Consider the following 57,671-nt stretch of genomic DNA (forward strand, 5'->3'; position numbering starts at 1 on the left):
AACTTGCTCAGGATATAGGAGCCCACCACCTGCACAGTATTCCACACGCGCAGGGGCGTGGCCTTGGAGAGGAGGTTGAGGGTATCGGTGAGCGTGGACATGAGCGAGTGCGGAAGCCCCAAAAATACGTCATCCTGAACGCAGTGAAGGACCTTGTCACGGGAGAACAGCTAGCGCCAAGATTGTTCTAGCGGTTGTTCTCCCGTGATAAGGTCCTTCACTGCGTTCAGGATGACAAACGGTTGGTTTACCGTTACTTCTTCGTGGCCGGGAAATCGATGGCACTGGTGTAGGTGCTGGCCTTGCCAAACGACTGGTTGATTTCGTCGATGGCGGCGCGGCTGCTCAGGCGCTTGGGCTTGGTGTTGAGGAAGGTACCGTCTTCGCCCACCAGCATGTATGTGGGCACTTCCTGCAGGGCATATTCTTTGGCCAACGTGGAGCGGAGGCCGCCGCCGGGCACGCGGGCCTGTACGCCGGGCAGCTTTTTCACCGTCACGAGCGACTTCCAGGCCTGCTCGTTTTCATCGAGGGCGATGTTGATGAAGGCGATGTTTTTGCCCTCAAACTTGCGCATCATCTCCTGGGCGTAGGCCAGGTCGCGCAGGCAGAGGCCGTTGGTGGTTTTCCAGAAGTTAAGGTACACCAGCTTGCCGGCGAAGTCGTGCAGGTGCACCGTGTCGCCGGTGGCGGTGGGCAGCTTGAAGTCGGGTGCGGGCGCGCCAATGGCGAAGTCCTTGTGCTGGTCGAAATCGTTCTGCAGAATGGGATAGTACTGATTTTTGGGGTCGTAGTTCCGGAAATCAGCCAGCATGGCGGCCGACTGCTTCACGTGGCCGAAGCGGAATGACTCCTGCAGGATGCGGCCCAGGATAATGGCGCGCGTGGGGCCGGTCAGTTTTTTGCTCGCCAGGGCGTAGGAGGCCGGATAGAAGTCTGGGTCGGTGCGCTGGTGGTGGTCCTGGGCCACGGCGAAGTGCACGTAGTTGAGCAGAAACTCATGGTACAGCTCGCTCTGGGCGGCGTTGGGGTCGTTCAGCAGGCCGGGCTCGCGCAGGAAATTGTAGTAGTCGGGGGCCATTTTCAGGCGGCCTTCAGTGTTTACTACTTGCTCGCGCAGGTCCTGGAAGGTCAGCTTATCGTTGGCGTAGGCGTACACCACTTCGGCGTGGGCGTAGTTGTAGAAGTCCTGCGTGAATGACTGCTTGGCGGCGTGGTCTTCCAGAAATTCGTACTCGTGCTTGCGGCGGTACTCCAGGAACGACAGAAACGGCGCCTCGTAGAGCTGAATGTTGTCGGGCAGTACCTGGAAGCCGTCGTTTTCCACAAACTGGGCGTCGGCTTCCACCAAGTAGTTGTTGGCGTTGGCGCCTTGCTGGCGGTGGCGCTGCTCGTCGGTCAGGTTGTTACCGTTGCGGAGCTTGGTGGCCAGGCCGGTGGGCACGTCGTTGGCCTTGAAGCGCAGCGTGCCCGACATGTCGTTGCCCTTGAAGCGCACGTCGATGTCGGTGCCGGGGTCGAGGTAGAGCGGGGCCACGTCGTCGCCGTACACGAAATCGGCCTTGGTGGGGCCGCTCACGGGCACGCTCAGCCGGAACTCGCCTTTGTCGCCGATTTTGGCACGGAACAGCTTCTCCTTAGGCTCCAGCGGGTTTTCGCGTAGCGAGATGGCCACCGAGTCGGTGGTGGGGCCGCTGATGCGGCCGGTGAGCGTGGCCGTGCCGCCGGTGGTCGCCGCGTCGGCGGCCGGGGCTTTGCGGGCAGCAGCGCCCACTACAGTGGTAGTCATGCGCCCTTGCCCATGGCCCAGCAGCGGCCCCAGCAACAGGGCCGCGCCCAGCAAGCGGCGCGCATACATAGTGAGAATGGACGTCATATTACGTAATAACCTACCGCCGACGACCGCCGGCAATTGCTAAAATCGACTAAACCAGCAGGAGCTTTCGGGCTGCCTTACCCGGTAATTCGCGGTAAAAGCCTATCAGCACTCCGAAGATACGGCTTTTTGATTTATAAAATCCAAATCTTAACGCAGATTTATTACGCCCCCAGGCGGGACGGTATTCGACGGAGCGGGTTGGGAACTCGGTGGGCGGGTTGATTATCAGGTTGGTTTTTGGGCGGGAGTGTTGACGGAGCCGCAAAGAACCGTTCTACCGTGGCGCCTCACCCCCAGCCCCTCTCCCAAAGGAGAGGGGAGCCGGACGATTCCTATCAGGAGCATTTCCGGTGCCCCCTCTCCTTTGGGAAAGGGGGTAAGGGGGTGAGGCGCCACGGCAGAATAACGCCTACCCAAACAGCCCGTTCAGCACCTCATCGAGCCGGCTCACGGCTTGCACCTTGAGGCCGAAGCGGGCCAGGTCGAGGCCCTTGCCGTTGAACTGCGACACGTACATCTCGCGGAAGCCCAGCTTCTCGGCTTCTGCCAGGCGCTGGTCGAGGCGCGAGACGGCGCGGATTTCGCCGCTCAGGCCCACCTCGGCGGCCAGGCACACGTGGCCGGGAATGGGCACGTCATTCAGGGAGGACACCACGGCGGCGCACACGGCCATGTCGAGGGCGGGGTCGTCGAGGCGCAGGCCGCCGGCGATGTTCAGGAACACGTCGTGCTGGCCCAGGCGCAGGCCGGCGCGCTTTTCGAGCACGGCCAGCAGCATTTGCAGGCGCTTGGCGTCGAAGCCGGTGCTGCTGCGCTGCGGCGTGCCGTAGGACGTAGGCGAGACGAGGGCCTGCACTTCGACCAGCAGGGGGCGGTTGCCTTCGAGGGTGGCGCCGATGGCCATGCCGCTCAGGCTTTCGCCGCGTTGCGAGAGCAGAATTTCGCTCGGGTTGCTCACCTGGCGCAGGCCGTCGCCCTGCATCTCGTAGATGCCCAGCTCGGAGGTGCTGCCGAAACGGTTTTTGGTGGTGCGCAGGATGCGGTAGCTCAGGTGTCGGTCGCCCTCAAACTGCAGCACCGTGTCGACCATGTGCTCGAGGATTTTGGGGCCGGCAATGCTGCCGTCCTTCGTGATGTGGCCGATGAGCAGGACGGGCGTACTGGTTTCCTTGGCAAATTTCAGGAACTCGGCGGTGCACTCGCGCACCTGGCTCACGCTGCCGGCGCCGCTTTCCACCAGCGTGGAGTGCATGGTCTGGATGGAGTCGATGACGAGGATGTTGGGCTGCACCTGGTCAATCTGGCGGAAGATGTTCTGGGTGTTCGTTTCGGTGAGGATGTAGCAGCCTGACTGCTGGCCCTCGGCCATGCGCTCGGCGCGCATCTTGATTTGGGCTTCGCTTTCCTCGCCGCTCACATACAGCACCTTCATGTTGCGCAGGCTGAGGGCGATTTGCAGCATGAGCGTGCTCTTGCCGATGCCCGGCTCGCCGCCGATGAGCACCATGGAGCCCGGCACCAACCCGCCGCCGAGCACGCGGTTGAGCTCGCCGTCGGGGGTGACGATGCGGGGCTCGTCTTCCACTAGAATGTTGTTGAGCTGGACCGGCTTGGCGGCTTTGGCCAGGTTGCCGCCGGGCACGGTGCTGGCGGGCTTCCACTGGCCGGTGGTGGTGGCCACGGTTTCTTTCTGGACGACTTCTTCGACGTAGGTGTTCCACTCGCCGCACACGGGGCAGCGGCCTATCCACTTCGCGGATTGGGCGCCGCAGGACTGGCAGAAAAAGACGGTTCTGGCTTTGGCCATGCTGGTTGTTTAGGAAGGATTGGGGGAGGGTTTTATAAGGCGTGCAGGAGCAAAAAAGTTGCCTCGGAAACGGGGGCGGCAAGGTACGGCAGCGCTAGCGGCGCGGGCGGACGCCTCACCCCCCGGCCCCCTCTCCGAAAAGGAGAGGGGGTGCGTTCAACGACTTCAAACCGCGCAACCGTGCATAGCTGTGCAGAACCGGTGCCCCCTCTCCTCTTCGGAGAGGGGGCCGGGGGGTGAGGCGCCCGCCTCGCGCCGCCCGAACGCCCCCAAAGACCAAAACCCGCCCCCGCCGAGGCGGGAACGGGTTTCGGAGGTGCCGCAACCGCATCCCGCCAAGACGGGATGCCCTTCCCCATGTACCAAAAGCCCATCCCGCCGAGGCGGGATGCCCTTCCTTATATACCGGAAGCCTGCCCCGCCAAGGCGGGACGCGGTTCCCAATCTACCGGAAGCCTACCCCGCCGAGGCGGAGGGCACTTCCGGTAGTTTAGGCAGCGGGGCCCGCCTCGGCGGGGGCGGCAGTGACTTTGGCAGCGGCCTTGGCGGCTTTCTTAGCGCTCTTGCGGGCGCTTTCGGCCGCCGAGAAATCGAAGAAGCTGTACACTTTCTCGGGTTCCTCGAAGGTGAGCTCCAGCTGGGCCTTGAGGCGGCGCTGGGCGCGGGCAATGGCCTGGCGGTCGGCGGTAAGGTCGAGGCGGGCGTCGGTGATGGTGGCGTCCTGGGTGTCGCGGGTTTCGTCGGCGGCGGCCAGGGTTTGGTAGAGGGCGTCGGCCTCGGCGCCGAGGGTGGGGTACTTGAGGGCGGCCTGCTGGGCGTGGTAGAGCTGGAGCAGGGTTTTGGACTGGGTGAGCAGGGCGGGCTGGTCGAGGGCTTTGAGCTTGCTCTTGCCAAACTTCTTGAAGTCGGCAAACACAGGCAGCTTGCGCAGCTTGGGCGTCACGTAGTCGAGCATGGTGTCGCCCACGAATTCCAGCCACTTGGTGCGGGCTTCGTGGTAGGCGCCGGTGCCGCCGGCCGTGGACTGGCCACCGTCGGTCAGGTTCTCATCGAAGCCCTCGATGGCCGTTTCCAGCGCGGCCAGCAGCGGCGTGAAGGCGGCACCGAGCTTGGCCTCGCGGCCGGCCCGCAAGCTGTATTCGGCCTGGGCCTTGTAGGCGGGCCGCGCCATGCGCAGCGTCAGGAACAGGTTTTCGAAGTAGGTAGAATTGGGGCCTTGCATAAATGGGAAGAAGGGAGTGAAAAGGCACCGCCGAAACTTCGGCGGCTAGCTGACCATCAGCCGATAAGTAAGAGTACCACTTATTGGGGAGATTGCCAATTTCTAATTTCTCGAACCCGGTTGTGAATGGCTCATTCCACCACCAGCCGCTGGGCCAGGGTACCGGCTCGCACGAGGTAGAGGCCCGGGGGCAATGCAGCCGGCAGGGCCAGTTGCAGAGCACCCTGCGCAGATAAGGCGCCTTTCAACACTATCCGGCCCAGCGCGTCCAGCACCTGCACGGCCTGCCCAGGTGGCAGACCTTCCACCGTGACGACCGAGCGGGCCGGGTTGGGGTACAGGGCAAAGGGCGCCTGACCCGCCGAGGGCCGGGCCGCCAGCGGACCGCCGGACAGCCGGGCCAGATAACCACCGCTCGTTACTGTGAATGTGCCAAATTGCGCGCTACCACCATAAGAACTTGTTCCGGCAAAGTGTAAGCGGTTGCCTGCGTCCAAGGCCAAAGTCGTTACGTCGTCTTGGTCCGGCCCACCAGCACGCAAGGCCCATTGCCATCCACCAACAGTATCAAGCGCCGCAACCACAATATCATATTTGCCGGCACTGACCAAGGCTGTGGTGCCAAAACGACTGCCACCGGCACTGGGCGTGCCGGGGTCTAGCTGCGAACCCCGGCCGAAGATGCCGGCTGCGTATACCCGGCTACCACGCACAGCAATGCGATTTAATTCTTCGCCATCCACGCTACCGCCGCGCACAGCCCATTGCCAAGCACCGGTGGCCGCGTTAAGCCGGGCCACGAAGGCGTCATCGTTTTGAATGGAGCCCAACGCGGGACCTTGGTAGGTGCCGCTGGTGTTGGTGAGGGTGGTGGCGCCAAATCTGGCCGTGGCCCCGCTGAAGTTGCCGCACGCATACAAGTGCCCGCGGTCGTCGGTCGCCAAGCCCCTGCAGACGGTGCCACCAAAGCCGCCTGGAAATGTACCGGTACCAGAGGTGCCGGGCAGGGCCTGCGCCCACTGCCAGACGCCGAGGCGGTTGATTTTGGCGATGTAGCTGCCGCGCTGCTGGGTGAGGGGAAACAAGGAAGAGAAGGCGATGCCCGAGCCAAAATCGCCGGTGAGGTAAGCGTTGCCTTGCGCGTCGGCGGCCAGGTCGGCCACGGTGCCGTGGCCGGTGCTCACGGCCCAGCCCCAGGCGCCGGTGGCCGCGTCGAGGCGGGCGACGAAGAGGTCGGTGCCGCGGCCCACGTTTTGCAGCACGGTGGCGCCCACGGGCAGAGAGGGCCCGTCGAAGGTGCCGGCCACGAGCACGCCGCCGGCCCCGTCGGGGGCCACGGCCCGGCCAGAATCCCGGCCGGTGTTGGCGTTGCCAAAGCCGGCCTGCTGCACCCACAGCCAGGCCCCGGTGGTGCCGTCGAGCTTGGCCATAAGCACGTCGGAGTAGCCGGCCGAGGTGAGGGTGGTATTCCCGAAGGTGGCCGGCACACTGCCCGAACTCTGCGCGAACGAGCCCACGGCGTACACCTGCCCCTGCGCGTCGAGGGCCACGTCGGCGAATTGGTCGCCCTCGGCACTGCCGCCGCCGCTGGCCCAGAGCCAGGCCCCGGCGGCGTCGCGCTTGGCAACGAAGGCGTCGTAGGAACCCGTTCCCGTCAGGGTGGTGCCGCCGAATCGCACCGAGCCGCTGAATAGGCCCACCACGTAAGTGTTACCCAGCGCGTCGGCCCGCACCCGGTTGACACTGGCGTAGCTGCCGGGCGCCAGGCCCACGCCGCACTCGCCCGCTTGGTCGAACGTGGGCGCTTGGCCGCGGGCCGAGTTAATCAGGCCGAGCAGCAGGCCCATGCCCAGCATGAGCACCGACGGAGAGAACCGGAAGCATCTTTCCATAGCAAAGGGGGCAACCAGCGGTTTAAGCAGAAGTTCCTTGATGGCCAACTTGCTAAATGTAGCAGGAATGCATCTATTTGCAAGCGCCCCTTCTCTGGATGCCCCATTGTGCTACCCTCAACATTTCGCCCCGCGCGGGGTTGCTACGCCATGCCCGAAACCGCTCCCCTCACCCCCGCCGACCTCGCCCCCGTCACCGCCTTCGCCGGCCTGCCCGCCGAAACGCTGGCCTGGCTGCTCGCCCACGGCGAGGGCCGGGCCTATGCCCCCGGCGAAGTCCTGTTCGAGCCCGGCGCCCCGGCCGAGCTGATGACGGCCATCATCCGGGGCGGCATCCAGTTCTACGCTGTGAAGGGCGCCCAGCGCGACCCCATTTTCCGGGCCGAGGCCGGGCAGGTGACGGGCGTGCTGCCCTACTCGCGGCTGCGCGTCATTGCGGGCCAGGGCGTGGCCGTGGGCGACACCCTGCTCTACACCCTGCACCGCGACCAGTTCCCCGCCCTGGAGCAGGCCAGCCCCGAGCTCACCCAGCGCCTGGTGGCCGTGATGAACGACCGCAGCCGCGACCAGGTGCGCGCCCAGGAGCGCGACGACAAGCTGCGCGCCCTGGGCAAGCTCTCGGCCGGCCTGGCCCACGAGCTCAACAACCCCGCCGCCGCCATCGCGCGCGCCGCCCAGGCCCTGGCCCAGCGCGCCGCGGCCAAACCGGCGTTGTTTGTGGAGCTGGTGGGCCACTGCCCCACGCCCGAGGCCATGCGCGCCCTCACGGCGCTGGCCGTGCCCGGCGCGGCCCCCGCGCCCACCTCGGCCCTGGAGCGGGCCAACCGCGAAGACGAGTTGGCCGACTGGCTCACCGAGCAGGGGGCGCCCGACGGCTACCACCTGGCCCCCGCCCTGCTCGAAGCCGGCGTGACCGTAGAAACCCTGGCGCCCGTGGCGGCGCTGCTGCCGCCCGCCGCCCGCCCGGCCGCCTTCGCCTGGCTCGAAGGCCAGCTCACCACCATGCAGCTGGTGCGCGACGTGCAGGAGGCCGGCGGGCGCATCAGCAAGCTGGTGGCCGACGTGAAAACCTACTCGCACATGGACCGCGCCGGCGGCGTCGAGCGGCTCGACGTCACGGCCGGCCTCGAAAGCACCCTCAACATGCTGGGCTTCCAACTGCGCCAGAAAAACGTGCGCCTCACCCGCGACTACGCGGCGGAGCTGCCCCCGATTCGCGGCCAGGTCAGCAGCCTCAACCAGGTGTGGACCAACCTGCTCGACAACGCCATTGACGCCCTGCCCGCGCAGGGCGGCGAAATCACGCTCCGCACCCGGCGCGAGGGTGATTTCGTGCGCGTGTTTCTGATTGACAACGGCAGCGGCATCCCGGCCGAGGTTTTGCCGCACATCTTTGAGCCCTTCTACACCACCAAGCAAGCCGGCGACGGCTCCGGCCTGGGGCTCGATATTGCGCAGCGCATCATTCATCAGCACGATGGCCGGCTAGAGGTTGATTCCCGGCCGGGCCATACCGAGTTTTGCGCCTGGCTGCCGGTAGCGGGGGCGCAGGCGTAGGCGGCGCAGGCCGGGGCGCCTCACCCCCGGCCCCTCTCCCAAGGGAGAGGGGAGCCTGATGTTATTTGTCAGAAATAAGTCCGGTTCCCCCTCTCCCTTGGGAGAGGGGGTCAGGGGGTGAGGCGCCCCGTCAGAACATTCTAAAACATCATCCCCCATGGCCACCCCCAAACCCATTATTCTCGCCGTCGATGACGACCCGCAGGTGCTGGCCGCCATCGCGCGCGACCTGCGCCAGGAGTTCGCCCAGAACTACCGCATCCTGCGCGTGGGCTCCGGCCCCGAAGCCCTCGAAACCATCCAGGAGCTGCACGCCAAGGAAGAGCCGCTGGCCCTCATTCTGGCCGACCAGCGCATGCCCGAACTCGAAGGCGTGGAGCTGCTCACGGCCTCGCGTGAGTTTTTCCCCGACGCCAAGCGCGTGCTGCTCACGGCCTACGCCGACACCGAAGCGGCCGTGCGCGCCATCAACTCGGCCCGGCTCGACCACTACCTGATGAAGCCCTGGGACCCGCCCGAAACCCTGCTCTACCCCACCCTGCACGACCTGCTGGCCGCCTGGCAGGCCAGCAACAAGCCGCGCTACGATGGCATCCGGCTCATCGGGTTTCAATGGTCGCCGCTCTCGCACGAGCTCAAGGACTTCCTCAGCGGCTACATGGTGGGCTACCAGTGGCTCGACTACGAAACCAGTCCCGAAGCCCAGGCCCTGGTCAAAGCCAAAGGCTTCGACTCGACGGATTTGCCGCTCATCATCTGCGCCGACGGCAAGGCCGTGGCCAACCCCAGCAAGGCCGACCTGGCCAACCACCTCAACATCGCCAACCAGCCGCTGCAGGACATGTACGACGTGGTGGTGGTGGGCGCCGGCCCCAGCGGCCTGGCCGCGGCCGTGTACGGCGCCAGCGAGGGCCTGCGCACGCTCATCATCGAGCGGCAGACGCCCGGCGGGCAGGCCGGCACCAGCTCGCGCATCGAAAACTACCTGGGCTTCCCCACCGGCCTGAGCGGCGCCGAGCTGGCCCACCGCGCCTGGACCCAGGCCGTGCGCCTCGGTGCCGAGTTCCTGGCCCCGCAGGAAGTCACCAACCTCTGCATTCAGGACGGCTACAAGGTCCTCACCCTCGGCGACGGCCGCGAGGTGAAAACCAAGGCCGTGGTGCTCACCACCGGCGTCAGCTACCGCACCCTCGACGTACCGGGCATGGACCGCCTCAGCGGCGCGGGCGTGTACTACGGCGCCGCCCGCACCGAGGCCCGCAGCTGCGACGAGCAGGACGTGTACATCGTGGGCGGCGGCAACTCGGCCGGGCAGGCGGCCATGTACCTGGCCACCTACGCCCGCAACGTTTACATCGTCATTCGCGGGGCCAACCTAGCCGCCAGCATGTCGGCGTATTTGATTGAGCAGATTCGCACCACGCCCAACATCGTGCTCATGCCCTTCTCCCAAATCAAGGAAGTGTGCGGCCAGGACCACCTCGAAGCCGTGATGGTGGACGTGAACGGCACCGTGGAAAAGCGCGAGGCCCGGGCCCTGTTCGTCTTCATCGGCGCCAAGCCCAGCACCGAATGGGTGTGCGACCAGGTGGTGTGCGACGGCAAAGGCTTCGTCCTCACCGGCCGCGACCTGGTGACGGACCCGCGCTATCCCCAAATCTGGCACAAGGAGCGGGAGCCCTACCTGCTCGAAACCTGCGTGCCCGGCATCTTCTCGGCCGGCGACAGCCGCGCCGGCGCCATGGCCCGCGTGGCCTCGGCCGTGGGCGAGGGCAGCATGGCCATCAAGTTCGTGCACCAGTACCTGGATGAGTAAAATTAGGGCAGGAGGGTAAGAGGGTAAGGGGGTAGGAGTTTGAATAGCACACAACTCCTCCCCCCCTACCCTCTTACCCTCCTGCCCTAAAAACCCTACTCCTCCAGCATCAGCTGCTCGGGCAGGTTCATCAGGTAGTCGCCGTAGCCGCTTTTGCGGAGCGGGGCGGCTATGGCCCGGAGCTGGTCGGCATCGATAAAGCCCTGGCGGTAGGCGGCTTCCTCGATGGAGCCCACTTTCAGGCCCTGGCGCTGCTCGATGACTTTTACGAACTCGCCGGCCTGCATCAGGCTCTCGAAGGTGCCGGTATCGAGCCAGGCGGTGCCGCGGCCCAGGATGCCCACTTTGAGCGTGCCGCGGCGCAGGTACTCACGGTTCACGTCGGTGATTTCGTATTCGCCGCGCGGGCTCATTTCCAGGTTTTTGGCGATTTCCACCACGTCGTTGTCGTAGAAATACAGGCCCGGCACGGCGTAGTTGCTCTTGGGCTGGGCCGGCTTTTCCTCGATGCTGAGGGCCTTCTTGTTCTCGTCGAATTCCACCACGCCGTAGCGCTCAGGGTCGTGCACGTGGTAGGCAAACACCACCCCGCCCTGCGGGTCGTTGTTGGCCTTGAGCAATTCCGAGAGGCCGGCGCCATAGAAAATGTTGTCGCCGAGCACCAGCGCCACCTTGTCCTGGCCGATGAAATCAGCGCCCAGCACGAAGGCTTGCGCGAGGCCGTTGGGCACCTCCTGCACCACGTACTGGAAATCGCAGCCCAGGCTTTTGCCATCACCGAGCAGCTTTTTAAACTGCGCCTGGTCGTGGGGCGTGGTGATAATCAATACTTCCCGGATGCCGGCCGACAGCAGAATCGACAGCGGGTAGTAAATCATCGGCTTGTCGTACACGGGCATGAGTTGCTTCGAGACGGCCAGCGTGAGCGGGTGCAGGCGGGTGCCGGAGCCGCCGGCGAGGATAATACCTTTCATAGTACTTCTGTCATCCTGAGCGTAGCGAAGGACCTTATCACGTCTGCGCTACAGTGAGTAAGTAAACCTGACGAAGGCAGCCGTGATAAGATGCTTCCTTCGTCAGCATGACAACGATTTAGTTGCGTTCCTGAATAAACGCTTGGTTGGCCTTAAACCACGCCAGCGTCTGCCGCAAGCCCTCGCGGATGCGCACCTGCGGCTGGTAGCCCAGCAGGCGGTTGGCCTTCGAGATGTCGGCCAACGAGTCGCGGATGTCGCCGGCTCGGTCGGGGCCAAACTTCGGCGCCAAATCGGAGCCCGCTTCCTCGCGCAGGATGTCGTACATCTGCACCAGCGAGGTGCGGTCGCCCACGGCGATGTTGTAGACCTGGCCCAAGGCCTCGGGGTTCTCCACCAGCGCGGCGCGGATGTTGGCCTCCACGCAGTTTTCCACGAAGGTGAAGTCGCGGGTCTGGCCGCCGTCGCCGTTCAGCGTAGGCGCCTCGTTGCGCAGAATGGCGTCGATGAACAGCGGAATCACGGCCGCGTAGGCCCCGCCCGGGTCCTGGCGCGGGCCGAAGATGTTGAAGTAGCGCAAACCCACGATTTCCATGCCGTAGGTGCGGGCAAAGACGTCGGCGTACAGCTCGTTGGCGTACTTGGTCACGGCATAGGGCGAGAGCGGCTTGCCGATGCGGTCTTCCACCTTGGGCAGGCCGGGGTGGTCGCCGTAGGTCGAGCTGCTGGCCGCGTACACGAAGCGCTTCACGCCCGCGTTTTTGGCGGCGGTCAGCATCTGCACGAAGCCGCCCACGTTCACGTCATTGGTCAGCACCGGGTCTTTGATGGAGCGCGGCACCGAGCCGAGGGCGGCCTCGTGCAGCACCACGTCCACGCCCGCGCAGGCATTGGCGCAGGTGGCCGCGTCGCGGATGTCGCCGTCCAGGATTTCGAGGCGCGAATCGCCGGCGAACAGCGCCAGGTTTTTACGGAAGCCGTTGGAGTAGTTGTCCAGCGTCCGCACCTTCTTTACGCCGTATTTCAGCAGATACTCCACGATGTTGGAGCCAATGAAGCCCGCGCCGCCGGTAACGAGAAAGGTCAGATTATCGAGCGGCCGCTCGTGGAAAGGGTTTTCGTACACTTCGTTGAGTTAAAAATTAATCAGCACGTCATGCTGAGCGTAGCCGAAGCATCTCTACTGCTTTACTATTCAATTATTTTGGCGACGAAGCAGTAGAGATGCTTCGGCTACGCTCAGCATGACGTGCTGATTAGCGCCTTAGCGCCCCGCGTACTGCTTCTGGTTGTAGTCCTGATAGGCGCCGCTGGTCACGCTGTTGAGCCATTCTTCGTTTTCGAGGTACCAATCCACGGTCTGGGCTAGGCCTTGCTCGAAGGTCACGGAAGGCTTCCAGCCCAGCTCATTCATGATTTTCGAGGAGTCGATAGCGTAGCGCATATCGTGGCCGGCGCGGTCGGTCACGAACTTGATGAGCTTACGCGAGGTGCCTTGCTCCTGCCCGGTTTTTTCGTCCACCACGTCGCAGAGCAGCTCGATGAGCTTGAGGTTCTGCCACTCGTTCACGCCGCCGATGTTGTAGGTATCGCCGTTTTTGCCCTTATGGAACACTGCATCGATGGCCGTGGCGTGGTCTTTCACGAACAGCCAGTCGCGCACGTTCTCGCCCTTGCCGTACACGGGCACCGGCTGGCCGGTGCGCAGGCGGTGAATGGCCAACGGAATCAGCTTCTCGGGGAAGTGGTTGGGGCCGTAGTTGTTGGAGCAGTTGCTCAGCTTGATGGGCAGGCCGTAGGTGTGGTGCCAGGCGCGCACAAAGTGGTCCGACGAAGCCTTCGAGGCCGAGTAGGGCGAGCGGGGGTCGTAGCTAGTTTCTTCGGTGAACATCTCGGGGCCGAAATCCAGCGACCCGTACACTTCGTCGGTGCTCACGTGGTAGAACACGTGGCCCTCGTAGCCCTTGGGCTGCCACAGGTGGCGCGCCGCATTCAGCAGGTTCACCGTGCCGATAACGTTAGTTTTCACAAACGCCATAGGGTCGGTAATGCTGCGGTCGACGTGCGACTCGGCCGCGAGGTGAATCACGGCGTCGGGCTCCTCGTTGGCAAACAGCTGGTCGATGAAGTTCTGGTCGGCAATGTCGCCTTTGATGAATTTGTAGTTCGACGCGTTTTCCACGTCGCGCAGGTTCTCCAGGTTGCCGGCGTACGTCAGCGCGTCAAGGTTGAGAATCTGGTACTCGGGGTACTTCGTCACGAACAGACGAACAACGTGGGACCCAATGAAGCCGGCGCCGCCGGTGATGAGGATTTTCATAGGTTTGGGTGATTTGTCATGCTGAGCGCAGTCGAAGCATGACGTGCTTTTTGATTTTTTATTTCGCCAGCGTTTGCTGCCACTTCCACGAGCTGGCGAGCGAGTCGGCCAGGGAGGTTTCGGTTTTGAAGCCCAGCACCTGCTCGGCTTTGGTCGCGTCGGCATAGATGGCGGGCACGTCGCCGGGGCGGCGCGGGCCGAGTTCCACGTTCAGCTTCTGGCCCGATACTTCCTCGAAAGTGTGCACCACTTCGAGCACGGTATTGCCGTGGCCGGTGCCCACGTTGAAGGTTTCCACGGTGTCGCTGGCCTTATGGTCGAGCAGGCGCTGCACAGCCACCACGTGGGCCTTGGCCAAATCCACAACGTGGATGTAGTCGCGGATGCACGAGCCGTCGGGCGTATCGTAGTCGGTACCGTACACCGTCAGCTTCTCGCGGATACCGGCGGCCGTTTGGGTGATGAAAGGCACCAGGTTGTTGGGCACGCCCAGCGGCAATTCGCCGATTTTAGCCGACTCGTGCGCGCCAATCGGGTTGAAGTAGCGCAGCAGAATGGTGCGAATCTGGTTGTCGGGCGCGCCCGATACATCGTGCACGATGTCTTCGCACATCTGCTTGGTGCGGCCATAGGGCGAGGAAGCCGGCTTGGTGGGCGTGGCCTCGGTCACGGGCAGCGCGTCGGGCACGCCGTACACGGTGCAGGAGGAAGAAAACACCAGGTTTTCCACGCCAGCCTCCTTCATCACCTCCAGCAGCGTGAGCAGCGAGCCCACGTTGTTCTGAAAGTAAGCCAGCGGCTTCGCCACCGATTCGCCCACCGCCTTGTAGGCCGCAAAGTGAATGACGCCCTTGATGTCTTTCTCCGTCTCAAACACCTGGCGCAGGGCCGCCGCGTCGCCGCAGTCGATGCGGTGCAACGGCACGGCCGTGCCCAAAATGGCCTCAATGCCCGCCACGGCCGACTCCTGCGAGTTGCTGAAATTGTCGATGATGACGGGCTGAAAGCCGGCCTGCGCCAGCTCCACCACCGCGTGGGAACCGATATAGCCGGCGCCGCCGGTCACGAGAATTTTGGTCATTGTTTTAGTTGTCAGTTGCTCGTTGTCAGTTGTTAATTCGGCCACCAGCGCCGGCAATAAGCCTGACAACTGACAACGAGCAACTGACAACTAGTTTACAAGCTCCAGTACTGAATGTCCTTCATTTTGCCGCGGTACAGGCCTTTGATGTCGACCAGCACGGCGTTGTCAGACGTAATGGACTGAAAGTAGGCTTCGTCTTTTTCGGCGTAGGGCTGGTGGCTCACGGCCACAATCACGGCGTCGTAGTCCTTGCGCACGTCGTCGGTGGGCGTGAGGCGGAAGCCGTACTCGTGGTGCAACTCGTTGGAGTCGGCGTGGGGGTCCACAATGTCCACGTTCACCGAGAAGTTTTTCAGCTCCTGAATCACGTCGGCCACCTTGGAGTTGCGGATGTCTTCCACGTTTTCCTTGAAGGTGGCGCCCATCACCAGCACGCGGCTCTTGGCCACATCCTTGCCCTTCTTAATCATCATCTGCACCGTTTTGCGGGCGATGTAGGCGCCCATGTTGTCGTTGGTGGTGCGGCCGCTCAGAATGACCTTGGCATCGTATCCCAGTTCTTTCGCCTTGTAGGTTAGGTAGTACGGGTCGACGCCGATGCAGTGGCCGCCCACCAGGCCGGGGCTGAACTTGAGGAAGTTCCACTTGGTGCCGGCGGCTTCGAGCACCTCGTAGGTGTTGATGTTCATGCGGTCGAAAATCATCGACAGCTCGTTCATCAGGGCGATGTTGACGTCGCGCTGGGTGTTTTCGATGATTTTGGCGGCCTCGGCCACCCGGATGCTGCTGGCGCGGTGCACGCCGGCATCCACCACCAACTCATATACTTTAGCAATGGTGTCGAGGGCCTCGTCGTCGTTGCCGCTCACCACTTTCACGATGCGGCGCAGGGTGTGCTCCTTGTCGCCGGGGTTGATGCGCTCGGGCGAGTAGCCTACTTTGAAGTCGTTCGGGAATTTCAGGCCGCTCAGGCGCTCAATCACCGGAATGCAGTCTTCCTCGGTGCAGCCGGGGTACACGGTGCTCTCAAACACCACGTAGTCACCCTTTTTCAGCACCTTGCCTACGGACGACGACGCGCCGAGCAATGGCTTGAGGTCGGGCATGGCGTGCTCGTCGATGGGCGTGGGCACGGCCACGATGTAAAACTGCGCCTGGCGCAGCACCTCCAGCGAATCGGTGAAGGTGATGTCGCAGCCGTTGAAAGCCTCCTTTTCGAGCTCGCCACTGGGGTCGATGCCCTGTTTCATCTGGGCCACGCGGCCGGCGTTGATGTCGAAGCCAATGACTTTCAGCTGCTTCGCGAATTCGAGGGCGATGGGCAAGCCCACGTAGCCGAGGCCGATGACGGCCAGGGTGGCCTCTTTGCGCAATAGTTGGTCGTACACGTAGTTAGATTTTCGAGGTTCGTTTGTCGGTTTTGGCGAGCGGACGCACCGACTGTTCGTCGGTGCTGAGCTCGTATTGTTCGCCGCTTTCGGGGCAGGTGGCCCGGCGGTTAGCGTCGAAGGCGAGGCGATGGCCGTAGGCGCTCATCCAACCCTGGGGCCGGGCGGGCGCGCCGTATACGAGAGCATAGGCCGGCACGTCGTGCGTGACCACGCTGCCCGCGCCCACGAAGGCGTAGCGCCCCAGCCGCGTGCCGCACACAATGGTGGCGTTGGCCCCGACGGTGACGCCCTGCTCCAGATAAGTGGTTTGGTACTGGCCGGCGCCCTTGCGGGGCACGGCGCTGCGCGGATTCTTCACGTTGGTGAACACCACCGAAGGGCCCAGAAACACGTCGTCTTCGCACACCACGCCGCCGTAGAGGCTCACGTTGTTTTGCACCTTCACGTTGCGGCCCAGCACCACGCCGTCGGCCACGAATACGTTCTGGCCCAAGTTGCAATCTTCGCCAATGTCGGCCCCCGCCGAGACGTGGCAAAAGTGCCACACGCGGCTGCCCCGGCCTATCTGGCAGCCCTCGTCGAGGACGGCGGTGGGATGGGCGTAGTAATCGGGCGTAGCGTGGGGCATGCGGGCAGGCAAGGGATTGAAGCCGCAAAGGTAAGACGGGGCGGGGGTTGGGTTCGTACTTTTGGGTAATTCCCTCACTGAGCACGTTATGGGCCTTCCTGTTCGCCACACTGATAATCCTGATTTCATTTCGCCCGAAGACTACCTGCGCTTGGAACGCGAGGCAGAATTCAGGCACGAGTACGTTGAAGGCAAAATCATCGCCATGGTTGGCGCCAGCTATTCACACAACCTCATTTGCATGAATCTGGGCGGTGAAATGCGGAGCCAATTGCGCGGAAAAAACTACTCAGTAGTGGGCAGCGACCAGCGCCTACAAATTATGAGTGGCAGTGCCTTCGTGTATCCTGACCTGACAGTAGTATGCGCCCCCCCGAAATTCAACGAGGAAAAAAAACCTGATACCTTACTAAATCCCACGCTATTGGTAGAAGTGCTGTCGCCTACTACCAGTCAGTATGACCGTAGCGACAAATTCATGCTCTACCGACAAGTGCCGAGCCTGCGCCAGTATTTGGTATTAGACTCGCAATCAGCCTATGCCGAACTGCACACGCAGGATGAGCGGGGCCGCTGGGTACTCACCGAAACCCGCGACCTTGACGCCGTGCTGGACCTGAGCAGCATCGGCTGCCAAGTACCGCTGGCGGAGGTGTACGCGGGGGTGGAATTGGGCTAACGACCAAAGGCAGCGTGCAGGAGGTCGCCTATTAAAGTAGCGTAGGCTGAAAATGCACCCACAATTGCACAAAGCCACGTCAGCCACAGGCTGCTTGTGATGAGTATGGCGACTACGGATTTTTGCTGCTGCCGGGCTGCCCGATTCAAGGCAATCAGGTGCAAGGTGATACCGACTACCCAACCAATTACCACCACCCAAACGCTTAACTCAATCGTCTCGCTGATGCCGTGGCCGTAAGCATAGGAAACAACGAGCGAGTTGACGTACAACAGTCCCCATGCACCGAAGCAGTCGAGCAAACCCAGTGCAAGGACTAGCCCGGCTAAGCGCGGCCAAGCCGGCCACGGTTGCATTCGTGGATAGGTGGCGGTATTCATAGCGACGAAGATATTAGAGCTTCACGCACACGTTCTGCGCCTCGGTGAAAAACCGCAGGGCTTCCAAGCCACCTTCGCGGCCCACACCGGAGTTTTTCATGCCGCCGAAGGGCGTGCGCAGGTCGCGGTGCAGCCAAGTATTTACCCACACAATGCCGGAGTGCAACTGGTGCGCCACGCGGTGGGCGCGTTGCAAATCGCGCGTCCAGAGGGTGGCGGAGAGGCCGTAGTCGGTGCTGTTGGCCATCATCAGAGCTTCCTCGTCGGTGTCGAAGGGCGTGAGGGTGACCACGGGGCCGAAGATTTCCTCCTGGTTGGTGCGGCAGTCGAAAGGCAGGTTTTCAAACACCGTGGGCTCCAGGAAGTAGCCGCTTTCGCAGCGGCCGGGCACGGTGGCGCGGTGGCCGCCGGCCAGCAGGGTGCCGCCTTCGTCATGGGCCAGTTGAATGTAGTCCAGCACTTTATTCAAATGCGCTTCGCTCACCAGCGCGCCTTGCTTAGTATCGGCTTCGAGCGGGTCGCCGATTTTTTGCAGCTCCAGCTGCTGGAGAAACTCGGTTTTGAAGGCTTCGTAAATGGGCCGCTCCACGAAGATGCGGGAGCCGCAGAGGCAAATTTGGCCCTGGTTGGCGAAGCTGCTGCGTACGCTGGTGGCCACGGCGGCGGCCAGGTCGCAGTCGGCGAAGATGATGTTCGGGTTTTTGCCGCCCAGCTCCAGGCTGAGCTTTTTGAACAGCGGCGCGGCCGTGCGGGCCAGGTGCCGCCCCGTGGCCGTGCCGCCCGTGAAGCTGATGGCCTTGATGCCCGGATGCTCCACAATGGCCTGCCCGCAGTTCGGCCCGTTGCCGTGGATGATGTTGAGCACGCCGGCCGGCAAGCCCGCTTCGATGCACAGTTCGCTCAGCAGAAAGGCGGTAGCAGGGGTGATTTCCGAGGGCTTGGCCACCACGCAACAGCCCACGGCCAGCGCGGGCGCAATTTTCCAAGTAAAAAGGTAAAGCGGCAGGTTCCAGGGCGAGATGCAGCCCACCACGCCCACCGGGTGGCGCACGGTGTAGTTCACCGCCACGCCTTCCTGCACGTGCGCTTCGGTGGCGAAGTGGCCGGCGGCGGTGCCGAAAAAGTGGAAGTTGCTGGCCGCCCTCGGAATGTCCATCACGCGGGCCAGGCTGAGCGGCTTGCCGTTGTCCTGGCTTTCGGCGCGGGCCAGGCGGTCGAGGTTGGCGTCGATGAGGTCGGCTATTTTCACCAGCAGACGGCCCCGGTCCTCGGCCGGGAGGGCGCGCCAGGCGGGCAGGGCGGCTTCGGCGGCGGCCACGGCGGCGGCCACGTCTTCGGAGCCGGAGTCGGGAATCTGGCCGTAGACCTGGCCGGTGGCGGGCTCCACGTTGTCGAGGTAGCGGCCGGCCTGGGGCGGCACCAGCTGGCCGTTGAGGTAATTCTGGATGCGCAGCATAAGCGTAGGGAGTGGGTGAACAAAGCTAACGCCCCGCTCCTACTTCCCCGGGCCGGCGTACGGCGGCAGGTTGGTATCCGAAATCAGGTACAGTGGGCGCTGGCGCACGTTGGCCGAGAGCCGGGCGATGTACTCGCCGATGATGCCCACCGAAATGAGCTGCACGCCGCCCAGAAACAGGATGCTCACCATGAGCGACGCCCAGCCCGGCTGGTAGTCGTGGGTGATGAAGCGCGAATACAGCGTGTACAAGCCCACGAAAAAGGCAATGCCCGACACCGCAAACCCGCTGATGGTGGCAGCCTTGAGCGGCACGTCGGAGAAGGCGGTGATGCCGTCGAGGGCCAGGCGAATCATCTTGCGGTAGGTGTAGCCGGTTTCCCCGCCGGCCCGCTCGGCGCGGTCGTACTCGATGAAGGTCTGGCGGTAGCCAATCCAGGAAATCTGACCCCGGATGAACTTGTTCTGCTCCGGCATGAGGCGCAGGCCCTCCACCACTTTGCGCGAAATAATGCGGAAGTCACCGGTATCGACCGGGATGGAAATGTGGGTGATGCTGGCCAGCAGGCGATAAAACAGCCGGGCGGTGAGCTTCTTCGCGGCGCTGTCGCCCTGGCGCGAGCGGCGCTTGGCGTACACCACTTCATAGCCTTCGCGCATCTTGGCCAGCAGCTGCGGGATGAGCTCGGGCGGGTCCTGCAGGTCGGCGTCGATGATGACGACGGCATCGCCAGTGGCCCGGTCGAGGCCGGCCGTGACGGCAATCTGGTGGCCGAAGTTGCGGCTCAGGTCGATGTAGCGCACCCGCGTGTCGCGGGCGGCCAGGTTCAGGAGCAGGGGCAGTGACTGGTCGCGTGAGCCGTCGTTGATGAAAATCAGCTCGAAGCCGCCGGACAAGGCCATCGGTTCGAGCACACTCAACAAGCGGCGGTGGAGCTCGTCGATATTGCTTTCCTCGTTGTAGATGGGAATGATGACGGACAGTTTCATGCGGACGGAAGAATAGTTCGGGGCAGAAAAATCGGGCGTACTTATGGGCCAGCGCAATCAAATTCACGCCCAGCCATCTAGCGTATATCCATGATTATGAAACCATTTGCTCGAATCGAAAGCAGTCCGTTTTCTGGGCCGGTAATACGAGGCAAGGTGCCGAGTGCCCCGGGTCTTTTCCCCAGCGCTACACACTCCGCCGCATCGCGGCGGGAACAAACGGCCAATGCCTTTCTTCAAACTGCTGGCATTTGACGCCATCGGTCAGGCTCATGCCCGGCAAAAATACACCATTGCCCCAGAGCGCCCCGGTGCCATTCAATGCCACGGGCGGCGCACCACCTCCCACAAAGGCCATTGTGTTGATGCCGCTGGCCGGGGCACCGAACAATTGTGAGGTGAGGCCGAACAGTTGTGTCTTCCTTCATTCGGCCTGCCCCCACGGCCTGGCATCTGCAAGCGCGGGGCCCGCCTGCCAGCTGATGCCGGCCCGCCTATGGCAATGGAATGCGGGGCTACTTTTTCCGGTGCGCAAGCTTTGAGTTGTGCATAACGACAATGAATTACAGCACAGCCGGCCTACCTTTGCTGCCGAATACTCTCTCGCCATTTTTTTATGAAAAAGTTTACCCTATTGTTCGGCTTGACTCTGCTGGCCGCCTGCTCATCAGAAGATAAAGCTGTAGATGACAAAATCATTACGAAGAATGATTTTGAAGCCCTGGCCGGTTGGAACACCGACCCGGCGGCGCTGTTCCGCGGCAAAGCCCACTCCGGTCGCTATGCCTTGAAGGTGGACAAGGACCATGAATTCAGCACGACTTTTGAAATGGCGCTGGGCTACATCTCGCCCACGCGCGTTAAAGCCATCCACTTGGAGGCTTGGGTGTTGCTGCCCAGCGATAAAGCAACCGGCGTATTGGGTGTGCAGGTAATTGAGCCCGAAACGGGCAAGGAAGTATTCGGAGGCGGCATTCGCGTGGCCGAAGTAGTGAAAGCGCGCGGCAAATGGGAGAAAGTGGAAGCCGATTACACGCTGCCGGAAAACACCACGCCGACGCAGCGCCTGCGCCTGTCGCTGTGGCGCGCTAATGCCAGCGACCAAGTGGTGATTGACGACGTGACGCTGAGCGTTAAGTAAGCCCGCCCGTTGTCCGCCCACAGCACCAGCCAGCTCCCGTGGGGCTCGCTAGTGCTGTGGGCGGCTTTTATGAAGCGAGTCTTCTACTGGTAGGCGGTGGTGGGCCCGCCGCAGGCCGCAGGGCCGAGCGGGCCGTGGGCGCCGCGCCGCAGTAGAGCGGGCCGTTTTTCTGCCAGCAAGCCGGGCCCCTTTCGCTTTGCCCTGCTCCCGGCTCCGCACGCGCGGCAATCTGCTTATTTCATTTAGCCCCCATGTTTAAGTCTGTTCCAAAAAGTATTTGGTTTGGCCTGTTGCTCGCGTTTATCGCCCTCGACACCGCCTACACCTTCTGGCAAAACCACCAATTGCCCTTGGATGGCGACTTGGTCACCATTGTGTTGCCGGAGGAGAAGTGCGTACCCATCATGAACGACCCCTTCGGCTGGTCGGTGATTACCCAAGACGCGCATTACAGCGGCACCAACCGCTTTTTCGCGCACGCGGCCATGACCGTTTACTGGAAGACCATGCCGTTCGTGCTGCAGCTGTTCACCAATCCCGTCAACAGCCTGTACGTGGCCAGTGCCTTGTTCAACACCGGGGTGCAGGTGGGCTTCATGCTGTTGCTGGCGGCCTACATCCGGCTGAGCATCGGGGCCCAACGGAGCCGCTGGGCGTATTGGGTGGCGGCGGCGCTGCTGGTGCCTTTGTTCCAAACGGACGGTTTCAACTACCAGATAGGGCTTACCAATTCGGCCATCACGTACACCTTTTTCTACGGCTTCCCCATGATGATGCTCCTGGGGCTGGTCTGGCCCTTCTACAAAGCAGCCTACCTGCAGCAGCCGTTTCGGGTGCCGGCGTGGCGGGCCGTGCTGCTGGTGCTGCTGATGGTGGTACTGGCCTTCAACGGGCCCATTGCGATGGCCACGGTGTCGGTGCTGCTGCTGGGCGTGGGCATTTATTGGCTGGTGCGGCAGGTGCGGATGAAGCCCACCGCCGATGCGCCGCGCACGCTGGCCACCGGCTGGCTATCGAACCAGGCCCTTGGGCTGCTATTTATCATGGGCCTGCTCGACCTGTATTCGCTGTACATTGGCCGCAACGAGGCCGAGAGCACGCACATCTACACCTTGTGGCAGCTCTACAAAATGCTGCCCGGAGGCATCATCTTCGAAGGCTTTGGCCAGTGGGGGTTGCCCGTGTTTGTGCTGATGGTGGTGGTGAATACCTGGCTGGTTCGCTGGCTGCTGCCCCCTTCCCCCGAACGCGACCGGGTGCTTTTCATCATGCGGGCGGTGGGGTTGTTTTGCGTGGTGTTTGTGGCGCTGATACCCTTCGGCGGCTTCCGCAACTACCGCCCCAACCTGATTCGGGGCGATATCACCACGCCGGTCACCATCGCGCTTTTGCTCGGCTTCGGGGTATCGGCCTACTACCTGCTTTTGCATTTGCGCAGCCGGGTCCGGACGGGTTATTTGGCGGTATTGCTCGTGGCGGCGGTCTATTACATGCACGCGGACGCCGTGCTGCAAATGCCCAACAACAACGAGTGTGAGCGGTATGCGCTGGAGCAGATAGCCGATTCGCCCGATGAAATCGTGCATCTCTACGTTTCCTGCAACATCCTGAGCTGGGGCCTGACATACGACTACAAAATGTCGGAGATGAATGCGACCATGCTACAATATTGGAACGTAACGGACCGGAAGAAACTATACTTCCAGCAATAATTATCTGCCATAAACGAAAGCCCTCCCGGGGTTCATTCAGCTGCTGCTTATTGCAATAGCTGGATGAATTCCCGGGAGGGCTTTCGTTTTTACTACTGTTCCCAACCGCTCACCGCTCACGGCGTGAGCGGGTAGGTATTTTTGACGAGGCGGCGCTGGGCGCCGGTGCCGGTGTAGTAGTACACGTCGGTGCCGGCGGGCCGGATGAGCAGGTCGTCGGCCAGGAAATCGCGGGTTTCATACAGCACCTGCATGCGCACCGTGCCGGGCTTCACGCGGAAGGGCACCACCATGCGCACCCAGTTGCCCTGGATTTCGCTGGCCTTGCGGCCGTCGACGATGGGCTCGCCCAACACATTGCTCTGGGCATCAAACATTTTGACGCGCATGTTGCCGTAGCCGTAGTCCGACTTGCCGTACATCCACACCGAGGCTTCGTACTGGCCGGTATCGGCCGGCGTGGGCACGGGGCCGTCGTAGAGAGTGTGGAACTGGTCTTTGGCTTCGTAGAACGCGCCGGCGCCGAGGCGGCCGCGCCGGTCGGCGGCTTTGTCGAAGGAATCCACCACCACGCCCAGCGGCGAGGTCACGTACAGGCCGTTGGGCCGCGGCTGGAGCGTGGGCAGCAGCGCGGCGGCCTTGGCGCGCTCCCGGGGCAGGGCCGTGGCCGCCAGGGAATCGAGGGGCAATTCGTAGAGCGAGCCGTCGGCGGTTGCGGCAATGAGTTTGCCCAATTTCACCACGCGTTGTTCGCCGGGGGTGAGGTAGTCGGGCGTGACGAGCATCAGGATGGGCTTCCGGTTGGGGAAGGTGGGCAGCAGCTCCTTGGCCACCATGTCGGAGCTCAGCAGCTGAATGTGCTGCAGGGCCTGGCCCACCGATGCGCGCGACACGTAGCAGGCCAGCAGGGGCAGGCCCGAGACGGCCGACAGCTTATCAGCCTGAAAGATAGAATTGCTGCTGCCGCTAATGTCGAACTTATCGGTGCCCATGTTGTAGTACGGGATGGGCAGAATGGCCTGGAAATCCTGCACGCTGCGCTTGGTCCAGGAGAATTGGGCGGCCAGGCCGGAGTTGGGATTGAGGAAGTCGCTGGCGCCGGTGCCCTGCTGCACGTCGTTGGCCCGCGTCGAAACCTGCCAATATGCTTCGGCGCCCCAAAGCAGTAGCAGCGGCACGCCCGCCCAGGCCACCACGCCCCAGTGCCGGCGGCGCAGGTAGCGGTACAGCCGGTAGAGGCAATAAGCAGTGTACGTGGTGACTACGTAGTAAAACGGCCACCCGAAGCGGCCCAGCGAGCGGAACTGCTTCACCGGCCCCGAGTGCTCGGTAATCCACCCAAACCACTCCCACTTGAACGGGATGCCGCAGGCCAGCAGCAGCAGCAGCGTGCCCGCCCACAGCCCCGTGCGCAGGTGCAGCGGCAGGGCTGGCCGGCCCAGGCGGCGCCAGCGCCGGTGCCACGCCACGGCCACCACGCTCAGCAGCACCGATACGGCCAGGGTGGCCGTGGCCACGAGGCCCACGTAGGCGAAACCCTCAAAATTGTCGGTGTCGGACCAGGGCCAGGTTTCCTGCCACCAGTCGTGCAGCGGGCCCACCACGGGCGTGAAGACAGTATTGGGCGAGGCCACGTACACGAGCAGGCCGTAGGGGTTCGGCGGGCGGTCGGCCACGTGGTCGGTGGCCCAGAGGTAGCCCCGGAAAATGAGCAGCGGCAGCAGCGCGGCCACCACCATGCGCCCCAGCCAGGGCCGCAGGCGCGGCTGCTGCCAGGCCAGCACCAGCACGTGGCCCAGCAGGAAAAAGCAGCCGCAGGCCAGGAAATACAGCATCACGGCCCCAAACAGCAACGTGCCCACGCCAAACAGCACGTACCAGCGCCACTGGCGCGGATTTTCCTGCATGCGGATGATGCAGTACCAGAGCAGCGGCACAAAACAGGCGTAGCTCAGCGAGATGTGGCCGTCGAGGCGCAGCACCTGCGGTGCCATGAAGCCGATGAGGAGCGCCAGCACGCCCGAGTAGAGCACCGGCATGCGCGTGCGCCGCAGAATGGCATACATCACCACCGGCGTGGCCACCAGCGAGAGCAGGGGCAGCACGTTGACGATGCCCACCGTGTAGCGCCCGGCCGGAATGCCCAGTCGCTCGAGCAGCGCAATGGCCAGGGCCACCAGCGGCTGCAAGTTGGGGTAGTTGAAATGCTCACCGGCCGGGTAGTTCATGCCCGTGAAGCGGTTGCCGAGGTCGTGCAGGCCGTAGAAGGCCGTGGCGTAATAGCTCTGGAGGGCATCGCCGCCGGCCCGGAAGAAGTAGTCGTTGGGATTGAGCAGCACCGGCCAGAACAGCACGGCCGTGATGGCCGCCGCTGCCAGCCCCACGCCCACCATGCCCAACCGATGCGCTTTAGGAGAAATTACACTCATGCGAAAACGAAGGAGGCGCCGCCGCGCCGCTAGGATGACAATCGATTAGCTTCGGAAAACTCTCGGGCCCGGCAAGTAATGGCGGGCCTTTTTGCCTCGAAGAACCAGCCCGCCGACCAGGTCGGTTTTCACAGCCTTCAAAACTACTGCGCAATTCGACAGCACGGCCCACCGCGCCCGCCTTCTTCCCGGCAATGCCCGGCCATCCGCGGCGCATCGCCTCGTGTTGCCGGCCCGGGCCGCCGGCTCGCAGCCCGACGCGGAATGAATGGCCGCCGCCGACGGCTTTGCCTGGCACTGCAATGGCCAGGTGAGACTTTAGCCGCCGCGGTATCCCGATAAGTGCCGTAGTTTTGCTGTGTTATTCACTCATCAACAATCATGAGCAAGCGTTTACTTACTTCTCTCTCTATTGCGTTGGCCGTGGCTGGCGGCGCCCTGGTTTCCTGCTCTCACAACGACGGCGCGGAGGGAACCATCGTCACGCGCAACGATTTTGAGAACGTGCAGGGCTGGGGCGGCAGCAACGATGCCAGCATCACCACCGAGCAGGCGCACTCCGGGAAGTACTCCCTGAAAGTGGGCCCTCAGAATGAGTATGGCTACACCTACGTCCAGACGCTGGGCCAAATGAGCACCGCGCGCGTCAAAAAGCTGACTGTGTCGGGCTGGGCCTGGCTGCCCGACAAGGGCGCTACCGCCCAGATAGTGGTATCGATAGCGCACTCGGCCGATAAAGGCTCGCCGGTGTTCTACGGCAGCTTCACACTGCCCGACGAGGTGAAGAAATACAAGTCCTGGCAGCAGATTTCGCACACCTTCACGCTGCCCGATTCGGTGCAGGCCACCAACCAGCTGAAGTGCTACCTGTGGCGCACCAGCACCAACGTAACCGCGTACGTGGATGACTTTACGCTCAGTGTCAGCAATTAAGCGCCTCCGCCCCTTGCCCGCCCTGCTGGCGGCGGGCCTGCTGGCGGCCGCCTGCTCCGGCTCCGACGGCGGCAAGTGGGTGGGCGACTACGTGACCGTGAACGACTTCGAGGCCGTGCGCGGCTGGAGCGACGCCTCGGCCCTGACCCGCGACCACGCCCACTCCGGCCAGTACGCCACCTACGTAGACCCCGGCCGCGAATACGGCATCACCTACGACCTGCCCTTGGGCGAGGCCAGCGTGCACACGCTCAAAGGCGTGGCCGTGGAGGCCTGGGCTTATTTGCCCAGCCCGCAGGCCAAGGCCACCCTCGAAGTGCAGGTGCCCCTGCCCGGCGAAGGCAACCGCATGGGCTTTGCCGACCGCCTGGTGCTGGCCGAGCAAGTGACCGAAGGCGGCAAGTGGATGCGGGTGCGCAAGGAATTCGCCTTCCCGGCTGGCCTGCCCGCCGAGGCCCACCTGCGCATTTTCCTGTGGCGCGGCGGCAGCGCCGAAACCGCCTACCTCGACGACCTGAAGGTGAAGGCCCTGGAATAAGTTGCCGTTTGGCCGGCGCGGCTGCCGGCTTTCATTTAGCTTTAGCTGCTGATGCGTTTCCCCCGTTTCTTGGTGCCGACCGGCCAGTTTCAGCGCGCGTGGCTGTGGCAGGCCGGCGTGTACGTGAGTTTTTGGGCCGAGCTGCGCCTGTTCACCGACCTGCGCATGCATTACGGACCCTTCGTGAGCCCGGTGCTGTTCTACGCCACGTCGGTGCTGATGTGCGTGTTTGCCGCCCTCTACTGGCTCGACCGGCCGGTGGCGACGATGGAGCCGGGCAAAACCACCCGCCGCTTCCCGCTGGTATGGATAGGCTTGCTGCTCGGGGCCGTGCAGGTGCTGTACGTGCAAGCGCCGGTCATCGCCTCGCACCCCGTCGATGTGAAGGCGTCGGACATCATTCCCATTCTGCAGGTCTACGCCACGCGTTTCCTCAGCGGCGAGGTCATTTACCGCTATTCGACCACCCTGCCCTATCCTATTTTCCCCAACTACTTGCCCATGCAGTGGCTGCCCTATGTGCCGGCCCAGCAGCTGGGCATCGACTACCGCTGGTGGGCCCTGGGCATGCTGCTGCTGCTGGGCTTTGGAGCGTACCAGGCCACGCTGGCCCGGCAGCCGCTGAGCTGGGTGGGCTTTCTGCTGAAAATTGCGCTGCCCACCTACGTGCTCTACCGCCTCATCACCCGCGACCCGGAGTTGTTTGCCCACACCGTAGAGCCCACCATCATTGCCTTCTACTGCGTGCTGGCGGCCAGCGTACTCAGCCGCTCGGCCATTTTGCAGGCGGCGGCGCTGGTGGCGTGCCTACTCTCGCGCTATTCGGTGGTATTCTGGGTACCGTTTTACCTGTGGCTGCTGTGGCGTGAGGCCGGCAAGCGCCACGCCCTGGCGGTGGCGGCGCTGGTGGGCGTGGGCGTGCTGGGCATTTATGTAATTCCCTACCTGAGCAAGGATTGGACGATTTTCACCCACGCCTTCGCCGAATATAAAATTGCCACCATGGGCGAGTGGAGCCGCACCGACGGCCCCGGCGGCAACCCGCCGCAGCTTTTCGCGGGCTTCGGCTTTTCGGCTTTCTGGTACACCTACGGCCCCGACGAGCTCAAGACGCGCATTGCCCTGGCCCAGCTCGGCGACGTGCTGATATCGTCGGCTGTGGTGGCGCTCAGCGCGTGGCTCTACTACCGCCTGCGCCGCCGCTACGACTACCGCATCGTGGCCCTCATCACCCTGAAGCTGTACCTGGCCACGTTCTACGCCTTTATTCAGACGCCCTATCCTTACCTCACGTCGCTGGGTTTGTTCATTTCGGTTTTCGTGGTGATGGTGACGGGCGCGGGCCAGCGGGATAAGGTGGTGGCAGCGGCGGCACCAGATGCAGACGATATAGCAGAACGTCCTGCTGAGCGCAGCCGAAGCATCTCTACCGCTTCGCTGAATTGATTGATTAATTGCGCGGTAGAGATGCTTCGACTGCGGCTGCGCCTCCGCTCAGCATGACGTTCTTTTATTGCCATTTACCCTCCATTCCATGAAACCCCGCATTGCCCATCCCTACTCCCTGCTGGCCATTCTGCTGCTGTTTGTGCTGATGGTGCAGGCGCGGCTCTGGGCGCCATACTGGGACACGCACAACGTGCAGGCCATCCTCACCTGGGACGCCATGGGCTACTACATCTACCTGCCCGCGCACTTCATCTATGATGACTTGGGGCACATGTCCTTCGCGCAGGACATCATGCGCGAGTATCAGCCCAGTAGCTCGTTCTATCAGGCATTTCAAGTACCGGGCGGGCCCGAGGGGATGCTCGTAACCAAGTACACCTGCGGCCTGGCGCTGCTTTGGACGCCGTTTTTCTTTATCGGCCACTGGGCGGCGGGCTGGCTGGGCTACCCGCAGGACGGCTTTTCGGTGCCCTACCAAGTGGCCATTGCCTTCGGCGGGCTGCTGTTTGCGCTGCTGGGGCTGGGGCTGCTGCGCCGGGTGCTGCTGCGCTACTTTTCCGACGTGGTGACCACGCTGGTGCTGGTGCTGCTGGTGCTGGGCTCCAACTACTTCCAATACGCCGTGTTCGATGCGGCCATGGCGCACAACTACCTGTTCACGGGCTATGCGCTGCTACTCTGGCTCACCATTCGCTGGCACGAGCGGCCCACGCGGCTGGGGGCCTTTTTCATCGGCCTCACGCTGGGCTTGTTGGTGCTCATCCGTCCTTCAGAGGCCGTGGCCGCCGTCATCCCGCTACTCTGGAACGTGGGTTCGATGGCGGCGGTGCGCGCTAAGCTGGAACTGCTGAAGGCGCGGTGGCAGGATGTGCTGCTGCTGGTGCTGGGTGGCTTTTTGGGCGTGCTGCCGCAGGCGCTGTACTGGCACTGGGCCACCGGGCATTTTCTTTTCTACAGCTACGGCGACCAGCATTTTAGCTTCTTCAAGCCGCATTTGTGGAGCGTGCTCTTCAGTTTCCGCAAGGGCTGGCTGCTGTATTCGCCGCTGCTGCTGCTGCCGCTGGCGGGCCTGGTGGTGCTGTGGCGCTCGCGCCGGGATTTGGCGGTGCCAGTACTGGTTTTCGTGCTGCTGAACCTGTGGGTGGTATCGGCCTGGGACATCTGGTGGTACGGCGGCAGCATTGGGCAGCGCGCGCTGGTGCAGAGCTACGCGGTGCTGGCCCTGCCGTGGGCGGCCGTGGTGGCCTGGTTGCTACAGCCCGAGCGCCGGCGGGTCTTGCAGCTAGCAGCCGTGGCCGTGGTAGTGCTGCTGGTCGATTTGAACCTGTTCCAGCACTGGCAGTACATGCGCTCCATCATCAACCCCGAGGAGATGAACCGGCGCTATTACTTCGCAGTGTTCAATAAGTCCATGCCCACGCAGTCGGATTTCGCCATGCTCGACGTGAAGACGCACCTGCCCGAATCGGAGCGGCACTATACGCCCACGCTGCTCGGCAAGCTCGATTTTGAGAACCAGCCCACCGATGCCGCCACCGGCATTTCGGCCGACATGGGTTACTACAGCCGTCAGTCCTTCCACGCCGATGCGGCTCACGCCTACGGCCCGGCCCTGAGCATCCGCGTGGGCGATGCCAAGCTGGAGCCCGGCCAGTACGTGCGGGCCTCCTGCCGCGTGTTCTCCGACTACGGCGCCTGGGGCAACAAGCTGGTGATGAGCGTAGACCGCGGCGGCAAAAGCATCGTCTGGAATGCCATCCGCCTGCAAAACAACCTGAGCGTGAACCGCGCCTGGAACCAGGTCTACTTCGACGCCCCCATCCCGGAAGACGCCCAGCCCGATGATATCCTCAAGGTGTACGTGCTGAGCGAAAACGGTTCCGGCTGCTACATCGACGAGGTGCAGGCCGAGCTCATGAAGCCCAAAGCCGGCTGGTGACGCGCCTACGCTCAAGATGACAGGCGTTTTTCCTGCTCTTATTGAACCGTAAGCGTTACTGCCCCAGCAAGCCGTATTTCAGGATGCAATAGATGGCGCGGAAGCCGTCGCGCCAGCCGATTTTCTTGCCCTCGGCGTAAGTGCGGCCGTAGTAGCTGATGCCCACTTCATAGATGCGGGCGTCTTTCACGCGGGCTACTTTGGCGGTCACTTCGGGCTCGAAGCCAAAGCGGTTTTCTTCAAGCCTGAGGCCTTGAATGATGTCGCGGCGGAACATTTTGTAGCACGTTTCCATGTCCGTCAGGTTCAGGTCGGTGCACATGTTGGAGAGGAACGTGAGCCAAGCGTTGCCGATGCTGTGCCAGAAAAACAGCACCCGGTGCGGATTGCCGCCCATGAAGCGCGAGCCAAAAACCACGTCGGCAAATCCCTTTAGCACGGGTTTAATCAGGATGTTATACTCCTCGGGGTCGTATTCCAGGTCGGCGTCCTGGATGATGACATAGTCGCCGGTGGCTTCGCGGATGCCGGTGTGCAGGGCCGCCCCTTTGCCCTTGTTCACGGTGTGTTCCAGCAGGCGCAGCCCCATTTCGGGATAGCGCGCGGCGTAGGCCCGAATGGTTTCGACCGAGGCATCAGTCGAGCAGTCGTTGACGAGGATGATTTCCTTGCCGATGTTATTCACCAGCTTCAGCTCGCGCAGCAAATCCAGAATCTGGTGGATGGTGCGGGCCTCGTTATAAACGGGGATGACAATGGAAAGCGTGTCGAATTTTACCACAAGAATAAAGCTGGGCGAGGCAAAGGGAATAGCAAAGGTAAACGCCGGGCGCTTCGCTTAATGAGGAAGAGCAATGAAGAATGAAGAATTGAGAGAACGTCATGCTGAGCGCAGTCGAAGCATCTCTACTGCGCAAGTAACTATTTACTATTGCGGTAGAGATGCTTCGACTGCGCTCAGCATGACGTTCTTTCCTCATTAAGCCGCAGGCGCCTACAGGCTGCCCGTACGGCCGCCGTCCACGGGTACGCTGGTGCCGTTGATGTAGGCGGCAGCCGGCGAGGCCAGGAAAGCCACAGCCGCCGCCACTTCTTCGGCCTGCCCGAAGCGCCGGGCTGGGATGGTTTTCAGCATGTCGGCCTCGATGGCGTCGGCGGGCTGGCCGGTTTGAGCGGCTTTCTTTTCCACCAGCGAATGGTGGCGCTGGGTGAGCGTGGCGCCGGGCAGCACGTTGTTCACGGTAATGCCTTGCGGGCCAAGCTCGTTGGCTAGGGTTTTGGCCCAGCTGGCCACGGCCCCGCGAATGGTGTTGCTCACGCCCAGGCCCGCCAGCGGAATCTTGACGGAAGTGCTGATGATATTGATGATGCGCCCGAAACCAGCCGCCTTCATGCCTGGCACCAAGGCCTGCGCCAGCAAGTGGTTGCAGATAACGTGCTGGTTGAAAGCCACCCGCAGCGCATCAACCGGCGCATCGAGCAGCGGGCCGCCGGCGGGCCCGCCGGTGTTGTTCACCAAAATCTGGAAGCCGGCGGGGTGCTCGGCCAGATACGCCTGCACCACCTCGGCCACGTGGCTGGGGTCGTCGAAATCGGCCACCAGGTAGTCGTGCGCCTGGCCGGCGGGCGCGGGTAGAGCGGCGGCCACTTCGCGCAGCCGGTCTTCGTTGCGGGCCAGCAGCGTGATGGCGCAGCCGGCTTCGGCCAACGCCTCGGCCACGGCGCGGCCGATGCCCTGGGTGCTGCCGCCGACGAGGGCGCGGCGGTTTTCTAAGGAGAGGTTCATGTTGATTGGAGTGTGAGAGGATAGCAGAACGTCATTGAAAGAATAGCCAGAAACGTCATGCAGAGCGCAGCGAAGCATCTTTACTGCGCAAGTAATCAGATTTACTATCGAGGTAAAGATGCTTCGCTGCGCTCTGCATGACGTTCCAAACCGTTAGAAAAAGCTACTGCCCCGGCGGCGTGAGCAGCACGTAGCCGTCCACCAGCTGCTCGCGGTAGCCGTAGGGCTGCAGCAGCTGGCGCAGGAAAAGGTGGGCCGGTTGGTCGCGGAAATCAGGGTTGATGACGAAGGCAGCGGGGTCGAACTGGCGCAGGAAGGCTTGCACCTGCGGGGCCGTGGGCGGCGCGGGCTGGATGGTGTCGGGCTTCATCTGGCGCCGGAGCAGGGCGCCCAGCACGGGGTCGTTTTGCAGGGCGACGAAGACTTCCGGCGGCACCCGGGCCATGAACCCGACGGGCACCTTTTTGTGGTGCACGGTCTGGTAGAAGAGGTGCTCCGACAGCATGTGGCCCACTTGCCGGTAGCCGCTCGACACGCCCAGCGGCACCGGAATCATGGTTTTGCCGGGCAGCTTGGCCACTTCGTGGAACACGCGCGGCACAGCGGCGGCGGTGCGCTTGTAGGGCTTCGGCCAGTATTCAAACAGCACCAGGCCCACCAGCAGCAGGCTGAGCGCCGTACGCGCCGGGGTTTGCAGGCGTTGCGCCCAAGCCGCTTCCAAGGCGCTGAAGGTGAGGATGGGCAGGAACAGGCCCACCATCATAATCCAACGGGTAGGGCAACGGATGTTGTTGAAAAATGGGATAAAATGCAGCAGTGCGGTGGGTAGGTGCAGCCGGTCGTGGCCGTAGAGGCGCGTGGCGGGCAGCGTGAGCAGCACGAAGAAAATGAGCACCCAGGCCAGCGGGCGGCCCTGCCCATCCTGGGCCACGGCCGAGAGCGGCCGGCGGTGGGCCCGCCGCAGCAGCCACAGCCCGATGGCCAGCAGCGGCAGCGCGTAGCCCATAAAGAGCGTGTTTTCCAGGGAGCCGGGCATGGTGAACACCTTCGGGTTGTTGTAGAGCCGGGCGGCCCAGTCCCAGTATACAAACCGGCTGGTGGGCGGCGGCATGATGAAATCGACGAAATCACCGCCCCACCAGAAACCGCCGTTGTCTTCCACGCCCCAGCGCCGTAGCAACCGGATGAGGACGTGGCTCACGACCAGAATGCCGCCCAGCCAGGCCCAGGTGCGCCACTCGCGCCACCGGATGCGGCCCAGCCCAAACCAGTACCACGCCGCATAGGCCAAGGAGAAGTACAGCAGCCCGAACAGCACGTAATAGTCACTCAGCAAGGTGATAAAGCCCAGCGCCCCGCACCAGGCCACCGCGCCCCAGCTGCGCACCCGCGGCAGAAATTTCTTCTCTTCGAACTCAAACGCGTCCAGGAAGGACAGCACGTAGAACGGCACGGTGGCCGTGAGCACGAGGTTGTAGTGCTCGGCTAAGCGCTGCAGCTTGTAGGGCGAGTAGGCGAAGATGAAGCCGGCCAGCAGGGACAGCAGCGGGCTCTGGAGCCAGCGGCGGGCCAGCAGATAGGCCCCGGCGCCGGAGAAGGCGTAGCTCAGCAGCAGGCCGATGTTGAGGGCCAGCGGGTCGTTATTCGTCAGCAGGCCGATGAGGCCGAGGATGGGCGTGTAGGTGTGCAGAATCAGCCACGCGCCGGTGGGGTAAAACAGCCAGTCGGTGTGGAAAACGGGCTGGCCGGTGTGCACCGCCATGCGGAAGTGCCAGGTGTTCCAGGGGTACATGTAGGAGTCGTGCCCGGGCACCACCAAAAACTCCGACGTGAAATGCGCTGCCAGCGGCCAGGTGAAAACGAGGAACAGCAAGCCGTAGAAGGCCGTCAGCAACGCCAGTCGCAGCCAGTTTTTCATAGTGGGAGACGCAGGCTTTCGGAACGGCGCCGGGGGCAAAAGTAGCGCATCGGTTCAGGCAGATTCTGTGCACGACTACAAAACGTCATGTCGAGCGCAGCCGAGACATCTCGCGTGCCGAAGTACATCCAATCGTTAGAAAGGAATTAGTGGTGGCACGCGAGATGTCTCGGCTGCGCTCGACATGACGTTCTCTATTACTGCCACAACCAAGCCCTACCCCGCCACGCAAAAACGCCTACCCCGCCGTAGCTTAGCACTCCCAACCACCCGCTTCTTCGCCATGATAACCCGCCCTTTCAATTTCCAAAAATGGATTGACGAACACCGCCATTTGCTGAAGCCCCCGGTGGGCAACCAGCAGGTGTTCAAAGACAATAAGGACTTCATTGTGATGGTGGTGGGCGGCCCCAACGCCCGCAAAGACTACCACGTCGACGCCGGCGAAGAGTTGTTCTGGCAGATTGAGGGCACGATGACCGTTAAAATCATCGAAGACGGCCAGCCCGTGGATATCACCATCGGGCCGGGCGAGATGTTTCTGCTGCCGCCCAATGTGCCGCACTCGCCGCGCCGCCCGGCCGGCACCGTGGGCATGGTGCTGGAGCGCTACCGCGAAGGCGGCGAGCTGGACGGCTTCCAGTGGTACTGCGAAAACTGCGGCCACAAGCTGTATGAAGAATTTGCCGAAATCACCGACATTGTGGCCCAACTGCCGCCCATTATGAACGCCTTTTGGCAGGACGACGCCAAGCGCACCTGCTCGAACTGCGGCACATACATGGAGGCGCCCGCGCCGGTGGTTGCGTAGCCAGGTGCGGTCCTTTTATATCTGGCTGCTCACGGCGGCGCTGGCCACGCTGGCCCTGTTTCAGGACCGGCCTTGGAAGTCGCTGGAAGTGTTCGATTGGGACGAGGGCGGCTACTACACCTACCTGCCCTCGGCCTTCATCTACCACGACCTGGCCCGGGCCGACTCACTGGAGCACCTGGCCAATAAATTTGGCCCGCCCCGGGCGCGCGGCATCGGTCTGCACGGGCTGCCCGGCGGCAAAGTGGTTTCAAAATACCCGCTCGGCGTAGCGTTGGGCGAGCTGCCATGGTTTGCGGGCGCGCACGCCTACGCCCACCTGCACGGCGACCAGCCCAACGGCTTTTCGCGCCCCTACCAGATGAGCATCATGCTGGCCGGGCTGGTGTATGGCCTGCTGGGTCTCTGGGTAGTGCGCAAGCTGCTGTTGCGCTTTTTCGATGACGGCATCACCGCCTGGGCGCTGGCGGGCATTGGGTTGGGCACCAACTACTTCGACTACATCTGCTACGACGCGGCCATGTCGCACGCAGCCTTGTTCATGTGGCAGGCGGCGATGCTGTACTGCACCGTGCGCTGGTACGAAACCTTTCGCTGGCGCTGGGCCGTGGGCGTGGGCGGGTTTCTGGGCATGGCCGTGCTGTGCCGCTTCACCGAAATCCTGTACGTCATTATTCCGCTGCTGTGGGGCGTTACGTCGTGGGCCGCGTTGCGGCAGCGGCCGGCGCTGCTGCTGGCGCATTGGCGGCAGTGGGCGGTGGCGGCCGCGGTGGGTGCGGCCTTGCTGAGCTTGCAATTCCTGTTCTGGCGCGCCGCGTCCGGGCATTGGGTGGTAGACAGCTACGGCGATGAATATTTCGATTTCCGGCATCCGAATGTCATCTACGGCTTGTTCAGCTACCGCAAGGGCTGGCTGCTCTACACGCCGCTGGCGGGGCTGATGCTGGTGGGGTTGGTAGCGGCCTGGCGCCGGCTGCCGGCGGTGGTGGTGCCCGCGCTGGTGCTGCTGCCGGTGCTGCTCTACGTCACCTTCAGCTGGTATGCCTGGTGGTACGGCGGGGGCTTCAGCGCCCGGCCGCTGGTGAGCCTGTACCCGTTGCTGGCGCTGCCCTTCGCGGCCCTGCTGCTGGCGGTGCGGCAAAATGGCTGGCAGCCGGTGCTGCGCCTGGCCATCGTGCTATGCATTGGGCTGAACTTGTGGCAAACCTGGCAGTATGCGGCGGGCATTCTGCTGTTTGACAAAAACACAAAAGAGCTGTATTTCCGCAATTTCTTCCATACCTCGCTCTGATGTTGGCCAGACGCTCGTTGCTTGCGTGGCTGCTGGTGGCGGCCATGGCGCTGTGGGTGCACAAGCGCGACCGGGTGTGGCGGGCCCTGGAAGTATTTGAATGGGACGCGGGCGGCTACTACACCTACCTGCCGTCGGCCTTCCTCTACCACGACATTGGCCGGGCCGACTCGCTGGAGCGGTTGGGCGATAAATTCGGCCCGCCCAAAGCCCGGGGCATTGGCATCATGACATTGCCCAATGGCCGCGTGATTTCAAAATATCCGCTGGGCGTGGCGCTGGGTGAGCTACCGTTTTTTGCTGGCGCGCACGCCTTCGCCAAACTCGTCCCCCGCTTCCCAGCCGACGGCTTTTCCCGACCCTACCAGCAAGCCATGCTGCTGGCCGGGCTGGCATACGGCCTGCTGGGCCTATGGATAGTGCGCAAGCTGCTGCTGCGTTTTTTCGATGACAGCATCACCGCCTGGGTTGTAGTCGGCATCGGCTTAGGCACCAATTATTTTAACTACATCACCAACGACGCGGCGATGTCGCACGCGGCCCTATTTATGTGGCAGGCGGCGATGCTGTACTCCACTGTGCGCTGGTATGAAACATTCCGGTGGCGCTGGGCCGTGGGCGTGGGCGGGTTTCTGGGCCTGGCCACGCTGTGCCGCTTCACCGAAGTCCTGTACGTCCTCGTGCCGCTGCTGTGGGGCATCACTTCGTGGGCCACGCTGCGGCAGCGGCCCGCGCTGCTGCTGAGCCATTGGCGGCCGCTGGGGCTGGCCGGGGCCGTGGGCGCGGCGGTGCTGAGTTTGCAGCTGCTGTTCTGGCACACCGCGTCGGGGCATTGGGTGGTAGACAGCTATGGTGGGGAATACTTTGATTTCCGACACCCGCATATATTGTACGGTTTGTTCAGCTACCGCAAGGGCTGGCTGCTTTATACTCCGCTGGCGGGGCTGATGCTGCTGGGGCTGGCGGCAGCTTGGCGGCGGCTGCCGGCCGTGGTGGTGCCGGCGCTAGTGCTGCTGTCGGTCCTGCTTTATGTCACATTTAGCTGGGAGGCGTGGTGGTACGGCGGGGGCTTCAGCGCCCGGCCGCTGGTGAGCTTGTACCCGTTGCTGGCGCTGCCTTTTGCGGCGCTGCTGGCCACGGCCCGGCGCTGGGCTGGGACCGGCCGTGCGGCGCTGCACTCGGCCGTGGTGCTGTGCATCGTGCTTAATTTGTGGCAGACGTGGCAGTACGCCACCGGCCATTTGCTTTACGACAAGAATACCCGCGCGCTGTATTTCGGCAAGTTTTTCGAGTCGCCTTACCCCTTTTAATTTTCCGACTTCCGTCGCCCGCCCGCCCGTGCTTTCCATCGACATTCACACCCACATTTTGCCCGAGCGCTGGCCCGACCTCAAGGAGCGGTACGGCTACGGCGGCTTCATCCGGCTCGACCACCACAAGCCCTGCTGCGCTCGCATGATGCAGGACGATAAGTTTTTCCGCGAAGTGCAGGATAACTGCTGGGACCCCGCTGTGCGGATGCGCGAGTACGACCAGTTTGGCGTGCAGGTGCAGGTGCTCAGCACGGTGCCCGTCATGTTCAGCTACTGGGCCCAGCCGCTCGATTGCCTCGATTTGAGCCAGCTGCTGAATGACCACATTGCCGACGTGGTGCGCCGCTACCCCACCCGTTTCGTGGGCCTGGGCACCATTCCGCTGCAGGCGCCCAAGCTGGCCATCCGGGAGCTGGAGCGCTGCATGAAAATCGGGCTGGCCGGCGTGCAAATTGGTTCGCACGTGAACGACTGGAACCTCGACGCACCCGAGCTTTTCGAGGTATTTGCGGCGGCCGAGGAGTTGGGCGCCTGCGTGTTCGTGCATCCCTGGGACATGATGGCTCAGGCCAAAATGCCCAAATACTGGCTGCCCTGGCTGGTGGGCATGCCCGCCGAAAGCACCCTGGCGCTTTGCTCGCTCATCTTCGGCGGGGTGCTGGAGCGGCTGCCGCGCCTGCGCGTGGCGGTGGCCCACGGCGGGGGCTCGTTTGCCAGCACCATCGGGCGCATCGAGCACGGCTGGCAGGTGCGCCCCGACCTCTGCGCCATCGACAACCCGCACAACCCGCGCAACTACCTGGGCAAGTTCTGGGTCGACTCCTTGGTGCACGACCCGCTGATGCTCGACTACTTGGTGAAGACCCTGGGCGCCGACAAAATCACGCTCGGCACCGACTATCCCTTCCCGCTGGGCGAGTTGGAGCCCGGTCAGCTCATCAAGTCGATGCCTTTTTCGGCCGATATCAAAGAGCGAATGCTGGGCCAGAACGCGCTGGACTGGCTGGGAGTGGGGGCGAAGGTTTTTGCCCCGGGGGCCAGCGCCATCCGGGCCTGACCCGCGCGCCCGGGCCAGGCGGGCGGCCGCCCCTGCGGGGCGCATGGCCCCGGAAATCAGCTTAACTTTCGGGCAATAATTGCTGCCGGCGGCCGAGCCTTTGCAGGCCCGGCCGGTTCCTCTCTTCGTTTGATGCGTACTTCCGTTTTCCTAGCTGCCGCCAAAACCGCCCTGGCGCGCCATCCCACGCGCAGTGCGGTGGGGCTGCTGGCGCTGCTGTTTGGGGCGTACTTATACACCAACAGCTACGACACCATCTACTACGACGCCCAGGGCTACTGGGACTTGGCCAACCAATTCTGGGGCCTGGGCCACTTCGAGTTTCTGGCCTTCGACAGCATTCTGCGGGGCTATCTGTTCCCGCTCATTCTCTCACCCCTCACCCTGCTCACCGCCTACCTCGGCTGGGCTCCTCTCGACCTGACGCGCGCCGTGGGGGTTGTCACGGCCGCCTTCCTGTTTGGGAGCGTGGGGCCGGGGATTTGGCGGGCCCTGCGGGCGCCTGGTGCGCCGGTGGTGCCGCTGGGGCGCCGGCTGGTGTTTGGCCTGCTGGGCCTGGCGCTGTGGCGCGGCTACTTCAATTTCTCCCTTACCGATTTTCCGGCGCTGCTGGCTTTGCTGGGCGGGCTGTGGGCGCTGCTGCGCGGCCGCTCGGTGGGCAGCGGCCTAGTGGCCGGGCTGGCCCTGGCCGCGGCGGCCAACTTCCGGCCCGTGTACGCGGCAGCGCTGCCGCTGGCGGCCTGCCTGTGCCTGTGGCCCCGGCCGGCCACGGGCCCGCTGGCGCGCAGCCGCGCCGCCGAATGGGGCCGGCGGCTGGCCTTTGTGGTGGGCATTGGCCTGGTGCTGTACCCGCAGTTTGTGCTCAACAAAGCGCATTACGGCGTCAGCAGTCCGTTGGTGCTCACCGCCAAGCCCGAGGAGCGCAACCTCTACCTCGGCCAGCTGCGGGGCGGGTTTATTTCGCAGAAATACGAAACCAACGTGGGCTCGGACTACCCCCAGCCCCAGATGTTTTTCACCGACAAAGCGGGGGAAGAGCTGCTGGGCGAGCCCGAATTCCGCAACTTCGATTCCATTCCCTCTTACCTGGCCGGTGTGGCCGCGCACCCGCTGGATGTGCTGGCCTTGCTGGGCCGTCACCTGTTCAACGGGCTCGACCTGCAGTATCCCACGCCCTACCCACAGGAGATATTTGTGAGCACCTGGCCGCTGGCGTGGCTTAATTATACTGTACTCATCATCGGGGCGGGGGTGTTAGTTTGGCTGGGCTGGCGCCGCCCCACGCCGGCCTACGTGCGGGTGCTCATCGTGCTGGCCACCATGCTCGGGCCCTGCGCCGTGTCGCTGCCCGTGGTGATGGAGTGCCGCTTCCTGATGCCGCTGCATCTGGTGCTGTGCGCCACGGCGGCGTTTGCGTTCCAGCCGCGGCGGCTGTGGCGGACGGCCTCACCCATCGTGCGCACCGTGGGCCTGTCGCTCTACGCCTTGCTGGTGGTGGGCTGTTTCGCGGTTTCGATGGACCACCAGCTGCAGCTCGCCATCAAGCCGCGGGTTCTGTTTGACTGGCAGGGGCCGGCTCCCGAGCCCTGGTAGCCAAGGCGTTGCCACCGTTGTTTATGTTCGTCACTTCTTCTTGTTTCGCAGCGTGTTAAATTCTGATTCCGCCCAGCTTGATGCTGCCGACGCCCTCGCTTCTTTCCGCCAGGAGTTTCACCTGCCGCCCGGCTCCGATGGCCGCCCGGTAGCCTACTTCTGCGGCAACTCGCTGGGCCTGATGCCCAAAGCCGCCCGCGCCGCCGTCGAAACCGAGTTTGATACCTGGGAACGGCTCGGTGTGGAAGGCCATTTTGAGGCGCCTTCGTTCTGGATGCACTTCCACGACACCCTCACCGAGGCCACGGCCCGGCTGGTGGGCGCGAAGCCCATGGAAGTGGTAGTGATGAACAACCTGACCGTGAACCTGCACCTGCTGCTGGTGACGTTTTACCGTCCCACGGCCACGCGCTACAAGATTTTGATGGAAGGCGGTGCCTTCCCCTCCGACCAGTACGCCATCGAAAGCCAGGCCCGCCTGCACGGCCTCGACCCCGCCGACGCCATTGTGGAGCTGGTGCCCCGCCCCGGCGAGCACACCCTGCGCACCGAGGACATTGAAGCCACCATTGCCGAGCTGGGCGATTCGCTGGCCACCGTCCTCATCGGCGGCGTCAACTACTACACCGGCCAGGCTTTTGATATGGGGGCTATTACCAAGGCCGGCCACGCCGTGGGCGCCTACGTGGGCTTCGACCTGGCCCACGCCGCTGGCAACCTCGACCTGCGCCTGCACGACTGGGACGTGGATTTTGCCTGCTGGTGCACTTACAAGTACCTCAACTCCGGCCCCGGCGGCACCTCGGGCGTGTTTGTGCACGAGCGGTTTGCCAACCGGCCCGACCTCGTGCGCCTGGCCGGCTGGTGGGGCCACGATGCCAGCGTGCGCTTCCAGATGAAAAAGGGCTTCCGGCCCATGCCCGGCGCGGCCGGCTGGCAGCTTTCGAATGCCCAGATTTTCCCGATGGCCATTCACCGCGCCAGCCTCGAAATCGTGGACCGCGCCGGCGGCATGCCCGCCCTGCGTCGCAAGAGCGAGCAGCTCACGGCCCGCCTCGAAACCCTGATTCGCGGCCTGAACCTGCCCGCCACCAAGCTCGAAATTATCACCCCCGCCGACCCGGCCCAGCGCGGCTGCCAGCTCTCGGTGCTGGTGCACGAGCGCGGGCGCGAGCTGTTCGATTTCCTGGCCGGCCAGGGCATTATCGCCGACTGGCGCGAGCCCAACGTCATTCGCTTAGCACCCGTACCCTTGTATAATTCGTTTGAGGACGTAGACCGCGTGGGCGAGGCGCTGGCGCGCTTCTTTCAGTGAACAGTTAGCAGTGAATAGGCAGCAGCGCCAATGTCCCTCATGCCTCCAACCAACTGTCTATTATTCACTGCCAATTGCTCACCGAAAACTACTAACTGCATAACTGAATAAGATGGAAGATTACGCCGCCAAGATGCTGCTCAAGACCGATGCGGCCCTGCGCGAATACGTGACCGGCCATGCCCAGTACCGCGAGGCCGCCGTGCTCGCGGCCTTCGATGAGCTGCGCCGCCGCGGCCAGCCCGCCCCCGAAGAAGCTGCCCTGCGCCCCGGCCTCGAAGCCGGTGCCGCCGAGCAGGCCACCCGCGACGCTGCCGCCGCTGCCGAACGCCAGCAAGCAGAAGCCCCAGCCTCGGCCGACGACGAGGAAACCGGCCCGGCTCTCTATTCGCCGGTAACCATCGCGCTGTTTTCGATTCTGCCCATGCCTATGTTCTCGATGATAGCCGGGGGCATTCTCATGTGCCTGAACCTGTTCCGCGTGGGACGCAAGCGGGCCATGCTGGGTTTGATGCTGTTCATCATCGCTTACCTATACATCGGCTCGGCCCTGATAAGCTGGGCCTTTCTGCACGGCATGAACATCGTGTGGGCGCTCATGGCGTTTAACATCCCGGCGGCGCTGGTTTACATCCTCTGGTTCTGGCCGCGCTACATCCGCACCACTAATTTTCGCAGCCGCAGCATCTTTCTGCCCGTTTTGGTGTGCGTCATCGTCATTTGGGGCCTGGAAAAAATTTCTCCTTACGTGATGGAAAAACAACCCAAGGAGATGCGGCAGAAAATTGAGAAGATGATGCCCCAGCCGCCCCAGCCCTAGCCCCCAACCTATGCCTGGCCCAGGCGCAATGGCCGTTTCTCATGGCGCTTTCACCCCTCGCCCTGCCCGGCGCCGACCTGCTCTTCGACCCCGGGTTCCTGTCCGAAACCGAAGCCGCCGCGTTGCTAGCGAGCCTCAGCGCCGAAGTAGCCTGGGAGCAACGCACCATCCGGCTGTTTGGGCAGCAATTTCCGCAGCCCCGCCTCACCGCCTGGTACGGCAGCGCCGAGGCCCGCTACACCTATTCCGGCCTCACCTGGGAGCCCCGCCCCTGGACGCCCACCCTCCTGGCCCTGCGCCAGCGCCTGGAAACCGCCACCGGCGCCCGCTTCAACAGCGTGCTGCTGAACCTGTACCGCGACGGCCGCGACAGCATGGGCTGGCACGCCGACGACGAGCCTGAGCTGGGCCCCGCGCCCACCATTGCCTCGCTCAGCCTGGGGGCCACGCGCCGCTTCCGGCTGCGGCCCCGCTCCGGCTTGGTGCACCCGCCTTTGTCCGTTGATTTGGCTTCGGGCAGCCTGCTGCTCATGCGCGGCGCCACCCAGCAGCACTGGCAGCACGCGCTGCCCAAAACCACCCGCCCCCTGGGCCCCCGCCTGAACCTGACTTTCCGGTGGGTGGCGGGCAGTGATGGCCGGTTGTTGTCTTTTCGCCTAAACAGTTGTGCAACAGCAATCGATTATGCCGGTCGGACCGATTGAAGTAGCAACGATTTTGTTTGCTCAACGACCGGTCGGCCCGGCAGCACCTTCTTATGTACGCTTACTTCTTCACCACTTTTAATAGATGATATCGGGATGCCCGCTCAGCTCGGAGAAGTAGCCGTCGCCCACCTCGTAGTCGCCGACCCAGAAAGTGGGAGTCGCTTCGGGCGTTTCTTCTGCCGCTTCCGAAGCGGGCAAAGCCGGAAGGCTGGGCGGCGCCGGGTCGGCCGCAGTTGTTGGCTTGATGGCAGGTAACATTGGAGGAGAGGCTTTGCGGGGCATCAGTGAAAGGAACGATGTAGCATCAATAACCAACCCGTATTCAGCCACTTGCATAGCAACGCCTTCCTTTTACAAGGAATGTACCAGGCCCCGGCGGCGGCAACGGGGCCGACCGCTGCGGCGGGATAAAGGGGCGCCAGGCGCATGATTACGGTTGGGCGGCTGCGCTCTTGAACCCCGGGACGGAAGGCTCAGTGGCAGCAGGCCGGTAGCAGGGCCCGCCTTGGGGCAGGCGGGCAAGGAGATGGGCAGAATGTTGTAACGCTGTGGCTAAACCAGAAAATGGGCAGAAACGGAGGAAGCGCGGCTACGAGATTCTATCTAATCAATAATTCACACACCTGCCACAGCCCGGCATGCGCTGACAATACTTTTATAATCATTATTTTAATAACGAATGTCGGGGTGTCCGTACAGCAGCAGGTCGCCTTCTTCGCCCACCACATAGTCGCCTATTTGCAGCGCTTTCGCGGCGGGTTGGAGCCGCACCGGCGCGGGCAACATGCGCCGCCAGGCGGCCGCGCTGGGTGCGAAGCCGGTAGTGGCCAACGGCACCATGAACCGCTGAGTGCTGCGGCGGCTGGCCCGGCAGCGCCACCGGCGGTAGCTCATGCACTTGTAGCGAAAACGAAAGTGAGTCATAGCAAATGGTGATTTAGTTCTAATTCGTCAAAGGTCTGCTACCGGTTGCCTCAGCCGGAAATTTTACGACCAGTCATATCGATTAGGCGATGAGTGCAACTGCTGAGCGGATGGGAATTTGCCGGCCGCGCCGGCGAAGCCCCGCAGCGTAGTAGCTTCGCTGCCCACCCGCCCCTCGGGGCTTTCCACTTTCTTCCCCTCCCTTCCTATGGCTGCTGATTTGCCGTTTTCGCCCGCCGCCGAGCCGCTCACCGTGATGGGCGCCGGCCTGGTGGGTTCGTTGTTGTCGTTGTATCTGGCCCGCCGGGGCCACGCCGTGCAGGTTTTTGAGCGGCGGGCCGACCCGCGCCGCGCCGGCTTTCAGGAAGGCCGCTCCATCAACCTAGCGCTATCGGACCGGGGCTGGCACGCGCTGAGCGGCGTGGGCGTGGCCAACGACATCCGCCAGGTAGGCATTGCAATGACCGGCCGCGTGATGCACGACGTGCAGGGCAACCTCACCCGCCAGCCTTACGGCCGCGAGGGCCAGGCCATTTACTCCGTAAACCGGGGCCACCTCAATCGCCGCCTGCTCGACCTGGCCGAGGCCCAGACCGGCGTCAGCCTGCATTTCGGCCAGCAGTGCCTGGGCATCGACCTCAAAAAGCAGCAGTTGCACCTGCGCGATACCACAACTCAGGCCGAGCACGACGTGCCTTACCGCCGCCTGTTCGGCACCGATGGCGCTTTTTCGGCCGTGCGCGCAGCCCTGCAGCGGCAGGAACGGTTCGACTACTCGCAGGACTACCTGGAGTATGGCTATAAGGAACTGACCATTGAGGCCGGCCCCGGCGGGGCCTGGCAGCTGGAAAAAAACGCGCTGCACATCTGGCCCCGCGGCCAGTACCTGATGATTGCGCTGCCCAACCTCGATGGCTCGTTCAACTGCACGCTGTTCTTCCCTTACGAAGGCCCTGAAAGCTTTGCCGCGCTGCAAACACCGGCCGATGTGACGGCCTTTTTCACCCGCGTATTTCCCGACGCCACGCCCCTGATGCCAGCGCTGGAAAAGGAATTTTTCGAGCACCCCACGGGCTCGCTGGTCACCATCCGCTGCTTTCCGTGGAAGTACGACGACGACGTGCTGCTGCTCGGCGACGCGGCCCACGCCATCGTGCCCTTCTACGGGCAGGGCATGAACGCCGGCTTCGAGGATTGCAGCGTGCTCAATGAGCTGCTCGACCAGCACGGCGACGCCGACTGGGCCACCATTTTCGCCGAATTTCAGCAGCAGCGCAAGCCCAACAACGACGCCATGGCCGACCTGGCCGTGTACAACTTCGTGGAAATGCGCGACCGGGTGGCCGACCCGCGCTTCCTGCTTCAGAAGAAGATTGAGGCCAAAATCGCGGCCCAATACCCCGGCCGCTGGACGCCGCTCTACTCGCAGGTCACGTTTTCGCACACGCCCTACGCCGAGGCCTGGGCCGCCGGCCAGCGCCAGGACGCCATCATGGCCCGCCTCATGCCCCACATCGCATCCGAAACCGACTACGACCAGCCCGACGTGCAGGCGCTGGTGCAGCAGGAAATGGTCGAGCGAACGTAGCACGTCGCCGCGCCCGCTAGCGAATGGCCAGCTCGGTGCCGTCGAGGGCCTGGGCGGTGCCGGCCAGGCGCTGGCACAACGCCTGGTAGGTGCTGAGCTGGCGGGTATCGAGCACGTGGTATACGGCCAGGCGATACTCGCGCTGGGCCTGGGCGGCCTGCCCGGCGGTGGCGGCCAGGGCCAGCGCCCAGCGCTCGGCCCGGGTGAAAGATTCGACCGCTTGTAGCTGCTCGCGGCTGAGCGTCAGGACGTCGGCCAGGAAATGCGTGATGCGCCGGGCCTCCCGAACCTGACCAGACAGGCTGGGCTCGAAAACCTCGTTGCGCGCCTCAGTTTCGGGGGTGGTCAGGGGGCGGGGGCGGCGGGCAGCCTGCGCGGCTAACGTGCTACCAATCAGCAAAAACCACAACAGGGCAATACGACGTAACTTCAACATGATGTAAAAAAGCAGAAGCGAAGCTTTAACCAGCGGGCTCACTCTGTGTTATTTGCAATTCCCAAAGCTATTCGCCAGGCTTTGCTGGCGCTTTCTTTGGTAGACGGTCGTCGGCTTTTCCTCTGCGAGTTGTTACTTTATACCGGCGAACGTCCTGATACTTTTGCCCGCTACCCTTCCTTTCCTCACTCTATGTTAACATGCGCCATCATCGACGACGATGAAATCAACCGTCTGACGCTTGAGCACTACATCGAACTCACGCCCAATCTCAAGCTAATGGCCTCGTTGGGCGATGGCATTGCCGGGCTCACGTTTTTCCGCGAGGGCAACAAGGTAGACGTCCTGTTTCTCGACATTGAGATGCCCCACCTCAACGGCCTGGAGTTGCTGCGCGTTCTCACCGACCCGCCCGAAGTCATCATCACCACGGCCCGCCAGGATTTTGCCGTCGACGCCTTCGAGCTGCGCGTGACCGATTACCTGGTGAAGCCCTTCGATTTTGCCCGTTTCACGCAGGCCGTGCAGCGGGTGCAGTCGCGCGCCAGCCAGAACGCCCCGGCCGCCGCGCTTGCGCCCGACGCACCAGCCAACACCGACCTGTTTGTGAAGGTGAACAGCCGCATGGTGCGCATCAATTTCGACGAGGTGCTGTACGTAGAGGCACTATCCGACTACGTCAACATCGTGACGGCCAAGCAGAAATACATCGTCTACACCACGCTCAAGGCCCTCGAAACCCGGCTGGCGCAGTTTCCGAATTTCATTCGGGTGCACCGCAGCTACTTGCTGAACACTCAACACATCGAGTCCATTGAAGACAACACCGCCAACCTGCGCGGCGGCCACTTCGTGCCCATCGGCAAGTCGTACCAGGAATCTTTTTACAAGGGCTTGCAGCGGATTTAATATCCGAGCGGATTAAGCTCACAGAAAGAACGTCATGCTTCGACTGCGCTCAGCATGACGTTCTTTTTTTACTGGCTACCTCTGTGACGCACTCAAACGCCGTCATTCGGCTTAATAACCTGCTGATACACCGGCAGCTGGTAAAACGGCCGCAGCAGGCGCACCACGTCCAGGGCGTCGGCCAGGGCTTCGTGGGCCACTTCGCGGTCGTCGAAGCGGGCGCGGGCCTTGCAGATGCTCATGCTGGGCAGGCGCGAGTCTTTGTGCCAGTTGAGGTAGAAGGCGGCGGGGTCGAGCATGGCGGGCTCGGCGCGCACCAGCGTGCCGTAGCCGGGCAGCTCTTTCAGAAAGCCCAGGTCGAAAACGCCGATGTTCTTGCCCGCCATTGTCACCGACACGCAGTCTTTCGCATCGGCCCGAAAGCCCTGAGCCAGCAGAAACTCGCGCAGCTGCGGCAGCAGCTCGTCGGGCGTGCATAGCTCGGGGTTGAATTCCTTTTGAGCGAGTTCCTGCAGCAGGCGGGCGTTGAGGGCCAGGGCGCCGGCCGTGCCCACGTACTCGGGGTGGCGCACCACGCGCCGGAAAGCGGGCAGTTCGGCCAGCGGCAGCGGGTGGCGCGAGTCTTCCACCACGGCCGCTAGCTCCAGAATCTGGTGGCGGCGCGGGTTCGAGCCGGAGGTTTCAAGGTCGAGGGAAACGTAGCGCATGGGCTTCGTTTACGGCGGAGCGGCGGGTGAGGAACGAATTGGGTCGATTTTTTAAATGGGTACGTACTGCTGGGCTTCGTTCTGGCGGGCGCCTCACCCCCGGCCCCTCTCCCAAAGGAGAGGGGTGCCTAACGATTTGAGGATGGGGCATAACCGGTGCCCCCTCTCCTTTGGGAGAGGGGGTCAGGGGGTGAGGCGCCCGTTAGAACGCAGCAACCCCTTCACTCACCCCCCAAACACCTTTTTCAGCAGCTCGGTGGTGCGGGCCACGGGGTTTTGGCGGATGTTGGCTTCTTCCTGAGCGATGAGCGTGAACAGGCCGTCAATAGCCTTGCCGGTGGCGTATTGGTTGAGGTCAGTTTGCACGGGCTGCACCAGCGGCAGACGGTTATAGGTGGTACTCAGTTGGGTGTAGTACTTGGTAGCGCCCACTTTGTCGAGGCTTTGCTGGATGATGGGCTGAAACGCGGTGGTGAGCTGGCCGGTGGTGGTGCGCTTGAGGTACTGCGTGGCCGCGTCGGACTGCCCGCTCAGAATATTCCACACATCCGTGAACGTCAGGCTCTTGATGGCATTCAGAAAAATGGGCTTGGCGCTTTGGGCGGCGTCTTCGGCCCCGCGGTTCAGACTCAGCTCAAAGGCATCAACCTGACTGCCCAGGCCCAGGGCCCGCAGCTTGGTGGCCACGCGCTGCGCATCGGGTGGAAAGGGAATGCGGATGAGTGAGTTCAGGTTGAAGCCGTCGGTTTTCGAGGCTTGGTCGGCCCCTTTGCTGATGCCCTGGATGAGGGCTTCCTTGAGGCCGTTGGCGGCGTCGGTGTTGCTCACGCCGGCGGGCGCGGTGCCGGTGGTTTTGCCCATCGGGGGCAGCTTGAGGTTGCCGATTTTGGGCAGGGAAATTTGGGCCGAAGCGTGCAGGGCCGCGCCCAGCCCAAGCGCCAGCAGCAGAACGTAATTTTTCATAAGCTCAAACGAATGGGGTAAGAATAGAAAGCCGCAATAGGCGTTGACCTACTGAATTTGCGGCCCGGATGCGGGCAAACTTAGCCGGGCACCGGGCGCGGCCCTGCTCCTTATCGACCATCGGGCAACCTCTCACGACCGGCACCGGTCATCCATCGGCTGGCCCCAGGCAATGGCTCGCGGGCGGCTTAGGACTATTAACCGAGAATTTTATCTGATAAAAAGCCCGCTCAACGACGGCTGAAGCGACGGGGGCGGCAAGTACCGCAGCCCCAAAACCAAACATGTTGCGCCTAACCCCTAGCTTAGAGGTTCCTTACTGCCACATTCCGTCCTTTTCATGAAACTACAACGCCTTGCCGGCCTGGCATTGCTTTGCGTGCCGCTGTTTGGCCAGCGCGCGGCCGCCCAGACGGCCGCCCCCACGGCCGCGCTGGCCTCGGCGGTGGCCACGGCCGAGCAGCAGTATGCGGCGGCTTTTGCGCTGCCTTCGCAACTCTACAACGGCCCCGAATACATCGACTACGCCCTGCCCTACCGCGTCAGGATAGGGCACCAGTTTTTTTTGGAGCCTACGCGGCAGCCGGGGGCGGTACTCTACAACGGCCATTACTTCGCCAACCTCTTGCTGGCCTATGATGTGGTGAAAGACCAGGTGGTGCTCTCGCCGCCTCGTAGCCCGCTCTCGCTGCGGCTCATCAACGACAACGTGCAGTCTTTTTCGGTGAGTAGCCACCGCTTTGTGCGGCTGGTGGCCGACAGCGCCAGCCGGCGCGTCATCGAGACGGGCTACTACGAAGTGCTGCTCGATAGCACCGTGCAGGTGCTGGCCCGGCGCTCCAAGCGCCTGCAGGAACACGTTGCCCAGCAAATCATCAGCGTGGAGTTTGTACCTCAGGACGAGCTGTTCATCAAAAAAGCCGGCACCTACTACCCCGTGGGCCGCAAGGCGGCCGCGCTACGCGTGTTTGCCGACCGCGGCAAGGAGGTGCAGGAATATGCGAAAGCCCAGAAGCTGTCCTTCAAGAAAGCCGCGTTTGAGGCGTCGGTGGTGCAGCTGGCCCGCTACTATTCCGGGCTGGCCGCGCGGTAGGGGCCGGCCTTTTCAGCATTTGAGCGTTATCGATTTCCTTTCATGAAGCATTGTTATTCTACCTGTTGCAGCCTGGTTGTGCTGCTTCTGCTGAGCTTGACCAGCCACGGCCAACAAGCCGAGAAAACCGTTACCGGCGACTTCAATCATGTGCTGTTTGAGCAGTTTGCCAGCCAGGTGGAAGCCCAGACGGCCTACCGCTTTTACTTCGACCCCGCGGCCGTGGACAGCCTTTTTGTGACGCTGCGCGTGCAGGCCCAGCCCGTGGATGTCGTGCTGCGCGAAGCCCTGCAAAACACCAAATTCCGCTTCGCCCTCGACGACGAGCGCCGCGTATTCGTGACCAGCGGCGCGGTGATTTCGGGCGCCCCGGCCGCCGATTTCTACGAGCCTCGGCCCGTGGCCCCGGCCGCGCTGGCCCAGGCCGATGCCGACCCCAGCGCCCCCGCGCCCACCCGCTCGCGCCTCATCAGCGCTTCCGAATACAAGGTGTATGAGATTGGGGCCGGTGGCGGCGGTGGGCGGGTCACGCTGGCCGGCCACATCCGCGACCAGAAATCGGGCGAGCCGGTGATTGGGGCGTCCATCGTGGCCGAGTCGCTGAACGTGGGGGCTACTACGGACCAGTTCGGCTTCTACTCGCTCACGCTGCCGGCCGGGCGCTACGACCTAAAAATCCGGGGTTTGGGCATCAAGAACACCAAGCGCCAAGTGGTGCTGCGCGGCGACGGCAAGCTGGAGATTGAGGTGGAGGAAGACATCATCACGCTGAAGGAAGTGGTGATTGAGGCCGAAAAGGACAAGAACGTGTCGGGCATGCAAATGGGCCTGGAGAAGCTGGATATCAAGACCATGCGCCAGGTGCCCACGGCCTTCGGCGAGACGGACATTCTGCGCGTCATCATGACCTTGCCGGGCGTGAAAACGGTGGGTGAAGGCAGCACCGGCCTCAACGTGCGCGGCGGCGCCACCGACCAGAACTTGATTCTGTTCAACGACGCCACTATCTACAATCCGTCGCACCTGTTCGGCTTTTTCTCGGCCTTCAACCCCGACATTTTGCAGGGCGTGGAGCTGTACAAAAGCGCCATTCCGGCCAAGTACGGCGGGCGCCTGGCGTCGGTGCTGGACATTACGACCCGCGAGGGCAATAAGAAAAAGTTTGGCGGTGCGGGCGGCATCGGCCCGCTCACCAGCCGCGTCACGCTGGAAGGGCCCATTGCGAAAGACAAAAGCTCGTTCATCGTGAGCGGCCGGGCCAGCTATTCGGACTGGATTCTGAAGCAGCTGTCGGACCGAAACTTCGCCAAGAGCGCAGCCTCGTTCTACGACGTCACGGCCCACGTCATGCACGAGGTCAACGAGAAGAACACGCTCTACGCCACCGGCTATTTCAGCACCGACCGGTTTCGGCTGGCCAGCGACACGACATATAGCTACCGCAACCAAGCCGCCAGCCTGAAGTGGCGCCACAACTTCAACAACCAGCTCTACGGCGTGCTTACGGGCACCTACAGCCACTACGACTACGACGTGACCACCACCCAGAACCCGGTGTCGGCCTCGCAGCTCAAGTATGCCGTCGGCCAATCGGGCCTGCGGGCCGATTTCAGCTACTATCCTAACAGCAAGCACACCATCGACTTCGGTGGCAGCACGCTGCTCTACAACATCGCGCCGGGCAGCTTCCTGCCGCTGGGCGAAAAGTCGCTGATTCGGCCCGACGTGCTGGGCAAGGAGCGCGCCTTGGAAAGCGCTCTGTACGTGTCAGATAAGTTCGACATCACGTCGCGATTTTCGATTTCGGCGGGCTTGCGCTTCTCATTCTTCCAGGCGCTGGGGCCGCGCGAGGTGTACCAGTACGCGCCCGGCCAGTCGCGCTCCGAATCCACGATTATCGACACGGTGCAGTACGGCTCGAACAAGGTGCTGGCCTCGTACCAGGGGCCGGAATACCGGCTGTCGGCGCGCTATTCGCTGGACGACAAGTCGTCGGTGAAGGGCAGCTACACCCGCACGCGCCAGTACATTCACCAGCTCACAAACACGGCCTCGGTGTCGCCGACCGACGTGTGGAAGCTGAGCGACAACAATATCCGGCCACAGGTGGGCGACCAATACTCGCTGGGCTACTACCGCAATTTCAAATCGAACACCATTGAGGTGTCGGTGGAGGGCTACTACAAAACGCTGCGCGACTTCGTGGATTACAAGAGCGGCGCCACGCTGGTGCTCAACCACCACATCGAAACCGACATCATCAACGCCGAGGGCAAGGCCTACGGGGTGGAGTTTTTCGTGAAGAAGCTCACCGGCAAGCTCAACGGCTGGGTGGGCTACACCTATTCCCGCTCCCTGGTGCAGGTGAACGCGGCCACCACCTCCGACATGGTGAACGGCGGCCAGTACTACCCCAGCAACTTCGACAAGCCGCACGATTTCACGCTGGTGGGCAACTACCGCTTTTCGCGCCGCTTCAGCACCAGTGTAAACGCTACTTATAGCACCGGCCGGCCCATCACGTTGCCGCTGGCCAAATACTACCTCAACAACTCGCTGCGCGTGTACTACTCCGACCGCAACGCCTACCGCGTGCCCGACTACTACCGCATCGACCTGGCACTCAACATCGAGGGCAGCCACAAGGTTAAGAAGCTGGCCCACAGCTCCTGGACGGTGGGCGTGTACAACCTCACTGGCCGCCGCAACCCGTATTCCGTGTATTTTAAATCGGTGGGCGGCCAGATTAAGGGCTACCAGCTGTCCATTTTCGGCAACCCGATTCCGACTGTCACTTACAACTTCAAATTCTGATAATGCGCTTCTCCTCCCTATTTGCGCTGCGCCGCTGGCTGCCCGGGGCGCTGGCGCTGCTGGCCGGCTGCACCGACTCGTTCGCGCCCGACGTCACGACCTCGCCACCGAGCCTGCTGGTGGTCGATGGCTTTCTTAATAGCCAGGGCGTGACCACCATCAAGCTCTCGCGCGCCTACGCCATCGCCTCGAAAACGGCCGCGCCCACCGAGACCCGCGCCACGGTGTACATCGAGGACGAGGCCGGCACGCGCCTGCTGCTGACCGAAACCAGCGTGAAGGGCACCTACACCTCGGCCGCCCAAACCTTGAACCCGGCCCGCAAGTACCGCCTGCACCTCAACACACTGGCCGGCAAGGAGTACGCCTCCGACTACGTGCCCGTGAAGACCACGCCTGCTATTGACGCCGTGACCTGGCGCACCGACAACGAGGGCCTTAACATCTACGTGAACACCCACGACGCCACCGGCAACAGCCAGTACTACCGCTGGGACTATGTGGAAACCTGGGAAATTAACCCCATTTACCGGCCCCAAGTGGAGTATGTGAACGGCGCCATGCGCGACATTGTGGTGCCGTTTCCGACCATCTGCTGGGGCACGGCCCCTTCAACGCCCATTCAGATTGCCAAAACCACGGCCCTGACCCAGGATGTGGTGTCCGATTTCCGGGTACGGCAGTTGCCCACCACGTCCAACCTGCTCGACAGCCGCTATAGCATTCTGGTGCAGCAGCACGCCCTCACTAAGGAAGAGTACGGCTATTGGGAATTGCTGCGCAAAAACACTGAGAGCATCGGCTCGCTGTTCGACGCGCAGCCCGCCCAGCTCACCGGCAACGTGCGCTGCCTCAACAGCCCCTCGGATGCGGCCTTGGGCTTCATCGGGGCTCATTCGATGACGGAAAAGCGGATTTTCATCCGGCGGGCGGAGCTGCCGCGCGCCTGGCTGGTGAAGAACGGCTACGAAAGCTGCCAGCCGCCCGACAGCGTCTTTTTTGACCGCGGCATGCCGCCGCCGAACCCGGCCCAGGTGCTGCAGTCCATTTTTGGCGCGGGCAGCGCGCTGCCCATCGAGGAGCTTTACAACAAAATGGGCGTCCTCAACGGCTACACGGCCAAATCCCGGGACTGCATCGACTGCCGCACGCGCGGCACCTCCGTTAAGCCCAGCTTCTGGCCCTAGGCCGTGTTTTTTTTAGCAGCATTGAAGCGTCGTACCCGCATGGTTTTTTTTCAGATGAATAAGCGCGCCCTGGCCGGCCTGGGGCTGCTGCTGGTTCTGGGTTGGAGCACGGCCCGCCCGGCCGCCGCCCAAACCGCCCCGCTCGATTCGCTCGACGGCCTCACCGGCAGGCTGCTGCGCTACGAGCGGCGCGGCCCGCACGAAAAGCTGTTTCTGCACCTCGACCGCCCCACCTACCTGAGCGGCGAAATGATGTGGTTTAAGATTTACGCCGCCGACGGCACCCACGCCCGCCCCCTGGCCCTGAGCAGCGTGGCCTACGTGGAAGTGCTGGATGCCGACCAGCAGCCCGTGCTCCAAACCAAGGTGGCCCTGCAAAAAGGCAGCGGCCAGGGCTCGCTGGGGCTGCCCACGGCCCTGGTGGCGGGCAGCTACACGGTGCGGGCCTACACCAGCTGGATGAAAAACTTCAGCCCCGACGCCTACTTCCACCGCCCCATCACGGTGATTAACACGCAGTCGGCCTCCGGCGCCGGCGCCCGCGACTCGGCCGCTTCGTACGACGCGCAGTTCTTTCCCGAAGGCGGGCACCTGGTGCGAGGCCTTCGCAGCCGGGTGGCGTTCAAAATCACCGATAAGGCCGGGCGCGGCGTGGCCGCCGAGGGCAAGGTGCTCAGCGCCAGCGGCGCCGTGGTAGCCACGTTTCGCACCCTGCGCTTCGGCATGGGCCATTTCGACTTCACCCCGGCGGCCGGCCCCGACACCTACACCGCCAGCATCACCCTGGGGCCAAAGCGCATCCTCACGCGCCCACTGCCCGCGCCCGCCGAGCAGGGCTACGTGCTGCGCCTCGACGACACCGGCCCCGACCAGCTGACCCTGACCGTGAGCGCCAGCGGCGTCCCCGCCGAAACGCTGTCCCTGCTGGCCCACTCGCGGCAGCAGGTGGCCGTGGCCACGCGCGAGCCGCTGCGGAACGGCAAGGCCGTGTTTGTCATCAACAAAAGCGCCTTGCTCGATGGGGTGTCGCACCTCACGCTGTTCAACGCCGACCGCAAGCCGGTGTGTGAGCGGCTATATTTCCGGGCGCCGCAGCAGCTGCTGAGCATCACGGGCCGGGCCGACAAGGCGCAGTACGGTACCCGCGATAAGGTGAGCGTACAGGTGGCCACGGCCGCGCTGCCCGCGGCGGCAGCGGCCAATCTGTCGATGGCCGTGTACCGGCTCGATTCGCTGACCACGACGCCCGGCCCGGGCATCGACCGTTACCTCTGGCTCACGTCAGATTTGCAGGGCACGGTGGAAAGCCCCGATTATTACTTTACCGCCACTGGCCCCGAGGCCGCCGAAGCCACTGACAACTTGCTGCTCACGCAGGGCTGGAGCCGTTTCCGGTGGGAAGACGTGCTGGCAGCGCCCAAACCGTTTGAGTTTCTGGCCGAGCCGTATGGCCCTGTCATTCAGGCGCAGGTACTGCGCGCCGATACCCGCCAGCCGCGCACGGGCGTCACCACCTACCTGGCCTCGCCCAGCCGCATTGTGGACCTGAGCGTGGCCGCCAGCAATGAGCAGGGCATCGTTCGCTTTGAGCGCAACCGCTTCGGTGGCTCCCGCGACATCGTGCTGCAAACTGACCCCGGCCAGGACAGCACCAGCTTGCTCACGGTGCTCAGCCCGTTTTCGGGGCGCTACGCCACGGGGCCGCGCCCGGCGTTCGGCATCACGCCGCGCTTCCAGCAGGACTACGCCCGGCGGCACTTCCAGGCCCAGGTGCAGAACGTTTTTGCGGGCAAGCACCGCAACCGCTACGCCGCCGAGCGGGTGGACAGCCTGGCCTTTTTTGGCAAGCCCGATGAGACATACCTGCTCGACAAGTTCACGCGCTTTAAGGTGATGGAGGAGGTGCTACGCGAGTACGTGCCGGGCGTGGTGGTCCGCATTCGCAAAGACGGATTCCACCTGCTGGTGGTGGACCGGCTGAACAAAACCGTGCTGTCGGAAAACCCCATGGTGCTGCTCGACGGCGTGCCGGTGTTCAACATCAACAAGATGATGGCCATGAACCCGCTCAAGATTCGCAAGCTCGACGTGCTGGACGGCCGCTACTTCCACGGCCCGGCCGTGTACAACGGCATCGTGAGCTTCACCACCTACAAAGGCGACCTCGAAGGCTTCCCGCTCGACCCGCGCGTGCTGGTGCAGGAGTACGAAGGCGTGCAGCGCCAGCGCGAGTTCTACGCCCCGCGCTACGACACGCCCGAAGCCGCCAAAAGCCGCCTGCCCGACCTGCGCAACCTCCTCTACTGGAACCCCGAAATCAGCCTGGCTGGTCCCGCTGCCAAAACGCTGGATTTCTACACCGGCGACCAGGCCGGCCGCTACCTCGTGGTGCTGCAGGGCCTGGCCACCAACGGCCTGGCCGGCAGCCGCAGCTTTGTGCTGGACGTGAAGCCGGCGCTGTAGCCGTGGGGGCTACTTGCCGCTTTTGGCCAGCTGCAGGGCCGTTTCCAGGATGAGGTCCTGCCCCTGACGGACGGACGCGAGGGTGGGCGTCACCAACACGTCGGGCTGGATGCCGATGGCGTGGTGGCGGCTGCCGTCGGCGTTTTTCACCAGCATGCCGCTGTAGCTCACCGAGAAGCCGCTTTGCAGCGGCACGTAGCTGATGCCGCCGTTGGCCCCGGAGGTGGGCCGGCCCACGAAGGTGCCCAAGTGGAAGCCCCGCAGCAGGCCCAGGAAGGTTTCGGGGTGGCTCTGGGCCGCCACGTCGGTCAGGAAATACATCTTGCCGGACAGGTGCTGCGCGCCGGGCTCCTTGCGCACCACGTTGGGGCTGTAGCGGATGTTTTCCTGGTCGGGCCGGAGCATATCCATATTGTAGGTGATGGTGGTTTCGGCCGGCGCCTTCAGCAGCATCGGAATCAGGGAGTACACGCCGTTGCCGGGGTAGTTGCGGATGTCGAAGATGACGGATTTGGCCTGGGCCAGGGTTTGAAATTCGGCGGGGCTGAGTGTTTCCGGCATCGTGGCCAGGTTGTAGTAGTAGATGCCGGGCGCCAGCCAGCCGTTGGGCCGCTGGGCGGTAATCAGGTTGCCGGTCTGGTAGTTGGGCGTGAACATTGTCCGGGGCTGGCGCACGGTGAGGGTGCTGTCGCCCCGGCGCAGCGTCAGGGTGGTCGGCTGGTCCTTGGGCCCGTCGGCCAAAGCCAGCAGCGCCCGGAATTCCTTGTTCTGAGGCGAGCCGGAAATGCGGCTGGCCTGCTCCTGCAACACCTTTTCGGCCGCCACGCCGTCGATGGTCAGCACCACATCGCCCCGCCGCAGCTGCGGGGCCAGCCGGGGAGTCAGCACCTGCAGCACCACTACCTGGCCCTCCACTTTGCCCAGGTAAGCCGGCACGGTGTAGTGCCGCGAGCTGTACGCCGAGTGCATGGCCCAGGCGTGCCCGTCGTTGAGGGCAGCCGTCATCAGCTCCAGGGTGCGCTGGAATTCCAGCGTGGAATTTTCGCGGTAGGCCCGGCGCAGGGTCTGGTGCAGCAGCGTGTCGGGCGTCACAGTGGCGCTGCCCCAGTAGGCGTAGCCGTGCCGCATGGCATTCCAGGCTTCGATGACGTTGGCCAGCCGCACCTCGGGCAGCCCAATGGTGCGCTCGCCCTGGTAGCGGGCCCACTCGGCCGGGTACTTCGTCCGGTCGTTGGCCTTGATGTGCAATTGGTTGAGCCGAAGCGAATCAGCCAGCGGGTAGGTGTGGGCGGCGTTGGCGGCCAGCGCCAGCGGCACGGTGCAGCTGATGCCCGGTGCGACTTCGCGGGTCACGTAGTCGCCCAGCCGCGACTGCTCCTTGAACAGCGGCTCTGCCAGCAGGTCGGGCGATGTGAAATCTATTTCAACCGTCTGTTTATCGCTTGCTTTATCAGACTCGCCTTGTACCGGACTCAGCTTCACTTTTTTGCCTTTCACGATGGCCGAGATGGTCACGTTCAGACTGTCCTCAAAGCCAGCCGGTGCCCCCAGCGCCAAGTCCAGCCGCTGGGCTGCCGAGTCGAGGCGGCCGCTGAAGAGGTAGTGGTTGCCCGCCGCGGCTACGGCCTGGTTGGGGCGTTGCTGGGTGGCGCGGCGGTTTTCGGTGCCGCCCAGCAGCTGGCGGTGGGTGATGGTGAACGTGGCCGGGGGGCTGTTCTTGCCGCGCCGCCAGCTCAGGTCCACCTCATAGGGCTGGCCGG

General features: G+C 63.3%; 47 protein-coding genes (2 of these 47 only partly in view). 23 read left to right on the top strand and 24 right to left on the bottom strand.

Annotated elements, in window-relative coordinates; translation table 11 throughout:
* The 5 genes from Q5H92_RS16320 to Q5H92_RS16340 all read right to left on the bottom strand — a co-directional run.
* On the bottom strand, positions 1-101 hold the start of the coding sequence (locus Q5H92_RS16320) for an SPASM domain-containing protein (RefSeq protein ID WP_305012613.1). It extends 919 nt beyond the left edge of the window; only the first 101 of its 1,020 coding nucleotides appear in the window; its start codon is at positions 99-101; its stop codon lies beyond the left edge, outside the window.
* Between the two features lie 152 nt (positions 102-253).
* On the bottom strand, positions 254-1,876 hold the full coding sequence (locus Q5H92_RS16325) for a TlpA family protein disulfide reductase (protein ID WP_305012614.1): 1,623 nt from the start codon (positions 1,874-1,876) through the stop codon (positions 254-256).
* A 412-nt stretch (positions 1,877-2,288) separates the two neighbouring features.
* Complete coding sequence (radA, locus tag Q5H92_RS16330; protein WP_305012615.1) at positions 2,289-3,686, bottom strand: DNA repair protein RadA; 1,398 nt, start codon at positions 3,684-3,686, stop codon at positions 2,289-2,291.
* Between the two features lie 490 nt (positions 3,687-4,176).
* On the bottom strand, positions 4,177-4,908 hold the full coding sequence (locus Q5H92_RS16335; protein WP_305012616.1) for a hypothetical protein: 732 nt from the start codon (positions 4,906-4,908) through the stop codon (positions 4,177-4,179).
* 131 nt (positions 4,909-5,039) lie between these two features.
* Positions 5,040-6,800, bottom strand: coding sequence for a T9SS type A sorting domain-containing protein (locus Q5H92_RS16340; protein ID WP_305012617.1), 1,761 nt, complete (start codon positions 6,798-6,800; stop codon positions 5,040-5,042).
* Positions 6,801-6,950: 150 nt separating this feature from the next.
* On the opposite strand from Q5H92_RS16340, the gene Q5H92_RS16345 reads away from it, so the two are divergent.
* Together Q5H92_RS16345 and Q5H92_RS16350 are read left to right on the top strand one after the other, a co-directional pair.
* Positions 6,951-8,357 (top strand): sensor histidine kinase, encoded by a 1,407-nt coding sequence (locus Q5H92_RS16345; protein ID WP_305012618.1) that lies wholly within the window; start codon positions 6,951-6,953, stop codon positions 8,355-8,357.
* Between the two features lie 157 nt (positions 8,358-8,514).
* Entirely contained in the window at positions 8,515-10,173 is a 1,659-nt protein-coding gene (locus Q5H92_RS16350) for an FAD-dependent oxidoreductase (protein ID WP_305012619.1), read from the top strand.
* Positions 10,174-10,268: 95 nt separating this feature from the next.
* Here Q5H92_RS16350 and rfbA read toward each other — a convergent pair whose 3' ends face one another.
* From rfbA to Q5H92_RS16380, 6 genes are all read right to left on the bottom strand, one after another.
* Positions 10,269-11,147, bottom strand: coding sequence for a glucose-1-phosphate thymidylyltransferase RfbA (gene rfbA / locus Q5H92_RS16355; RefSeq protein WP_305012620.1), 879 nt, complete (start codon positions 11,145-11,147; stop codon positions 10,269-10,271).
* Between the two features lie 118 nt (positions 11,148-11,265).
* Positions 11,266-12,273, bottom strand: coding sequence for an SDR family oxidoreductase (locus Q5H92_RS16360; RefSeq protein ID WP_305012621.1), 1,008 nt, complete (start codon positions 12,271-12,273; stop codon positions 11,266-11,268).
* Positions 12,274-12,411: 138 nt separating this feature from the next.
* Positions 12,412-13,467, bottom strand: coding sequence for a dTDP-glucose 4,6-dehydratase (gene rfbB / locus Q5H92_RS16365; protein ID WP_305012622.1), 1,056 nt, complete (start codon positions 13,465-13,467; stop codon positions 12,412-12,414).
* A 58-nt stretch (positions 13,468-13,525) separates the two neighbouring features.
* Entirely contained in the window at positions 13,526-14,548 is a 1,023-nt protein-coding gene (gene galE, locus Q5H92_RS16370; protein WP_305012623.1) for a UDP-glucose 4-epimerase GalE, read from the bottom strand.
* 95 nt (positions 14,549-14,643) lie between these two features.
* Positions 14,644-15,939: a nucleotide sugar dehydrogenase gene (locus Q5H92_RS16375; protein ID WP_305012624.1), complete on the bottom strand. Its 1,296-nt coding sequence runs from the start codon at positions 15,937-15,939 to the stop codon at positions 14,644-14,646.
* Positions 15,940-15,943: 4 nt separating this feature from the next.
* Positions 15,944-16,570, bottom strand: coding sequence for an acyltransferase (locus Q5H92_RS16380; protein ID WP_305012625.1), 627 nt, complete (start codon positions 16,568-16,570; stop codon positions 15,944-15,946).
* Positions 16,571-16,658: 88 nt separating this feature from the next.
* On the opposite strand from Q5H92_RS16380, the gene Q5H92_RS16385 reads away from it, so the two are divergent.
* Positions 16,659-17,249, top strand: coding sequence for a Uma2 family endonuclease (locus Q5H92_RS16385; protein WP_305012626.1), 591 nt, complete (start codon positions 16,659-16,661; stop codon positions 17,247-17,249).
* On the opposite strand, the gene Q5H92_RS16390 is transcribed toward Q5H92_RS16385, so the two are convergent.
* The 3 genes from Q5H92_RS16390 to Q5H92_RS16400 are packed head-to-tail and all read right to left on the bottom strand — an operon-like array spanning position 17,246 to position 20,075.
* Positions 17,246-17,629, bottom strand: a complete 384-nt coding sequence (locus Q5H92_RS16390; RefSeq protein ID WP_305012627.1) for a hypothetical protein — start codon at positions 17,627-17,629, stop codon at positions 17,246-17,248. The two genes, Q5H92_RS16385 and Q5H92_RS16390, sit on opposite strands and share 4 nt — an antisense overlap.
* Positions 17,630-17,642: 13 nt before the next feature.
* Positions 17,643-19,085, bottom strand: coding sequence for an aldehyde dehydrogenase (locus tag Q5H92_RS16395; RefSeq protein ID WP_305012628.1), 1,443 nt, complete (start codon positions 19,083-19,085; stop codon positions 17,643-17,645).
* 39 nt (positions 19,086-19,124) lie between these two features.
* Positions 19,125-20,075 carry a glycosyltransferase family 2 protein gene (locus Q5H92_RS16400; RefSeq protein ID WP_305012629.1) on the bottom strand — a complete coding sequence of 317 codons (951 nt, stop codon included), beginning with the start codon at positions 20,073-20,075 and terminating at the stop codon, positions 19,125-19,127.
* Between the two features lie 616 nt (positions 20,076-20,691).
* On the opposite strand from Q5H92_RS16400, the gene Q5H92_RS16405 reads away from it, so the two are divergent.
* Positions 20,692-21,216 carry a hypothetical protein gene (locus Q5H92_RS16405; protein WP_305012630.1) on the top strand — a complete coding sequence of 175 codons (525 nt, stop codon included), beginning with the start codon at positions 20,692-20,694 and terminating at the stop codon, positions 21,214-21,216.
* 251 nt (positions 21,217-21,467) lie between these two features.
* On the top strand, positions 21,468-22,928 hold the full coding sequence (locus Q5H92_RS16410) for a hypothetical protein (RefSeq protein ID WP_305012631.1): 1,461 nt from the start codon (positions 21,468-21,470) through the stop codon (positions 22,926-22,928).
* Between the two features lie 116 nt (positions 22,929-23,044).
* Here the strand turns inward: Q5H92_RS16410 and Q5H92_RS16415 are convergent, their stop codons facing one another.
* Positions 23,045-25,357 carry a DUF6311 domain-containing protein gene (locus Q5H92_RS16415; protein WP_305012632.1) on the bottom strand — a complete coding sequence of 771 codons (2,313 nt, stop codon included), beginning with the start codon at positions 25,355-25,357 and terminating at the stop codon, positions 23,045-23,047.
* A gap of 381 nt (positions 25,358-25,738) precedes the next feature.
* On the opposite strand from Q5H92_RS16415, the gene Q5H92_RS16420 reads away from it, so the two are divergent.
* The 4 genes from Q5H92_RS16420 to Q5H92_RS16435 all read left to right on the top strand — a co-directional run bounded on the left by Q5H92_RS16420 (position 25,739) and on the right by Q5H92_RS16435 (position 30,216).
* A complete protein-coding gene (locus Q5H92_RS16420; protein WP_305012633.1) occupies positions 25,739-26,290 on the top strand; it encodes a carbohydrate binding domain-containing protein in 552 nt (183 codons plus the stop codon).
* 13 nt (positions 26,291-26,303) lie between these two features.
* Positions 26,304-26,828 carry a hypothetical protein gene (locus Q5H92_RS16425; protein ID WP_305012634.1) on the top strand — a complete coding sequence of 175 codons (525 nt, stop codon included), beginning with the start codon at positions 26,304-26,306 and terminating at the stop codon, positions 26,826-26,828.
* A 51-nt stretch (positions 26,829-26,879) separates the two neighbouring features.
* The gene (locus tag Q5H92_RS16430) at positions 26,880-28,274 is read left to right on the top strand and encodes a hypothetical protein (protein ID WP_305012635.1); all 1,395 of its coding nucleotides are present in this window, start codon (positions 26,880-26,882) and stop codon (positions 28,272-28,274) included.
* A gap of 88 nt (positions 28,275-28,362) precedes the next feature.
* On the top strand, positions 28,363-30,216 hold the full coding sequence (locus Q5H92_RS16435; RefSeq protein ID WP_305012636.1) for a hypothetical protein: 1,854 nt from the start codon (positions 28,363-28,365) through the stop codon (positions 30,214-30,216).
* Between the two features lie 55 nt (positions 30,217-30,271).
* Here Q5H92_RS16435 and Q5H92_RS16440 read toward each other — a convergent pair whose 3' ends face one another.
* From Q5H92_RS16440 to Q5H92_RS16450, 3 genes are all read right to left on the bottom strand, one after another.
* A complete protein-coding gene (locus Q5H92_RS16440; protein WP_305012637.1) occupies positions 30,272-30,997 on the bottom strand; it encodes a glycosyltransferase family 2 protein in 726 nt (241 codons plus the stop codon).
* Between the two features lie 213 nt (positions 30,998-31,210).
* Positions 31,211-32,002, bottom strand: a complete 792-nt coding sequence (locus tag Q5H92_RS16445) for an SDR family oxidoreductase (RefSeq protein ID WP_305012638.1) — start codon at positions 32,000-32,002, stop codon at positions 31,211-31,213.
* A 163-nt stretch (positions 32,003-32,165) separates the two neighbouring features.
* Positions 32,166-33,920: a glycosyltransferase family protein gene (locus Q5H92_RS16450; RefSeq protein ID WP_305012639.1), complete on the bottom strand. Its 1,755-nt coding sequence runs from the start codon at positions 33,918-33,920 to the stop codon at positions 32,166-32,168.
* 283 nt (positions 33,921-34,203) lie between these two features.
* Here Q5H92_RS16450 and Q5H92_RS16455 point away from each other — a divergent pair, with 283 nt between their 5' ends.
* The 8 genes from Q5H92_RS16455 (at position 34,204) to Q5H92_RS16490 (ending at position 42,824) form a co-directional block, all read left to right on the top strand.
* Positions 34,204-34,731, top strand: coding sequence for a 3-hydroxyanthranilate 3,4-dioxygenase (locus Q5H92_RS16455; RefSeq protein ID WP_305012640.1), 528 nt, complete (start codon positions 34,204-34,206; stop codon positions 34,729-34,731).
* A 4-nt stretch (positions 34,732-34,735) separates the two neighbouring features.
* Entirely contained in the window at positions 34,736-36,022 is a 1,287-nt protein-coding gene (locus tag Q5H92_RS16460) for a glycosyltransferase family protein (RefSeq protein WP_305012641.1), read from the top strand.
* On the top strand, positions 36,022-37,332 hold the full coding sequence (locus Q5H92_RS16465) for a glycosyltransferase family protein (protein WP_305012642.1): 1,311 nt from the start codon (positions 36,022-36,024) through the stop codon (positions 37,330-37,332). The genes Q5H92_RS16460 and Q5H92_RS16465 overlap by 1 nt, the downstream gene beginning before the upstream one ends.
* A 28-nt stretch (positions 37,333-37,360) precedes the next feature.
* Entirely contained in the window at positions 37,361-38,392 is a 1,032-nt protein-coding gene (locus Q5H92_RS16470) for an amidohydrolase family protein (protein WP_305012643.1), read from the top strand.
* A 132-nt stretch (positions 38,393-38,524) separates the two neighbouring features.
* Positions 38,525-39,985, top strand: a complete 1,461-nt coding sequence (locus Q5H92_RS16475) for a hypothetical protein (protein WP_305012644.1) — start codon at positions 38,525-38,527, stop codon at positions 39,983-39,985.
* Positions 39,986-40,037: 52 nt separating this feature from the next.
* Positions 40,038-41,300, top strand: coding sequence for a kynureninase (kynU, locus tag Q5H92_RS16480; RefSeq protein WP_305012645.1), 1,263 nt, complete (start codon positions 40,038-40,040; stop codon positions 41,298-41,300).
* A gap of 112 nt (positions 41,301-41,412) precedes the next feature.
* Positions 41,413-42,120: a hypothetical protein gene (locus Q5H92_RS16485; RefSeq protein ID WP_305012646.1), complete on the top strand. Its 708-nt coding sequence runs from the start codon at positions 41,413-41,415 to the stop codon at positions 42,118-42,120.
* A 41-nt stretch (positions 42,121-42,161) separates the two neighbouring features.
* On the top strand, positions 42,162-42,824 hold the full coding sequence (locus Q5H92_RS16490; RefSeq protein ID WP_305012647.1) for an alpha-ketoglutarate-dependent dioxygenase AlkB family protein: 663 nt from the start codon (positions 42,162-42,164) through the stop codon (positions 42,822-42,824).
* A 78-nt stretch (positions 42,825-42,902) separates the two neighbouring features.
* On the opposite strand, the gene Q5H92_RS16495 is transcribed toward Q5H92_RS16490, so the two are convergent.
* Complete coding sequence (locus tag Q5H92_RS16495; RefSeq protein WP_305012648.1) at positions 42,903-43,085, bottom strand: hypothetical protein; 183 nt, start codon at positions 43,083-43,085, stop codon at positions 42,903-42,905.
* Positions 43,086-43,496: 411 nt separating this feature from the next.
* A complete protein-coding gene (locus Q5H92_RS16500; protein ID WP_305012649.1) occupies positions 43,497-43,751 on the bottom strand; it encodes a hypothetical protein in 255 nt (84 codons plus the stop codon).
* A 208-nt stretch (positions 43,752-43,959) separates the two neighbouring features.
* Between Q5H92_RS16500 and Q5H92_RS16505 the strand changes: the two genes are divergently transcribed.
* On the top strand, positions 43,960-45,339 hold the full coding sequence (locus tag Q5H92_RS16505) for an FAD-dependent oxidoreductase (protein WP_305012650.1): 1,380 nt from the start codon (positions 43,960-43,962) through the stop codon (positions 45,337-45,339).
* A 16-nt stretch (positions 45,340-45,355) separates the two neighbouring features.
* Here the strand turns inward: Q5H92_RS16505 and Q5H92_RS16510 are convergent, their stop codons facing one another.
* Positions 45,356-45,775 (bottom strand): hypothetical protein, encoded by a 420-nt coding sequence (locus Q5H92_RS16510; RefSeq protein ID WP_305012651.1) that lies wholly within the window; start codon positions 45,773-45,775, stop codon positions 45,356-45,358.
* Between the two features lie 192 nt (positions 45,776-45,967).
* Between Q5H92_RS16510 and Q5H92_RS16515 the strand changes: the two genes are divergently transcribed.
* Positions 45,968-46,684, top strand: coding sequence for a LytR/AlgR family response regulator transcription factor (locus Q5H92_RS16515; RefSeq protein WP_305012652.1), 717 nt, complete (start codon positions 45,968-45,970; stop codon positions 46,682-46,684).
* A 92-nt stretch (positions 46,685-46,776) separates the two neighbouring features.
* Here the strand turns inward: Q5H92_RS16515 and Q5H92_RS16520 are convergent, their stop codons facing one another.
* Positions 46,777-47,391 carry a 3'-5' exonuclease family protein gene (locus tag Q5H92_RS16520; RefSeq protein ID WP_305012653.1) on the bottom strand — a complete coding sequence of 205 codons (615 nt, stop codon included), beginning with the start codon at positions 47,389-47,391 and terminating at the stop codon, positions 46,777-46,779.
* Positions 47,392-47,616: 225 nt separating this feature from the next.
* Positions 47,617-48,354 (bottom strand): DUF4197 domain-containing protein, encoded by a 738-nt coding sequence (locus Q5H92_RS16525; protein WP_305012654.1) that lies wholly within the window; start codon positions 48,352-48,354, stop codon positions 47,617-47,619.
* Positions 48,355-48,694: 340 nt separating this feature from the next.
* Here Q5H92_RS16525 and Q5H92_RS16530 point away from each other — a divergent pair, with 340 nt between their 5' ends.
* The 4 genes from Q5H92_RS16530 (at position 48,695) to Q5H92_RS16545 (ending at position 55,911) form a co-directional block, all read left to right on the top strand.
* Positions 48,695-49,447 carry a hypothetical protein gene (locus tag Q5H92_RS16530; protein ID WP_305012655.1) on the top strand — a complete coding sequence of 251 codons (753 nt, stop codon included), beginning with the start codon at positions 48,695-48,697 and terminating at the stop codon, positions 49,445-49,447.
* 78 nt (positions 49,448-49,525) lie between these two features.
* Positions 49,526-52,261, top strand: coding sequence for a TonB-dependent receptor (locus tag Q5H92_RS16535; protein ID WP_369811157.1), 2,736 nt, complete (start codon positions 49,526-49,528; stop codon positions 52,259-52,261).
* Between the two features lie 2 nt (positions 52,262-52,263).
* Positions 52,264-53,448 carry a DUF4249 domain-containing protein gene (locus Q5H92_RS16540; RefSeq protein WP_305012657.1) on the top strand — a complete coding sequence of 395 codons (1,185 nt, stop codon included), beginning with the start codon at positions 52,264-52,266 and terminating at the stop codon, positions 53,446-53,448.
* 54 nt (positions 53,449-53,502) lie between these two features.
* Positions 53,503-55,911, top strand: coding sequence for a hypothetical protein (locus Q5H92_RS16545; RefSeq protein ID WP_305012658.1), 2,409 nt, complete (start codon positions 53,503-53,505; stop codon positions 55,909-55,911).
* A 9-nt stretch (positions 55,912-55,920) separates the two neighbouring features.
* Here Q5H92_RS16545 and Q5H92_RS16550 read toward each other — a convergent pair whose 3' ends face one another.
* A protein-coding gene (locus tag Q5H92_RS16550) for a S41 family peptidase (protein WP_305012659.1) crosses the window boundary here: on the bottom strand, positions 55,921-57,671 show its 3' portion. 475 nt of this gene lie beyond the right edge of the window; only the last 1,751 of its 2,226 coding nucleotides appear in the window; its start codon lies beyond the right edge, outside the window; it ends in the stop codon at positions 55,921-55,923.

Origin of the sequence: Hymenobacter mellowenesis (genome assembly GCF_030581005.1) — a bacterium.
Lineage (GTDB): Bacteria > Bacteroidota > Bacteroidia > Cytophagales > Hymenobacteraceae > Hymenobacter > Hymenobacter mellowenesis.

Coding starts and splice junctions, on each gene's coding strand:
- Q5H92_RS16415 (WP_305012632.1), bottom strand. CDS start 25,357: ATGAGTGTAATTTCTCCTAAAGCGCATCGGTTGGGCATGGTGGGCGTG.
- Q5H92_RS16345 (WP_305012618.1), top strand. CDS start 6,951: ATGCCCGAAACCGCTCCCCTCACCCCCGCCGACCTCGCCCCCGTCACC.
- Q5H92_RS16395 (WP_305012628.1), bottom strand. CDS start 19,085: ATGCTGCGCATCCAGAATTACCTCAACGGCCAGCTGGTGCCGCCCCAG.
- radA (WP_305012615.1), bottom strand. CDS start 3,686: ATGGCCAAAGCCAGAACCGTCTTTTTCTGCCAGTCCTGCGGCGCCCAA.
- Q5H92_RS16410 (WP_305012631.1), top strand. CDS start 21,468: ATGTTTAAGTCTGTTCCAAAAAGTATTTGGTTTGGCCTGTTGCTCGCG.
- Q5H92_RS16475 (WP_305012644.1), top strand. CDS start 38,525: ATGCGTACTTCCGTTTTCCTAGCTGCCGCCAAAACCGCCCTGGCGCGC.
- Q5H92_RS16495 (WP_305012648.1), bottom strand. CDS start 43,085: ATGTTACCTGCCATCAAGCCAACAACTGCGGCCGACCCGGCGCCGCCC.
- Q5H92_RS16430 (WP_305012635.1), top strand. CDS start 26,880: ATGCGTTTCCCCCGTTTCTTGGTGCCGACCGGCCAGTTTCAGCGCGCG.
- Q5H92_RS16390 (WP_305012627.1), bottom strand. CDS start 17,629: ATGAATACCGCCACCTATCCACGAATGCAACCGTGGCCGGCTTGGCCG.
- Q5H92_RS16325 (WP_305012614.1), bottom strand. CDS start 1,876: ATGACGTCCATTCTCACTATGTATGCGCGCCGCTTGCTGGGCGCGGCC.
- galE (WP_305012623.1), bottom strand. CDS start 14,548: ATGACCAAAATTCTCGTGACCGGCGGCGCCGGCTATATCGGTTCCCAC.
- Q5H92_RS16350 (WP_305012619.1), top strand. CDS start 8,515: ATGGCCACCCCCAAACCCATTATTCTCGCCGTCGATGACGACCCGCAG.
- Q5H92_RS16510 (WP_305012651.1), bottom strand. CDS start 45,775: ATGTTGAAGTTACGTCGTATTGCCCTGTTGTGGTTTTTGCTGATTGGT.
- Q5H92_RS16525 (WP_305012654.1), bottom strand. CDS start 48,354: ATGAAAAATTACGTTCTGCTGCTGGCGCTTGGGCTGGGCGCGGCCCTG.
- Q5H92_RS16505 (WP_305012650.1), top strand. CDS start 43,960: ATGGCTGCTGATTTGCCGTTTTCGCCCGCCGCCGAGCCGCTCACCGTG.
- rfbA (WP_305012620.1), bottom strand. CDS start 11,147: ATGAAAGGTATTATCCTCGCCGGCGGCTCCGGCACCCGCCTGCACCCG.
- Q5H92_RS16520 (WP_305012653.1), bottom strand. CDS start 47,391: ATGCGCTACGTTTCCCTCGACCTTGAAACCTCCGGCTCGAACCCGCGC.
- Q5H92_RS16445 (WP_305012638.1), bottom strand. CDS start 32,002: ATGAACCTCTCCTTAGAAAACCGCCGCGCCCTCGTCGGCGGCAGCACC.
- Q5H92_RS16335 (WP_305012616.1), bottom strand. CDS start 4,908: ATGCAAGGCCCCAATTCTACCTACTTCGAAAACCTGTTCCTGACGCTG.
- Q5H92_RS16485 (WP_305012646.1), top strand. CDS start 41,413: ATGGAAGATTACGCCGCCAAGATGCTGCTCAAGACCGATGCGGCCCTG.
- Q5H92_RS16500 (WP_305012649.1), bottom strand. CDS start 43,751: ATGACTCACTTTCGTTTTCGCTACAAGTGCATGAGCTACCGCCGGTGG.
- Q5H92_RS16405 (WP_305012630.1), top strand. CDS start 20,692: ATGAAAAAGTTTACCCTATTGTTCGGCTTGACTCTGCTGGCCGCCTGC.
- Q5H92_RS16515 (WP_305012652.1), top strand. CDS start 45,968: ATGTTAACATGCGCCATCATCGACGACGATGAAATCAACCGTCTGACG.
- Q5H92_RS16340 (WP_305012617.1), bottom strand. CDS start 6,800: ATGGAAAGATGCTTCCGGTTCTCTCCGTCGGTGCTCATGCTGGGCATG.
- Q5H92_RS16530 (WP_305012655.1), top strand. CDS start 48,695: ATGAAACTACAACGCCTTGCCGGCCTGGCATTGCTTTGCGTGCCGCTG.
- Q5H92_RS16400 (WP_305012629.1), bottom strand. CDS start 20,075: ATGAAACTGTCCGTCATCATTCCCATCTACAACGAGGAAAGCAATATC.
- Q5H92_RS16385 (WP_305012626.1), top strand. CDS start 16,659: ATGGGCCTTCCTGTTCGCCACACTGATAATCCTGATTTCATTTCGCCC.
- rfbB (WP_305012622.1), bottom strand. CDS start 13,467: ATGAAAATCCTCATCACCGGCGGCGCCGGCTTCATTGGGTCCCACGTT.
- Q5H92_RS16465 (WP_305012642.1), top strand. CDS start 36,022: ATGTTGGCCAGACGCTCGTTGCTTGCGTGGCTGCTGGTGGCGGCCATG.
- Q5H92_RS16450 (WP_305012639.1), bottom strand. CDS start 33,920: ATGAAAAACTGGCTGCGACTGGCGTTGCTGACGGCCTTCTACGGCTTG.
- Q5H92_RS16490 (WP_305012647.1), top strand. CDS start 42,162: ATGGCGCTTTCACCCCTCGCCCTGCCCGGCGCCGACCTGCTCTTCGAC.
- Q5H92_RS16435 (WP_305012636.1), top strand. CDS start 28,363: ATGAAACCCCGCATTGCCCATCCCTACTCCCTGCTGGCCATTCTGCTG.
- Q5H92_RS16545 (WP_305012658.1), top strand. CDS start 53,503: ATGAATAAGCGCGCCCTGGCCGGCCTGGGGCTGCTGCTGGTTCTGGGT.
- Q5H92_RS16420 (WP_305012633.1), top strand. CDS start 25,739: ATGAGCAAGCGTTTACTTACTTCTCTCTCTATTGCGTTGGCCGTGGCT.
- Q5H92_RS16540 (WP_305012657.1), top strand. CDS start 52,264: ATGCGCTTCTCCTCCCTATTTGCGCTGCGCCGCTGGCTGCCCGGGGCG.
- Q5H92_RS16380 (WP_305012625.1), bottom strand. CDS start 16,570: ATGCCCCACGCTACGCCCGATTACTACGCCCATCCCACCGCCGTCCTC.
- Q5H92_RS16455 (WP_305012640.1), top strand. CDS start 34,204: ATGATAACCCGCCCTTTCAATTTCCAAAAATGGATTGACGAACACCGC.